Annotated in this window: 30 protein-coding genes, 5 tRNA genes and 1 pseudogene; 31 read left to right on the forward strand and 5 right to left on the reverse strand. The window is 69.1% G+C overall.

The genetic code is table 11. From position 1 onward, the window contains the following. The 22 genes and pseudogenes from H9X80_RS07415 to H9X80_RS07520 all read left to right on the forward strand — a co-directional run. Positions 1 to 254 (forward strand): annotated as a pseudogene (locus H9X80_RS07415) (hypothetical protein); the annotation flags it as partial. A gap of 69 nt (positions 255 to 323) precedes the next feature. Continuing rightward, the gene (locus H9X80_RS07420; protein ID WP_204793713.1) at positions 324 to 659 is read left to right on the forward strand and encodes a YbaB/EbfC family nucleoid-associated protein; all 336 of its coding nucleotides are present in this window, start codon (positions 324 to 326) and stop codon (positions 657 to 659) included. An 11-nt stretch (positions 660 to 670) separates the two neighbouring features. Then, the gene (gene recR, locus H9X80_RS07425) at positions 671 to 1,282 is read left to right on the forward strand and encodes a recombination mediator RecR (RefSeq protein ID WP_239471806.1); all 612 of its coding nucleotides are present in this window, start codon (positions 671 to 673) and stop codon (positions 1,280 to 1,282) included. 25 nt (positions 1,283 to 1,307) lie between these two features. Next, entirely contained in the window at positions 1,308 to 2,198 is an 891-nt protein-coding gene (locus H9X80_RS07430; RefSeq protein WP_204793714.1) for a hypothetical protein, read from the forward strand. Between the two features lie 188 nt (positions 2,199 to 2,386). Beyond that, a tRNA-Asp gene (locus H9X80_RS07435) sits at positions 2,387 to 2,463 on the forward strand. Positions 2,464 to 2,628: 165 nt separating this feature from the next. Next, positions 2,629 to 3,321, forward strand: coding sequence for an HAD family hydrolase (locus H9X80_RS07440; RefSeq protein WP_204793715.1), 693 nt, complete (start codon positions 2,629 to 2,631; stop codon positions 3,319 to 3,321). Between the two features lie 51 nt (positions 3,322 to 3,372). Then, positions 3,373 to 3,945 carry an RrF2 family transcriptional regulator gene (locus H9X80_RS07445; protein WP_204793716.1) on the forward strand — a complete coding sequence of 191 codons (573 nt, stop codon included), beginning with the start codon at positions 3,373 to 3,375 and terminating at the stop codon, positions 3,943 to 3,945. After that, positions 3,942 to 4,889, forward strand: a complete 948-nt coding sequence (locus tag H9X80_RS07450) for an adenine glycosylase (RefSeq protein WP_204793717.1) — start codon at positions 3,942 to 3,944, stop codon at positions 4,887 to 4,889. Before H9X80_RS07445 ends, H9X80_RS07450 begins: the two co-directional genes overlap by 4 nt. Before the next feature lie 85 nt (positions 4,890 to 4,974). After that, positions 4,975 to 5,520, forward strand: coding sequence for a rubrerythrin (gene rbr, locus H9X80_RS07455; RefSeq protein ID WP_204793718.1), 546 nt, complete (start codon positions 4,975 to 4,977; stop codon positions 5,518 to 5,520). Positions 5,521 to 6,307: 787 nt separating this feature from the next. Further along, positions 6,308 to 8,449 (forward strand): 1,4-alpha-glucan branching protein GlgB, encoded by a 2,142-nt coding sequence (gene glgB / locus H9X80_RS07460; protein WP_204793719.1) that lies wholly within the window; start codon positions 6,308 to 6,310, stop codon positions 8,447 to 8,449. 119 nt (positions 8,450 to 8,568) lie between these two features. Further along, positions 8,569 to 11,001 carry a glycogen/starch/alpha-glucan phosphorylase gene (locus H9X80_RS07465; RefSeq protein WP_204793720.1) on the forward strand — a complete coding sequence of 811 codons (2,433 nt, stop codon included), beginning with the start codon at positions 8,569 to 8,571 and terminating at the stop codon, positions 10,999 to 11,001. 57 nt (positions 11,002 to 11,058) lie between these two features. Continuing rightward, the gene (locus H9X80_RS07470) at positions 11,059 to 12,207 is read left to right on the forward strand and encodes a glucose-1-phosphate adenylyltransferase (protein ID WP_204793721.1); all 1,149 of its coding nucleotides are present in this window, start codon (positions 11,059 to 11,061) and stop codon (positions 12,205 to 12,207) included. Positions 12,208 to 12,209: 2 nt separating this feature from the next. Then, positions 12,210 to 13,304 carry a glucose-1-phosphate adenylyltransferase subunit GlgD gene (gene glgD / locus H9X80_RS07475; protein ID WP_204793722.1) on the forward strand — a complete coding sequence of 365 codons (1,095 nt, stop codon included), beginning with the start codon at positions 12,210 to 12,212 and terminating at the stop codon, positions 13,302 to 13,304. A gap of 19 nt (positions 13,305 to 13,323) precedes the next feature. Further along, positions 13,324 to 14,823, forward strand: a complete 1,500-nt coding sequence (gene glgA, locus H9X80_RS07480; protein WP_204793723.1) for a glycogen synthase GlgA — start codon at positions 13,324 to 13,326, stop codon at positions 14,821 to 14,823. A 3-nt stretch (positions 14,824 to 14,826) separates the two neighbouring features. Continuing rightward, entirely contained in the window at positions 14,827 to 18,090 is a 3,264-nt protein-coding gene (locus H9X80_RS07485; protein ID WP_204793724.1) for a 4-alpha-glucanotransferase, read from the forward strand. Positions 18,091 to 18,734: 644 nt separating this feature from the next. Beyond that, positions 18,735 to 19,814 (forward strand): hypothetical protein, encoded by a 1,080-nt coding sequence (locus tag H9X80_RS07490; RefSeq protein ID WP_204793725.1) that lies wholly within the window; start codon positions 18,735 to 18,737, stop codon positions 19,812 to 19,814. Positions 19,815 to 20,337: 523 nt separating this feature from the next. Further along, a complete protein-coding gene (gene mfd / locus H9X80_RS07495) occupies positions 20,338 to 23,775 on the forward strand; it encodes a transcription-repair coupling factor (protein ID WP_204793726.1) in 3,438 nt (1,145 codons plus the stop codon). Positions 23,776 to 24,212: 437 nt separating this feature from the next. Beyond that, positions 24,213 to 25,076: a nucleoside triphosphate pyrophosphohydrolase gene (gene mazG, locus H9X80_RS07500; RefSeq protein ID WP_204793727.1), complete on the forward strand. Its 864-nt coding sequence runs from the start codon at positions 24,213 to 24,215 to the stop codon at positions 25,074 to 25,076. 480 nt (positions 25,077 to 25,556) lie between these two features. Next, the gene (locus H9X80_RS07505; RefSeq protein WP_204793728.1) at positions 25,557 to 25,871 is read left to right on the forward strand and encodes a hypothetical protein; all 315 of its coding nucleotides are present in this window, start codon (positions 25,557 to 25,559) and stop codon (positions 25,869 to 25,871) included. A gap of 49 nt (positions 25,872 to 25,920) precedes the next feature. Further along, entirely contained in the window at positions 25,921 to 26,934 is a 1,014-nt protein-coding gene (locus H9X80_RS07510) for a phosphatase (RefSeq protein WP_204793729.1), read from the forward strand. 21 nt (positions 26,935 to 26,955) lie between these two features. After that, positions 26,956 to 27,040, forward strand: a tRNA-Leu gene (locus H9X80_RS07515). 57 nt (positions 27,041 to 27,097) lie between these two features. Beyond that, positions 27,098 to 27,173, forward strand: a tRNA-Glu gene (locus H9X80_RS07520). A 177-nt stretch (positions 27,174 to 27,350) separates the two neighbouring features. Here the strand turns inward: H9X80_RS07520 and H9X80_RS07525 are convergent. Then, positions 27,351 to 28,337, reverse strand: a complete 987-nt coding sequence (locus H9X80_RS07525) for a hypothetical protein (RefSeq protein WP_204793730.1) — start codon at positions 28,335 to 28,337, stop codon at positions 27,351 to 27,353. Next, positions 28,334 to 29,380, reverse strand: coding sequence for a response regulator receiver protein (locus H9X80_RS07530; protein WP_204793731.1), 1,047 nt, complete (start codon positions 29,378 to 29,380; stop codon positions 28,334 to 28,336). Before H9X80_RS07530 ends, H9X80_RS07525 begins: the two co-directional genes overlap by 4 nt. 407 nt (positions 29,381 to 29,787) lie before the next feature. Between H9X80_RS07530 and H9X80_RS07535 the strand changes: the two genes are divergently transcribed. Together H9X80_RS07535 and H9X80_RS07540 are read left to right on the forward strand one after the other, a co-directional pair. Continuing rightward, a complete protein-coding gene (locus H9X80_RS07535; protein WP_204793732.1) occupies positions 29,788 to 31,002 on the forward strand; it encodes an iron-containing alcohol dehydrogenase in 1,215 nt (404 codons plus the stop codon). Between the two features lie 630 nt (positions 31,003 to 31,632). Beyond that, the gene (locus H9X80_RS07540; protein ID WP_204793733.1) at positions 31,633 to 32,463 is read left to right on the forward strand and encodes an HAD family hydrolase; all 831 of its coding nucleotides are present in this window, start codon (positions 31,633 to 31,635) and stop codon (positions 32,461 to 32,463) included. Positions 32,464 to 32,532: 69 nt separating this feature from the next. Here the strand turns inward: H9X80_RS07540 and H9X80_RS07545 are convergent, their stop codons facing one another. After that, the gene (locus H9X80_RS07545) at positions 32,533 to 34,059 is read right to left on the reverse strand and encodes a Mur ligase family protein (protein WP_204793734.1); all 1,527 of its coding nucleotides are present in this window, start codon (positions 34,057 to 34,059) and stop codon (positions 32,533 to 32,535) included. A gap of 61 nt (positions 34,060 to 34,120) precedes the next feature. On the opposite strand from H9X80_RS07545, the gene H9X80_RS07550 reads away from it, so the two are divergent. From H9X80_RS07550 to nagB, 4 genes are all read left to right on the forward strand, one after another. Continuing rightward, a tRNA-Val gene (locus H9X80_RS07550) sits at positions 34,121 to 34,196 on the forward strand. A gap of 211 nt (positions 34,197 to 34,407) precedes the next feature. Next, entirely contained in the window at positions 34,408 to 35,136 is a 729-nt protein-coding gene (gene rph / locus H9X80_RS07555) for a ribonuclease PH (protein WP_204793741.1), read from the forward strand. A 24-nt stretch (positions 35,137 to 35,160) separates the two neighbouring features. After that, the gene (gene rdgB, locus H9X80_RS07560) at positions 35,161 to 35,784 is read left to right on the forward strand and encodes an RdgB/HAM1 family non-canonical purine NTP pyrophosphatase (protein ID WP_204793735.1); all 624 of its coding nucleotides are present in this window, start codon (positions 35,161 to 35,163) and stop codon (positions 35,782 to 35,784) included. 271 nt (positions 35,785 to 36,055) lie between these two features. Beyond that, entirely contained in the window at positions 36,056 to 36,790 is a 735-nt protein-coding gene (nagB, locus tag H9X80_RS07565) for a glucosamine-6-phosphate deaminase (protein ID WP_204793736.1), read from the forward strand. Between the two features lie 216 nt (positions 36,791 to 37,006). Here nagB and H9X80_RS07570 read toward each other — a convergent pair whose 3' ends face one another. Next, entirely contained in the window at positions 37,007 to 38,080 is a 1,074-nt protein-coding gene (locus H9X80_RS07570) for a M24 family metallopeptidase (protein WP_204793737.1), read from the reverse strand. A gap of 208 nt (positions 38,081 to 38,288) precedes the next feature. Between H9X80_RS07570 and H9X80_RS07575 the strand changes: the two genes are divergently transcribed. From H9X80_RS07575 to H9X80_RS07585, 3 genes are all read left to right on the forward strand, one after another. Then, a complete protein-coding gene (locus H9X80_RS07575) occupies positions 38,289 to 38,585 on the forward strand; it encodes a Veg family protein (RefSeq protein WP_204793738.1) in 297 nt (98 codons plus the stop codon). A 12-nt stretch (positions 38,586 to 38,597) separates the two neighbouring features. Next, the gene (locus H9X80_RS07580; protein WP_204793739.1) at positions 38,598 to 39,464 is read left to right on the forward strand and encodes a 4-(cytidine 5'-diphospho)-2-C-methyl-D-erythritol kinase; all 867 of its coding nucleotides are present in this window, start codon (positions 38,598 to 38,600) and stop codon (positions 39,462 to 39,464) included. A 28-nt stretch (positions 39,465 to 39,492) separates the two neighbouring features. Then, positions 39,493 to 39,569 (forward strand) — tRNA-Pro (locus H9X80_RS07585). Positions 39,570 to 39,696: 127 nt separating this feature from the next. Here the strand turns inward: H9X80_RS07585 and H9X80_RS07590 are convergent. Further along, positions 39,697 to 40,569 (reverse strand): HAD family hydrolase, encoded by an 873-nt coding sequence (locus tag H9X80_RS07590; RefSeq protein ID WP_342590895.1) that lies wholly within the window; start codon positions 40,567 to 40,569, stop codon positions 39,697 to 39,699. Positions 40,570 to 40,666: the final 97 nt, after the last annotated feature.

Consider the following 40,666-nt stretch of genomic DNA (forward strand, 5'->3'; position numbering starts at 1 on the left):
CGCCCGCCCCGGCGCCGACCCCGGCCCCGCAGCCCGCGCCTGCTTCCGGCGGCGCGGACCCCGCCCTGAGCCCCGAGTTCGCGAGCATCGTCTCCGAACTGACGGCTGCCTTCGGCCAGCCCCTCTCGGTGAGCGTGGAGAGCGCGCCCAGCACCTCGGACGAGGACGCCGCGGCTGAGCTCGAGGGCGCGGGCGCCTCGTTCGACGACTCGGGCTTCACCGAGGAGCCCGTCGAGGACGGGGACGACGACTAGTCACCCCGCCGGGTGCGCCCGGCAGCCCCACGTACGTATCGCCAACAAGACGACGAAAGGAAACGCACGATGTCCAAGGGATTCAACATGGGCGGCATGAACCGCAACCAGATGATGGCCCAGGCCCGCAAGATGCAGGAGCAGCTCCTCGCCGCGCAACAGAAGGCCGCGGCCACCGAGGTCTCCGCGTCCGCGGGCGGCGGCGCCGTCAAGGTCACCGCCACCGGCGACCTGCGCCTGACCTCGCTCACCATCGACCCGGCCGCCCTCGACCCCGAGGACGTGGAGATGCTCCAGGACATGATCCTCGCCGCGGTCAACGACGTGCTCGAGTCCGCGGAGCAGGCCGCCAGCCAGCAGATCAGCTCCGTCACCGGCGGGCTCAACATCCCGGGCCTCTTCTAGGCGGGCGCGCCTTGACGGACACCACCATCAACGACGGCCGCGCGCTCCAGCGCCTGCTCGACGAGCTGGGCCGGCTGCCCGGCATCGGGCCCAAGTCGGCCCAGAGGATCGCCTACCACCTGCTCGAGGCCGACGCCGAGGAGGCCCGCCGCCTGGCCCAGGCCATCCTCGAGGTCAAGCAGCAGGTCCACTTCTGCCCCGTGTGCTTCTCCTACGCCACGCGGGACACCTGCGACGTCTGCGCAGACGCCAGCCGCGACCGCTCGTCGATCTGCGTGGTCTCCGAGCCCCGCGACGTCAGCGCCATAGAGCGCACAGGCAGCTACCATGGGCTCTATCACGTCCTCGGCGGCGTGATCAGCCCGATGGACAAGGTCGGCCCCGACCAGCTCCACGTCCGCGAGCTGTTCGCGCGGCTGGCGGACGGCGAGGTCACCGAGGTCATCCTGGCCACCAACCCGGACGTGGAGGGGGAGACCACGGCCACCTACCTCGCGCGCGTGATCAGGCCGCTGGGCGTGCGCGTCTCGCGCCTGGCGAGCGGCCTGCCCGTGGGCGGGGACCTGGAGTATGCCGACGAGGTCACGCTCGGCCGAGCCATCGAGGAGCGCCGAGAGGTCTAGGCGCAGGCGAGAAGGAGCATCGAGGATGAGAGACGTCCGAGACAGCCAGGGAAAGCGCTTCACCCACGCGGCGGGCCATGCGGCCCACGGCACGCCGCGCCCCAGGTCGCACGCCCCCGGGGCCACCCACGCGTCCCCGAGCCCCCGACGTGCCGTGACGGCCGGCGCCCGCCGCGCCCACGCGACGGTCGAGGTGAGCGACGAGGAGGGCATCTCGACCATCCGCGCCGGCCAGGGCGCCCGCGTGACCACGCGCCACAACGCCGACCAGGCGGCCCGCCGCGCCCGCAGGAACGCCGAGGAGCGCTACTTCGAGCGCCACCCCGAGGCGCGCGGGACCGCCGTGGGACCCGAGCGCAGCCGCAAGAACGTGGTCCTTCTCGTCGTCCTGGCCGTGCTCGCGCTTGTCATCGTGTTCCTGGTGGGCCGCTGCGTGACCGTTGCGCTTGCACCGGCGCCCGACGAGGGGGCCTCCGAGCAGACCTTTGGCGACCAGGGCCTCACCTCGGAGGGGCCCCAGGAGGTCGAGCGGGATCCCGAGTCCGAGGTGGCCTTCGCCGACGGCAGCGTCTCGTACCAGGGGAGCACGTACTTCCTGGCCACGCAGGAGGACGGCTCCTGGGGCGTGTCCGAGACGGACCCCTACGGGGCGTCCGAGACGCTCTTCCTGCTGGAGGGCACGCCCGCGGCGCTTGCGCGCTGGACCAACACGATTCTCGTGCCCGAGAACCGCGACGGCACCTGGGACGTGGTCTGCTACGTGATTGCCGGGCACACCGGCGGCGCGAGCTATTTGGTGGGCGAGGACGGCAGCCCCGTCCAGGGCAACGGGGAGGTCTCGTCCGTCTCCATCGAAGGCTCCGTGATGCACGTGACCACCACGGACGGCGCCGTGAGCGACGTTCAGCTGTCATAGCGGCCACGAGGCGTTCGCGGCGGGTCCCGAGCCTGCGTCCCGCCGGCTCGGCGGCGTCTGTTTTTGCCGGTCACGGCACTTCTCGCCGTGCCCGTGCGGACGTGATGGGAGCGGGCGGAAACTTTTTTGAAATTGGGGGTTGCCAAGAGCCGGGCGGCATGAGAGAATAGCTCCCGCGCAAGGCGAACGGGGTGTTAGCTCAGCTGGTTAGAGCGCCGGCCTGTCACGTCGGAGGTCGAGGGTTCGAGTCCCTTACATCCCGCCATTGCACTGATCAGGGCTCCTTCGGGAGCCCTTTTTCATAGCGATACTCATGGCGATACGAAGGGTCAGTCGCTTCCCGTCGCTCCCGTTGGCCCCCGTGCCCGCCCCTATTGCGTGGTCCGCGGTATCATATGGTCTCACGGTCGGCGCGACGACGGGACGCCTCATGCAACCAACCCCAGAGCGGGACATACGGCCGGTTGCGGTCTTTGACTTTGACGGCACCTCCATAAGGGGGCAGTCGGGCGCGCTGGTGACGCGCTACCTCTTCATGCACGGCTACATGTCGCTTGCGCGGCTCGGCCGGCTCACGTGGTGGGGCATCCGCTACAAGCTGCACCTGCCGTACCGGCAGAGCGAGGCCCGCGAGCTCGTGTTCGGCGCGCTCGCCGGGCGCAGCGCGGCGGAGGTCGACGCAATCCTCACGAGGTTCCATAACGAGGTGCTGCTCCCGCGCTATCGCCCGCAGGCCCTCGAGGAGGTCAGGCGCTGCCATGACCAGGGCCTCACGGTGATCATCGTCTCGGCGACCTTCGAGCCTATCGCGGCCATCGCGGCCGAGCGCATGGGCGCGGACGGCTACGCGGCCACCCGCATGGCGCGCGACCCCCAGGGACGCTACACCGGCAAGGTGGAGGGGCCCGTGGTGGCGGGGGAGGAGAAGTACCACGCCGCCGAGCGCTGGTGCAACGGGCATCTCGGAACCGGGCGCTGGCGCCTCGAGCGCGCGTACGGGGACCATCACACCGATGCCTACCTGCTCTCCCGCGCCAAGCACGCCTGCGCCGTGTGCCCGGGCACCACGCTCGAGGTGAGCGCGCGGCGCCACGGGTGGGAGATTCTTGACTGGGACAAGTGAGGTTGCGGCGGCAGGCCGCGGCCGGCGCCCGGACCGCCACCGAGGAGGGGCATGGACGTATCAAAGAAGACCGACTACGCTCTGAGGATGCTCGCCGCGCTGGTGAGGGACCCTTCGGGCGTGGTGTCCGTGCGCACCGCCGCGCGCGAGAACGGCGTGCCCTACTCCTTTGCGCGCTCGATCCAGCACGACCTGGCCGTGGCCGGGATCGTGGAGAACGCGCGCGGGGCCACGGGCGGCATGCGACTTGCTGTGGACCCGCGTGAGACCACGCTGCTGCAGCTCGTGGAGGCGGTGCAGGGCCCCGTGATCATTGCGGGCTGCCACGGGTCCGCCGGCTCGGGCGAGCCCTGCCCGAACCTTGCCACCTGCCACTTCAGCCCCGTCTGGTGCAACGCCGAGCGGCTCCTGCGCTCGTTCTTCTCCGCGGTGACGCTCTACCAGGCCGTGGTCGAGGGGCGCTCACCGCTCTTTGACGGCGGCTTCAGGCTGGTCGGCCTTGACGAGGCTCGTGCCGCGGCCCACGGCGACGTCCCGCCCGTCCCGTCCGACGCCGGCGAGAAGGACGTCCTCGCCGAGGCCCCGCGCCGCTCCGGCATGCTCGACGGCGGTGACGTCGTATGAGCAAGCCCGCAGGCAGGGGAGGCGTGTCCGGGGACGGCCCCGGTGCGCCTACCGACGACCTCGGCGTGCCCGACGCTGCCGCCGGCCCGCGCCCGGAGGACCTCGCGCCCTTCCGCGCCCTCGTGCTCGAGCGCGGTCGCGAGCTCTACCGCGACCTCCCCTGGCGCCGCACGCGCGACCCCTACGCCATCTGGATCAGCGAGGTCATGCTCCAGCAGACGCAGACCACGCGCGTGGACGGCCGCTGGCAGCGCTGGCTCGAGCGCTTCCCCACGGCAGACGCCCTCGCCGCCGCCTCCCCGGCCGACGTGCTGGACGAGTGGCAGGGCCTCGGCTACAACCGCCGCGCGCTCGCTCTGCACCGCGCCGCGCAGGCCGTCTCGGTGGCCGGCGGGCAGCTGCCCTCGGACGCCCGCGCGCTCCAGGCGCTGCCCAGCGTCGGCCCGGCGACGGCGGCCGGCATCCGCGCCTTCGCCTTTGACCTGCACGCGGTTTACCTGGAGACCAACGTGCGCTCCGTCCTGCTCCACGAGCTCTACCCCGGCGCCGAGGGCGTCCCGGACAGGGAGCTCGTGCCGATTGTGGACGCCACCTGCCCGGCGGACGCCTCCGACCCCGCCGATGACCCGCGCACCTGGTACTACGCGCTTCTCGACTACGGCGCCTACCTCAAGCGGACCGTGCCCAACCCGTCGCGGCGCTCGAGGGGGCACGCGCGCCAGTCGCGCTTCGAGGGCTCGCACCGCCAGAAGCGCGCCGAGCTCGTCCGCGTCCTTCTCGCCCATCGCGCGGGTGTGGACGTTTCGTCGGCCTGCGCCGAGCTCTCCGCAGAGGAGCGGAAGGCGGGTAGAAGTCCACTAGCTCACGCCGACGTGCAGGCCCTTCTCGACGAGCTCGCCGCTGAGGGGTTCTGCCGGCAGGTGAGCGGCAGGTGGGTCGTCTAGGCGTCCTGCCAGCTGATATAGTGTTCCGTAAGCCGGGCGGAGGGCCCGGTCGCAAAGTCCCCGCGGGGACAGGAGAGGAGCAGCCATGGCTGTCGACTTCGAGAACTCCCAGACCAAGAAGAACCTTGAGGCCGCGTTTGCCGGCGAGTCCCAGGCAACCAACAAGTACGCCTACTACGCCAGCAAGGCCAAGAAGGAGGGCTACGAGCAGATCGCCGCGATCTTCACCGAGACCTCCGGCAACGAGAAGGAGCACGCCAAGCTCTGGTTCAAGTACCTCCACGGCGGCGAGGTGCCCGACACCCTGACCAACATCAAGGACGCGGCCGCCGGCGAGAACTACGAGTGGACCGACATGTACAAGGGCTTCGCGGAGACCGCCGAGGCCGAGGGCTTCACCGAGATCGCGGCCAAGTTCAAGATGGTCGGCGAGGTCGAGAAGCACCACGAGGAGCGCTACAACAAGCTGGCCGAGCGCGTCGAGAAGGGCGAGGTCTTCGCGCGTCCGGGCGTGAAGGTCTGGAAGTGCCGCAACTGCGGCCACCTGCACGTGGGTGCCGAGGCGCCGAAGGTCTGCCCGGTCTGCAACCACCCGCAGTCCTACTTCGAGGAGCAGGCGATCAACTACTAGGCGCCGGCGCCGTCTGAGCGCTGCGTCACGTCGGGGCCCCGGATTACGTCCGGGGCCCTTTTCGTGTGCGGGCGGCCTGCCTGCGAGCTGGGACCGTCGGGTCCCGTGGGCGTTACAAAGTCGCGGTCGTTGTATCACCAACAGCCGGAGCGCTTTCAAAACCGCGCCTGCTGCATCCTAAACTGCCGAGGCGCTTACGAAACCACGCTTGTCACACCCCCGGCGACCGGTGTGCTTACAAAACAGCGCCCGTCGCAGGCGAGAAGGACCTCGGCGCTTACGATTTGCGGACCGTTGCGGCCCCAGCGTCCTTCTCGCTTGCAACAGGCGGCGATCCGTAAGCGCGTCCGGGGCGGCTGGCCACAACAGCCGGGATTTTGGAAGCACTCGCGTCACCTAGCGGCGTAACAGCTGCGATTTTATAAGCACGGGCGAGCCGGGAGGCGCAACGGTCGCAAGTTTGAAAACGCTTCTGCTGACCGGTGGCGCAACGGTCGCGGTTTTAAAAGCGTAGCCGGGCTGGTGGTGCAACGGCCCCGTTTTCGTAGGCGCCTGGCGGGCTGACAGCGCAACACATCCGTTTTAGTAAGCGCGCCCGCCCGCGCCTACGCGCCCGCTCCTCGACCCGCCCCGCGCACACAGCTCGCCGAGCGCTTCTACCTGCTCGCGGTTTTCTTGTGGACATTATGTTGACGGCGGGAGCACAATAAGTGTTGTTCTGCGCGCGGGCCGTCCGCGCCGGGCGCCGCGTCTCCGCGCGACGCACCTGACCAGCGAGGAGTGAGACATGGATTCTCTTGATAGCACCCTCTATCTGAGCAACGACGACCTCTTCCTGTTTGCCCGCGGCGAGTGGTATCGAAGCTACGAGAAGATGGGCGCGCACCCCGCCGTCACCGACGACGGAACGCACGGCTTCCACTTTGCCGTCTGGGCGCCCCGCGTCCAGAGCGTGCACCTGATCGGCGACTTCAACGGCTGGGACGAGACGGCCACTCCGCTCACGGAGACCGAGACCGGCGGCATCTGGGAGGGCTTCGTCCCGGGCATCCAGGAAGGCGAGCTCTACAAGTACCTCATCACCACCACCAAGGGCGAGAAGCTCTACAAGGCGGACCCCTACGGCTACTACGCCGAGGTCGCGCCCGGCACCGCCTCGCGCACCTTTGACATCGAGGGCTACGCGTGGGGGGACGGCGCCTACATGAAGCAGCGCGCCAAGGCCAACGTGTTCAAGGAGCGCCTTAACATCTTCGAGGTGCACCTGGGCAGCTGGCGCCGCCACGGAGACGAGCCCCAGGGTGAGCCGCGCCCGGACGGCACCTACCCCGGCCCTGGCGACCCGTTCCCCGCGCAGCGCGGCACCTTCTACACCTACGACGACCTGGCCGACGAGCTCGTGGCCTACGTCAAGGACATGGGCTACTCCCACGTGGAGATCATGCCCGTCAACGAGCACCCCTTTGACGGCTCCTGGGGCTACCAGCCCACCGGCTACTACGCCGCCACGGCCCGCTACGGCAACCCCAAGCAGTTCATGCACTTCGTTGACGCCTGCCACGAGGCCGGCATCGGCGTGATTCTGGACTGGGTGCCCGGCGGCTTCTGCGCCAACGCCGAGGGCCTCGCCACCTTCAACGGCGAGATGCTCTACGAGCACAAGATCCATCCCAACTGGAACACCCACCAGTTCGACTACTCCCGCGGCGAGGTCCGCAGCTTCCTAGTGTCCAACGCCTTGTTCTGGGCCGAGCTCTTCCACGCAGACGGCCTGCGCATGGACGGCGTCTCCAGCATGCTCTACATGAACTTCGGCATCGACGACCCGGGCCAGAAGCGCTTCAACGAGAAGGGCACCGAGGAGGACCTCGACGCCTCGGCGTTCATCCGCCAGACCAACACCGCGATGGGCAAGTTCTACCCCGACGTCATGATGATCGCCGAGGAGTCCACCGCCTGGCCGCTCGTGACCTACCCGCCCGAGGACGGCGGCCTCGGCTTCCACTTCAAGTGGGACATGGGCTGGATGAACGACACCCTGCACTACATGCAGACGGACTTCCCGTGGCGCCCGGGCAACCACCGCATGCTCACGTTCTCCACGATGTACCAGTTCAACGAGAACTTCATCCTGCCGCTCTCGCACGACGAGGTGGTCAACGGCAAGTGCTCGCTCATCACGCGCATGCCCGGTGACTACTGGAGGCAGTTCGCCGGCATGAGGGCGCTCGCCTTCTACCAGATGACGCACTCCGGCGGCAAGCTCAACTTCATGGGCAACGAGATTGCGCAGTTCATCGAGTGGCGCTACTACGAGGGAATCCAGTACTTCCTCGCGGAGCAGTACGAGACCCACCGCCACCAGCAGCAGTTCGTCCGCGCGCTCAACCGCTTCTACAACGAGCACCCCGCGCTCTGGCAGCGCGCCTTCGAGTCCGACGGCTTCGAGTGGATCGACGCGGACAACGCCGAGCAGTCCATCATCACGTTCATCCGCAGGGGAGACAAGCCCGGCGACGAGCTCGTCATCCTCATCAACTTCGACGTCAACGCCCGCGAGGACTTCCGCATGGGCGTGCCGGAGTGGGGCGTCTACGAGGAGCTCTTCAACTCCGACGACGAGTCCTTCGGCGGCTCCGGCGTCATCAACGCCGGCAAGCTCAAGTGCCAGGACGAGCCCTGGAACGGCCGCGAGCAGTCCATCGTGGTGCGCGTGCCCCCGCTGGGCGGCATGATCCTCAAGAAGACCGGCACCCTGCGCCGCCCGGCCAAGAAGACCGCCGCCGCCAAGAAGCCGGCTGCCAAGAAGGCCTCCGGCGAGAAGGGCGCCGCCAAGCCGGCCGCCAAAAGGACGGCGGCCAAGAAGGGCGGCGCAAAGGGAGCGTCAGCCAAGAAGTCCACCACAAAGAAGCCCTCCCCCGAGGAGTAAGCTAGAGCGGGGCCGTCTCCGGGCGGCCCCGACACGGGTCCGGGAACAACGCGACAGCCGGGCCCCGCGCGGCGAGCCGCGTGCCCCCGAGTTCTTGTCGCCCGAGCTGAGGAGCAGTTTTGACGTACAACAAGATCTTTGAGAACAAGCAGGACTTCGTCGAGCAGTACCGTGAGGCCTGCCTCGCCCGCTACGGCACCCCCTTCGAGGAGCTGCCCGCACAGGAGCGTTACTATGCGCTCGCCGAGCTCATCGCCACCAAGGGCCGTGCGATCTTCCCCGAGTCCCACCCCAAGGACGCCAAGAAGGTCTACTACTTCTCGCTCGAGTTCCTGATCGGCCCGCTGCTTGACAACTACCTCATCAACTTCGGCATCCGCGACATGGTGGCCGACGGCATCAAGTCCATGGGCTCCAGCCTCGAGGAGATCTGCCGCCAGGAGGTCGACCCGGGTCTCGGCAACGGTGGCCTCGGCCGTCTTGCCGCGTGCTTCCTCGACTCCATGGCCCACGAGGGCATCGCCGGCTACGGCAACGGCATGCGCTACCGCTACGGCCTCTTCCGTCAGTACATCGAGGGCGGCCGTCAGGTCGAGCGCACCGACAACTGGCTCGCCAACGGCTTCCCCTGGGAGACCCGCAAGGACGGCAGCTCCGTGCTCGTGCGCTTTGGTGGCCAGGTCGTCCGCCACGAGGAGGACGGCAGGTTCTGGTTCACCCAGGAGGGCGGCGACATCGTCCGCGCCGTGCCGTATGACGTGCCCATCGTCGGCTTTGGCGGCAACGTCGTGAACAAGCTGCGCCTGTGGTCGGCCGAGCCCTACACCGAGGACTTCGACCTCGACGCCTTCAACGCGGGCGACTACGCGCGCGCCAACAAGTTCCGCTCCGACGTCGAGGCCATCTCCACGATCCTCTACCCCAACGACGCCGGCGAGCACGGCCGCATGCTCCGTCTGAAGCAGGAGTACCTCTTCGTCTCGGCGGGCCTGCAGACCATCCTGCGCACCTACGAGCGCGACTTCGGCCCGGACTGGGAGCACCTCGGCGACCACGTGTGCGTCCACACCAACGACACGCACCCCGCCATGTGCGGCCCGGAGCTCATGCGCCTGCTCGTTGACGAGAAGGGCGTGGACTTCGACCTCGCCTACAAGGTGGCCAAGGAGACCATCTCCTTCACCAACCACACCGTCATGCCCGAGGCGCTCGAGAAGTGGCCGATCAACACCTTCCGCGCCCTGCTGCCGCGCCTCTACATGATCGTCGAGGAGGTCGACCGCCGCTACCGTGACAGCCTGGCCAACCACCTCTCGCCCAACGACGGCAACTGGACCGACGTCCTGTCCAAGACGGCAATCCTCTGGGACGGCCAGGTCCGCATGGCCAACCTCTCGATCATCTTCTCCCACTCGGTCAACGGCGTCTCCGCGCTGCACACCCAGATCCTCAAGGACTCCGTGTTCCACGAGTTCTACGAGCTTGTTCCGCAGCGCTTCAACAACAAGACCAACGGCGTCTCCCACCGTCGCTTCCTCTGCGAGGCCAACCCGCCCTACGCCAAGCTCATCACCAACGCCATCGGCGACGGCTGGCTCAACGACGCCATGGAGCTCGAGAAGCTCGTCCCCTTTGAGCAGGACGCCAGCTTCCTGGAGGGCATGGAGGCCGCCAAGCGCGCCGACAAGGAGCGCCTTGCCGCCTACGTCAAGGAGACCTCCGGCGTCGACCTTGACTGCAACATGGTCTTTGACGTGCAGGTCAAGCGCTTCCACGCCTACAAGCGCCAGCTGCTCAACGTCTTCAAGGTGCTCGACGTCTACAACCGCATCCTTGCTGACCCGAACTACAGCCCGCGTCCCACGGCCTTCATCTTCTCCGGCAAGGCGGCGCAGAGCTACACCTTCGCCAAGGAGGTCATCCGTCTCATCAACTCGGTGGCCGACGTCATCAACAACGACGAGCGCGTGAACGACAAGATTCGCGTGGCCTTCGTGCCCAACTTCGCCGTCTCCAACGCGCAGCTCATCTACTCCGCCGCCGAGATCTCCGAGCAGATCAGCGTGGCCGGCGCCGAGGCCTCCGGCACCTCCAACATGAAGCTCATGATGAACGCGGCCATCACCCTGGGCACGCTCGACGGTTCCAACGTGGAGATCTCCGAGCTCGTCGGCCCCGAGAACATCAAGATCTTCGGCCTGCACGCCGACGAGGTCGAGGCCCTGCGCGCCAGCGGCCGCTACTACGCCTGGGACCAGTACAACGCCGACCGCGACCGCCTCGGCCGCATCGTGGACATGCTCACCGACGGCGCCCTCGCGCGCCTCTCGGGCAACTTCGACAGCATCCACGACTACCTCATGGTCGACAACGATCCGGACCTCGTGCTGCGCGACTTCCACGCCTACGTCCAGGCCTGGGACGAGCTCACCGGCGCCTACGCGGACCGCGCCGCGTGGAACAAGGCGGCGCTCCACAATACCGCCAAGGCCGGATATTTCTCTTCTGACCGAACGATTCGTGAGTACATGGCCGATATCTGGCACATTTAAGGATATGTGTTGGGGGCTTTCGCTCCCGCGTGATGGGTTGTCGAAAGGAGTGGGGGTATGAGCAAGAAAGAGTGCATCGCAATGCTCCTGGCAGGAGGACAGGGCAGCAGGCTCGGCGCGCTGACGAGCAACGTCGCAAAGCCGGCCGTGTCGTTTGGCGGCAAGTTCCGCATCATCGACTTCGCGCTGTCCAACTGCGCTAACTCGGGCATCACGACGGTCGGCGTGCTGACGCAGTATCGTCCGTACCTGCTGCACAGCTACATCGGGACCGGTGAGGCCTGGAACCTCGACGAGCGCGGGGGCGGCGTCTCCATCCTGCCGCCGTTTGCCACGCAGACGGGCGGCGCCTGGTACGAGGGCACGGCCGACGCCGTGACCCAGAACATCGGCTACATCGAGCAGAACGACCCCGAGTACGTCCTCATCCTCTCCGGCGACCAGCTCTACCGCATGGACTATGACGACATGCTCGAGAGCCACAAGAAGAACAACGCCGACCTCACGATCGCCGTCATGCCGGTGGCGTGGGAGGAGGCCTCCCGCTTCGGCATCCTGACCGCCGACCCCGACGGCCGCATCACCAAGTTCACCGAGAAGCCCAAGAAGCCCGATTCAAACCTCGCCTCCATGGGCATCTACATCTTCAACGCCGACCTTCTCGTCGAGACCCTCAAGGAGGACGCGCTCGACCAGACCTCCGAGCACGACTTCGGCGGCAACATCATCCCGAAGCTTCTCGAGGACGGCAAGCGCCTCTACACCTACGAGTTCAGGGGCTTCTGGCGCGACGTCGGCACCATCTCCAGCTACCACGAGACGAGCATGGACCTGCTCGGGCCCAACCCGGCGTTCGACATCTTCAGCACCGAGTTCCCGATCATGTCCAACGCCTCCACGCGCCCGCCCGCGTTCGTGGGCAAGGACGGCAACATTGACGACTGCCTCGTCGCCAACGGCTGCCAGGTCTACGGCACGGCAAAGCACTCGATCCTCTCGACGGACGCCTACGTCGGCGAGCGTGCCACGGTCATCGACTCCGTGCTGCTGCCCGGCTCGGTGGTCAAGGACGGCGCCCAGGTCGTCCGTGCCATCCTCGGCGAGAACTCCGTGGTCGAGGAGAACGTCAGCGTCGGCAGCGTCGACACCACCAAGGACACCGCCGTCATCGGCAACGACGTTGTCGTCGGGAAGGGGGAGAACTAGTCATGGAGAAGGTCATTGGCCTGATTACCTGCAACTACTCCGCCAAGGAGTCCAGTGCACTCACCGAGAACCGCCCGGTGGCCTCGCTGCCGTACTTCGGGCGCTACCGTCTCGTTGACTTTGCCCTGTCCAATCTCGTCAACTGCGGCATCCGCACTGTGGGCATGGTCATGCCGTACAACTACCGCTCGATCATCGACCACGTGGGCTCCGGCAAGGACTGGGACCTCGACCGTAAGAACGGCGGCCTGTTCATCCTGCCCGGCTCCGCCTTTGGCACCTCCCGCACCGGCGCGCGCTTCCTGCTGCGCGACCTCGTGCACAACAAGGCCTACTTCACGCGCTCCACGGCCGACGCCGTGATCTGCTCCACGGCCAACTTCGTCTACAACGTCGACCTCAACCAGGTCTACGACGCCCACAAGGCCTCCGGCGCCGACATCACCGTCCTCACCAAGACGGCCGCCGAGAAGGATCCGGACGTCACGGCGTTCGACGTGGTCGATGGCCGCGTCCAGGGCGTCCACCACGGCACCGCCTTCGGCGACACGATGTTCCTGGACTGCTTCGTCATCAACCGCCAGCTGCTGCTGGACATGTTCGACTGGTACGCCCCGACCGACTACCTCGACCTCTTCGAGGCCATGGCCGGTGACTTCGGCCGCGTCAACGTGCAGGCCTACAACTTCGACGGCTACGTGGCGCCGATCTTCAACAAGCGCGCCTACTACCGCGCCAACATGGACCTGCTCGACCCGCACATCACCGCCGAGCTCTTCACGGCCGACCGCTCCATCAAGACCAAGACGCACGACACGCCGCCCGCCAAGTTCGAGGTCGGCAGCCACGTCTGCAACTCCGCCGTCGCCTCCGGCGACCGCATCTACGGCAGCGTGAACGACTCCATCCTCGGCCGCAACGTCATCGTCGAGGCCGGCGCCACCGTGCGCAACTCCATCGTGATGCAGGGCTGCGTCGTCAAGAGCGGCGCCCGCGTTGAGAACGCCATCGTCGACCGCGGCAACGTGGTGCCCGCCGGCACCGAGCTGCGCGGCACGCCCGAGGACGTCCTCATCAAGGAAAAGGCCCACGAGTAAGCAAAGAGGGAGAGTCACCGTGCCAACGAACGCCAAGCGCAGGAAGTTGAGGGTGCTCTTCGCGTCCTCCGAGGCCGTCCCGTTTGCCAAGACGGGCGGCCTGGGGGACGTCGCCGGCTCGCTCCCCCGCGCGCTCAAGCACGCCGGCGCACGCGCCGCCGTGATCATGCCGAAGTACGCAACCATCCCGCAGGAGTACCGTGACCAGATGAAGCACGTCGCGGACTTCTACGTGCCGCTTGCCTGGCGCAACGAGTACTGCGGCATCGAGAAGCTCACCCTGCAGGACCTGGACTTCTACTTCATCGACAACGAGGCCTACTTCAAGCGTGACGGCCTCTACGGCTACTTTGACGACGGCGAGCGCTTCGCCTTCTTCTCCAAGGCCATCTGCGAGGCCATCGCCAGGGTGCCGGAGCTCGAGTGCGACGTGCTCCACTGCAACGACTGGCAGACGGCGCTCTGCTGCGTGTTCCTGCGCGAGTTCTACCGCGAGGTCCCGCAGTGCAACAACGTCAAGACCGTCTTCACCGTGCACAACGTGAAGTTCCAGGGCCAGTACAGCGACCGCATGCTCGAGGAGGTGCTGGGCCTGGCCAACGTCCCCGCGGCGCGCGACCAGCTCTACTGTGACGCCAACTCGATCAACTTCATGAAGGGCGCGCTCTGCTACGCGGACTACCTCACCACGGTGAGCCCGAGCTACGCCTACGAGCTGCAGATGCCCTTCTACGGCGAGGGCCTCGACGACATCTTCCGCCGTCGCTGCGACAGCCTGAGCGGCATCCTGAACGGCATCGACCAGACCATCTGGAACCCTGCCACCGACCCGATGATCGCGGCCAACTACTCGCCGACCGACCTTGCCAACAAGGCCGAGTGCAAGCGCGCCCTCCAGGCCGAGCTCGGCCTGCGCCAGGACCCCACGCGCCCGCTCGTGGTCTCCATCGGCCGCCTGACGGACCAGAAGGGCCTCGGCCTGGTGCGCTACTCGATGGACCGCCTCATGCAGCGCGGCGTCCAGGTTGCCATCCTCGGCACCGGCGACAAGGACCACGAGGACGCCTTCCGCTACTTCGACGCCAAGTACGGCGACATGATGTGCGCGCGCATCGCGTTTGACAACGCGCTCTCGCACCGCATGTACGCCGGCGGCGACCTCCTCCTCATGCCGTCCGAGTTCGAGCCCTGCGGCCTCTCCCAGATGATCGCCATGCGCTACGGCACCCTGCCCGTGGTGCGCGAGACGGGCGGCCTGCGCGACTCCGTCGTCCCGTACAACAAGTACACCGACGAGGGCACGGGCTTCTCGTTTGCCAACATGAACGCCGACGAGATGGCCGACGCCCTCCTCGGCGCGTGCGAGGTCTTCTGGACGGACGCCGACGCCTGGCTCCAGCTCCAGCTCCAGGCCATGGAGACGGATTTCAGCTGGCGTCGCGCCGCAAACGACTACATGGACATCTATCATGGTCTTCACCCGGAGATCATTCGGTACAACAAGCGGAGAGACAGGTAGCATTTGAGGGCACGACACGTCACTTCAGAGTCCGAGTACAGAACCCCCTTCGGTGCCGTCCAGCTGGGCGGCACCGTTTCGCTGAGCATCGACGTGTGGGGAGATGACGTCGTCTTCTGCACGCTGCGCGTCTGGACCGACGCCCACGGCGAGGAACTCATCGAGATGCGCGGCAGCCGCAACGGCGACTGCCTGCGCTTCTCGGCGAACTACAAGCCGGCCGAGACGGGCGTGGTCTGGTACAGCTTCGACATCGAGGCGCGCGACGGCTCGGTGTGGCGCTACGGCGCCAAGGAGGGGTGGACCACCGGCGAGGGCACCTTTGCCTACGGCGACCCGCCGTCGTTCCAGATCACGGTCTTCTCGCCACGGGCAAACCAGCCGCGGTGGTACCGCGAGGGCATCGTCTACCAGATCTTCCCCGACCGCTTTGCGCGCGGGGAGGACTGGGAGCGCCGCGCCGCCGACTCGATGGCGATCAAGCGCAAGGGCGGCCCCGGCCGCGAGGTGCTCCAGGACTGGGACACCCCGCCCACCTACGCGCGCACGCCGGAGGGCGGCATCGACCACTGGGACTTCTACGGCGGCACGCTCGAGGGCATCCGCGAGAAGCTCGGCTACCTCGAGGACCTTGGCGTGACGGTGCTCTACCTGAACCCCGTCTTCGAGGCGGCGAGCAACCACCGCTACGACACGGCCGACTACCTGCGCATCGACCCGATGCTCGGCGACGAGCGGAGCTTCCGCGAGCTCTGCGTGGACGCGGCCGAGCACGGCATCTCGGTGATCCTTGACGGCGTCTTCAACCACGTGGGCGCCGACTCGCGCTACTTCAACCGCTTCGGTACCTACGCGGAGCCGGGGGCCTACCAGGGCGAGAAGTCCCCGTACTTCAATTGGTTCACCTTCAACGACGACGGCACCTACGCCGGCTGGTGGGGGGACCAGAACCTCCCCAGTGTGCGCTCCGACTGCGACGAGTTCCACGAGCTCATCTGCGGGCGCGCAGGCGTGATCCGCCACTGGCTGCGCTCCGGCGCCCGGGGCTGGCGCCTCGACGTGGCCGACGAGCTGACCGACGACTTCATTGTCCAGATCAAGCAGGCTCTCGTCACCGAGAAGCCCGACGGCGTGCTCATCGGCGAGGTCTGGGAGGACGCCTCCAACAAGCTCGCCTACGGCAAGCTGCGCCAGTACTTCGAGGGCAAGGAGCTCGACGGCACGATGAACTACCCGCTGCGCACCGGGCTTCTCGCCTTCATACGCGGCGACATCGGAGCCTCCGAGCTCGCGGCGCGCCTTGAGCAGCTGCGCGAGAACTACCCGCGCGACAACTTCTACTCGGCGCTCAACCTGCTGGGCAGCCACGACCGCGAGCGCCTCTTCACGGTGCTCGGCGGCGCTCCGGACCCGGACTCGCTGCCCGAGGAGGAGCGCGCGAGCTTCCGGCTTGACGACAACCACGTGGGCCTTGCCAAGGCACGCCTGTGGGTGATGGCGCTGCTGCAGATGACGCTGCCCGGCGTGCCGTGCGTCTACTACGGCGACGAGCGCGGCGTCGAGGGCTTCCGTGACCCGTACAACCGTGCGAGCTTCCCGTGGGACGGGGGGCTGCAGGACTGCACGTCCATCTACCGCAACGCGATCGCCCTGCGCAAGACGCTGCCGGTGCTGGTGGACGGCGAGTTCGAGCCCTTCTCGTCCGGCGAGGACGTCTTCGGCTTCTGGCGCCGCGGCGACGGCGAGAGCGTGTGCGTGCTCGCCAACGGCAGCCTGGAGAACGCCCACGACGTCAAGGTGCCCGTGGGCGCAAGCCAGGTCACCGACGTCATCTCGGGCAAGGTCCCGCGCATAAGCCACGGCCAGGCCGAGGTCTTCCTCTGGCCACTCGGCACGGCGGTGCTGCACTTCCACGACGAACAGCGCCTCCAGATGGCCCCCGAGCGCGGCATGGGCGTGCTCTGCCACGTCACCTCCGTGCCCAACGGCGGGAAGGCCGGCACGCTCGGCGCCCCGGCGCGCCGCTTCGTGGACTGGCTCGCCGCCGCGGGGCAGAAGTACTGGCAGGTGCTCCCGGTGAACCCGCCGGACCGCTACGGCTCCCCCTACGCGGGGCTCTCCGCCTTCGCGGGCAACGTCGGCCTCCTGGAGCTGCCGGCGCCGGCCGCGCTGGCCTCCCTGGAGAAGATCGGCAACGACGAGGACTACCTCGAGTTCTGTCGGGAGAACGACTACTGGCTGACGCCCTACGCCACCTTCCGCGCCTGCAAGGAGCTCCTGGGCGACGACGAGCCCTGGCAGGAGTGGCCGGAGCCCTACCGCACCTACTCGCCGCGCCTGGCCAAGGACCCGAAGCTGCGCAAGTCCGTCGAGGCGCACCGCCGCATGCAGTACAAGTTCCAGCTTGAGTGGGAGGACCTGCTCAGGTACGCCCACGCGCACGGCGTGCGGATCATCGGCGACATGCCGATGTACGTCTCGGCGGACTCGGCCGACGTCTGGAGCGAGCCGGACATCTTCGACCTCGACGAGGACGGCTACCCGCGCCGTCAGGCCGGCGCGCCCGCGGACGCCTTTGCGCCGGAGGGCCAGCTCTGGGGCAACCCTACCTATCGCTGGGACATCCTGCGCGAGCAGGGCTACGGCTGGTGGATGCGCCGGTTCAGCCGCGCGCTCGCGCTCTACGACTACGTGCGCCTGGACCACTTTATCGGGTTCTCGTCCTACTATGCCATCCCGGCGGGCAAGCCGGCCACGGAGGGCACCTACGCCTTCGGACCGGGGATCGACCTCTTCAGGACGGCCCAGCGCCAGTTTGGCGAGCTGCCGTTCATCGCCGAGGACCTGGGCGCCGTCACGCCGGCCGTCCGTGCGCTGGTCACGGCGACGGGATTTCCCGGCATGGACGTGGCGCAGTTCGCGGAGACGGACGTGCGGGAGACCTACGTGCCGCATCCGGGGACCGTGGCCTACACCGGCACGCACGACAACCAGACGCTGGTGGGCTTCTGCGAGAGCCGCTACTGCCTCGAGGAGGACGACGCGCGCGAGATGGCCGACGGCATCTGCCGGCGCGTGCTCGCCTCCGACGCCGACGTGGCGATCCTGCCGCTGCAGGACGTGCTGCTGCTGGACGACGAGGCGCGCATGAACGTGCCCGGCGTGGCCGAGGGCAACTGGTCCTGGCGCGCCGACGACGAGGCCGTCGCGGCGGCCAGCGCCCGTCTCGCCGACCTCGCCGAGGCCAGCGGGAGGATTTTGGGGTAGCAGTTCTGGTTCCGTACCGTTCTGCGCCGCGCGCCGGGTCGAGGCTCTTCTCGCCCGGCGCGCGGTGCTGTGTTGGGTTGGCGTTTGCTGCCTCGTTGCCGCCCTGACGCTGCTGCCGTCTCGCCCGTTGCCGCCACCCCCTTCCGCCGCCTCGCCGTCACCACCTTCCCGTCGCCTCGCCGCCACCCCCTTCCGCCGCCTCACCGTCACCACCTTCCCGTCGCCCCGTTAGGAATCCGCGCATCTTAGCGCGGGCGCGTCCCGTTGCGTTAGGTTCCGCCGCACATTTTGCCCTCCCGGCCCAAATACGCCCCGGTTCCTAACGGGCCCGCAGGCGGCTGCACTAACATGCAGCGGTTCCTAACGGACTCAGGGGGCGGCCGCACTAACATGTCCCGGTTCCTAACGGGTTCGCGGCCGGCCGCGCTAACGTGCCCCGGCTTCTAACCCGCCCCGACACCACCCAGTTCTCCCGGCGAGGAGAACGGCGAGAAGAACCTGCGAACAGCCGGGTCGCGACGCCGTGCGATCCTCGTCGCAGGCCGTCCGGAAGCTTGGCGTAAGAAAGCCGCTTGTTTCCTGACTAACTATTTTAATTTCTCACACCATCATACGTGGGAAAAGCGTACCCTCATTGCATGGTTATGCTGCTGTCACACCTCAGCGCGCTCGAGGCGCTGCGTCGACAAGGGACCTCCGCTCTGCTCGACGCTTCGGAGTCGGATGCCCCGCCGGTGCCCGACGTCGCACCAACGCATGCCGAGCTCACGGAACGCCTTGGGAGTGACCCGGCCCTTCGCGGCCTTGAGGGGCCGGTCGACCTGCTTACAACAGGTGCGCGGGGCCACGCTCGGACCTCGACGGTCACCACTCACCAGCAGACGACGTCGCTGCCGCCCGGGGCGCTGCTGCGACTCTCCGACGACGTTTGGTGCACCTCGCCCGAGCAGCTTGCGGTGCAGATGGCACCGCGCCTCACCAAGCTCGAGCTCGTGGCTCTGCTTGCGGAGCTGATGGGGCTCTACGCCATCGAACCAACCACCGAGGACGGCATGGTGCAGCGCGACGTCCCGCTCGCAACGCCGGAGAACGTGGGCGCGCACCTTGACGCCCTGGGCCCCGTCCGCGGCACGGCCCAGGTGAGGCGCGCGCTGGCCCTGACGCCCGTGCGCTCCGGCTCTCCGCGCGAGACAAAGCTCACGCTGCGCCTCTCGCTCAAGCCGGCCCTCGGCGGCTGGCACCTCAACGTGCTGTCCCTCAACTCCTCGGTTGAGGTGCAACGGATTGACCGCGCCATGACCTGCGGCGTGCGCCGTCCCGACATCGTGATCGGGGGCCGGGACGGCCAGGTGGTGGCCCTCGAGTATCACGGGCGTCGGCATGACGCGCCTGAGCGGCTGGCGCAAGACGCCGCGCGCACCAACGAGCTCAGGGCCATCGGGGTTGGGGAATACGTGGTTCGCCGCGAGCAGTACCGCGACCTCGCCTACATGGACGGGCTCGTTGAGCGCATCCGCGCCGACCTCCACCTCCCGCGCGTGGGGTTGGCGCCCGAGGAGCGGAAGCGTCGCAGGCAGCTGCGTCAGGAGCTCTACCATGAGCTCGAGTGCATCGACGGTACCCACTGGGACGGTCGCGAGCGGGCGAGAAGGGCTGCGGAGCAGGAGGTCGCTGCGGAGGGTGGCTGGGACGTCGTGCCGGTGGAGGCGTACGGGCTGGGCTGAGGTCTTTCTTGCCGTTTTTCTCGCCGGTATGCCGGGGCGGGTTAGGGATTGGGGCATGCCAGTGCCGCCGGCCGCGAACCCGTTGGGAACCGGGGCATGTTAGTGCGGCCGCCCCTGAACCCGTTAGGAACCGCTGCGTGTTAGTGCAGCCGCATGCGGGCCCGTTAGGAACCGGGGCGTATTTGGGCCGGGAGGGCAAAAGGTGCGGCGAAACCTAACGAGACGGGCCCCGGGCGCGCTAAGATGCGCGGATTCCTAACGGGGCGGGGCGGCGACGGCTCGGTGGCGGCGGGGCGACAGCGGCAGAGCGACAGCAGCGGTGGGGCCGCAGCTCGGTGGCGGCAGCGGCGGGACGGCGACGCCGCGCCGACAACAGAACAGCAACGTGAAACGCCCCTGCCCCGCACCGGGCGAGAAGAACCTGTGGCCGCACCCCGTGGCGGGTACAATGGGGCAGAAGAACCGTCCGCAGCGCACCGACCCCGCCCGCCGGGGCCGGCGCCCGTCTGTGCAGAGGACCCCTATGCTCATCGACCGCGTTTCTCGCCAGCTGCTCGCCGACCCGGAGCTTGCGCCGCTCGTGCGCGAGCTCGAGGCCGGTCACGACGCAAGCCTCGCCGTGGCCCAGTCCGCCCGTCCGCTCGTGCTCGCGGCGCTGTGGGCGGCCAACCCGCGACCCTGCCTGCTCGTGGTCTCCGGCGAGGAGGCGGCCGACCGCACCGCCCGCGCCATCGGGGCCTGGCTCGGCCAGGACGTGGTGGGGCGCTACCCGGAGCGGCGGGACCGACCCTGGGCCGACACCGCCCCGGACGACGCCGTCATCGGCACGCGCTGCCGCTCGGTGACGCGCCTTGCCGCGGGGGAGCGCTGCGTGATCGTGGCCTCTGCCCACGCGCTGCTGCGTCGCGTGCCACCCAAGGGCAGCGGCTACTTTGCCTCGAGCACCTTCGCCGTGGGCGAGGAGGTCCCGTTTGAGGACGTGCCGGCGCTGCTCGTGGGCATGGGCTACAACGACGCCGGCGAGGTGGACGCCCCCGGCGCCTTCCACGTGCACGGCGACACGGTGGACGTGTGGCCCGCGCAGGCCACGAGCCCCGTGCGCATGGAGTTCTTCGGGGACGAGATCGACCGCGTGCGCCGCATGGTCCCCTCGACGGGCCAGACGATCGGCGAGCTCACCGAGGTCACCGTCTCCCCGTGCCGCGAGCTCGCCCTCACCGACGAGACCGTGGCCCGTGCCGAGCGCGCGCTCTACCACGCGGCCGAGGACAGCTCCAAGGTGGCCGCCGACCTCGAGCTCATTCGTCAGCGCGCGGCCGCGCCCTCGCTGGAACGCTACCTCCCGCAGCTCTACGGGAGCACCGCCTCGCCGCTCGAGCACCTGAGCGCCCAGACGCTCGTGGTGCTGGCCGAGCCGCGCGCCCTCTTCGACGACTGCATGCGTGCCGCCGACGACGTGCTCGCCGCGGCCAACGCCGCCCGCGTGCCGCTGGAGGGCCTCTACACCTCGCCGCGCGAGCTGGACTTTGGCACGCAGCAGCGCCTGAGCTTCTCGTCCATGCTGCGCGCGGGCTCCGGCTCCGCCACGGCCGAGCTCGCCGTGCGCCAGCCGGGGATCGCGGGCTCCGACTCCAAGCTGCTCGGGCGCCTGCGCCAGCTCGTGAAGGACCGCGCGTCGGTGATCTTCGCCGTGCCGGACCGTGGCGCGCGCGAGTCGCTGGAGCTGCGCCTTACGGACGAGGCCGTGCCCTTCCTTGAGTCCCTGGGCACGGCTGCCGAGAACAACGACCCGCAGGTACCGCCCCTTGAGCGCGGGCGTGTGACCTTCACCGACGCGCCAGTGCCGGCCGGCATCGTGATTCCGGGTGCGAGCCTGGCCGTCCTCTCCGTCTCGGACCTCTCCGCCCGCACGGCCAAGGCGCGCCGCCGAGCCCGCCGCGTGGACCCCACGAGCGTCACCTTCCCGTTCAAGCCCGGCGACTACGTGGTCCACGCCACGCACGGCATCGCGCTCTTCTCGCAGATCGTCCGCCAGGAGGTGGCCGGGCGCGAGCGCGACTACTTCCTGCTGGAGTACGCCGGCGGCGACAAACTCTTCGTGCCGTTGGAGCAGGTGGACCGCATCACCCGCTACGTGGGGCCCGACGGCGCGAGCCCGCGCCTCACGCGCCTCAACACCGCCGACTGGAGCCGCGCCACCAACAAGGCGCGCAAGTCCGCCAAGAAGCTCGCGTTCGACCTCGTGGACCTCTACACGCGCCGCAGCTCGGTGCCGGGCTACGCGTTCTCCCCGGACACGCCCGTCCAGCAGGAGATGGAGGCGAGCTTCCCCTACGAGCTCACGCCGGACCAGCGCAGCGCCATCGCCGACATCAAGGCCGACATGGAGGCCCGCCGGCCGATGGACCGCCTGCTCTGCGGCGACGTGGGCTTCGGCAAGACGGAGGTGGCCCTGCGCGCGGCGTTCAAGTGCTGTCAGGACGCCAAGCAGGTCATGGTGCTCTGCCCCACGACCATCCTGGCGCAGCAGCACTTCGAGACGTTCTTCTCGCGGTTTGCGCCCTTTGACCTCAAGGTGTCGGTGCTGTCCCGCTTTGTGACGCCGGCCCAGCAGCGCCGCGCGCTCGAGGGCTTCGCGGACGGCTCGGTGGACGTGCTCATCGGCACGCACCGCCTGCTCTCCGCCGACGTCAACCCCTATGACCTGGGGCTCGTTGTGATCGACGAGGAGCAGCGCTTTGGCGTGCAGCACAAGGAGCAGCTCAAGAACATGCGCGAGCAGGTCGACGTGCTGACCCTCTCGGCCACGCCCATCCCGCGCACCATGCAGATGGCCATGAGCGGCGTGCGCGACATGAGCCTCATCATGACGCCGCCGCCCGGCCGCCTACCCGTCAAGGTGACGGTGGGGGAGTGGGACCCCGACCTCGTCTCCGCGGCCATCCGCGACGAGCTGGCGCGCAAGGGGCAGGTCTACTACGTGTCCAACCGCGTCCACACCATCGATGACGCGGTGGCGCGCGTGATGGAGGCCGCCCCGGAGGCGCGCGTGGGCGTTGCTCACGGCAAGATGAGCGCGCGCGAGGTCGAGGACGTGATGCTGCGCTTCCAGGAGCACGAGATCGACGTCCTGGTGGCCACGACGATCATCGAGAGCGGCATCGATAACCCGCGCACCAACACGCTCATCATCGAGGACTCGCAGCGCCTGGGCCTGGCGCAGCTCTACCAGCTCAAGGGCCGCGTGGGCCGCGGCCGCACGCAGGCCTACGCCTACTTCATGTTCCCGGCCGAGCAGCCCCTCACGCCCGAGGCCACCGACCGCCTCACGGCCATCAACGAGTACCAGGACCTGGGCAGCGGCATGAAGATCGCGATGCGCGACCTGGAGATTCGCGGCGCGGGCTCGCTCATGGGCGCCGAGCAGCACGGCAACCTCTCCAGCGTGGGCTTTGACCTCTTCACGCAGATGCTCGGCGAGGCCGTGTCCGAGGCGCGCGGCGAGACGCGCGACGTGGAGCTGGCCGAGGTCACGATCAACCTGCCGGCCGACTTCTTCCTGGCCGAGGAGTACCTCCCGGACGTGGACAAGCGCGTGCTGGTGTACCGCCAGCTTGCCGCGGCAGTGGACCTGGCCGAGGTGGACGCCGTCCAGCGCGACTGCGAGGAGCGCTACGGCGCGCTGCCACTGGCCGGGCGCAACCTCTTCGACCGCGCCCGCCTGCGCATCCGCGCGCAGCGCCTGGGCTGCACGACGGTCTCCCTCGCCGCCGGGCGCCTCACCTACCAGGGGCTGGAGGTCCCGCGGCAGACGGCGCTCAAGCTGCGCGAGCGCGGCGGCATCTACTACGCCAAGACGCACAAGCTGGCCTACCCGTTCCATCGCTCCGAGGAGGAGGTCATGCCGGCCGCCCTCGGCGTGCTGGAGGAGATCGGCGGCGACGACGAGGCGGAGGAGTAGGGGGCGGAGGTTCTTCTCGCCGCGTTGCGCGTGCTGCGCCTGATTTGCCGCGTATGTGCGCTGCGCCTGAATTCCCGGGGTTGTGCGTGTGCTGCGCCTGATTTGCCGCACCTGTGTGCGTTGCCGCACGCACTCCCCGTGGTTTAGGCGCACAAAACGCACAACCCCGCCGAAACGCGCGCAGGGTGCCCCGGCCTCGTCTGCCGCGTTCTTCTCGCCATGTGCCGCGTTAAGAACCGAGGCGTGTTGTTGCATGCCAGGCTCGCGCGGTTAGGAATTCGCACACGTTAAGCCCGCGGCAACGTAAGGAGCCCGGATTTCTAACCAAACAAGCCGCCCTCGCCGCTATCTGCTCGGATTCCTAACAGACGGACCAGCAAGGCACCACGGCGCCCGCCGCGCTAGAATCTGGCGAGAAGAACCTGAGAGGAGCAGCCATGTCCGAAGCCGCAGACCGCGTCGACGCCGAGACCAGCCAGCGTCCCGGTGCACCGACCACCCACCCGGAGTTCGACCGTCTGGTTCGCACGATGTGGCGCCTGCGCCAGCCGGATGGCTGCCCGTGGGACCGCGAGCAGACGCATCGCTCCATCACGCGCAACATGATCGAGGAGGCCTACGAGGCCGTCGACGCCATCGAGGCGGACGACCAGGCGCACCTCCTGGAGGAGCTCGGCGACGTGCTCGAGCAGGTGGTCCTGCACGCGCAGATCGCCGCCGACGAGGGCGCCTTCACCATCGACGACGTGGTGGCGGGCCTCAACGAGAAGCTTGTCCGGCGCCACCCCCACGTCTTTGGCGAGCACGTGGCCGCCGCCGACGGCGCCGAGGTCACCGACATCTGGGACGAGGTCAAGGCGGCCGAGCGCGCCGCGTCCGGACAGGGCGACGCGGAGCCGGGCCTGCTCGACTCCGTGCCGCGTGGCCTCCCCGCGCTCATGCAGTGCCAGAAGATCTCCAAGCGCGCGGCCAAGGCCGGCTTCGAGTGGGCCGACGAGGCGGGCGTCTGGGACAAGGTGGCCGAGGAGCGCGCGGAGTTCGAGCGGGAGGCGCCGGGCTCGCCGGAGCGCACCGAGGAGTTCGGCGACCTGCTGTTCTCGCTGGTCCAGGTGGCACGCTGGGAGGGCATCGACGCCGAGGAAGCACTTGCCTCCGCCAACCGCAAGTTCAGGAGCCGCTGGGGGCTCATGGAGAAGGCCGCCCGCGAGCAGGGCGTCAGGCTGGAGGGCCTCTCCGACGAGGCCTGGGATGCGCTCTGGAGACGTGCGAAGGCGGAGGAGAAGGCCGCGCGCACGGCCTGAGCGAGCACCCGTCTGCTATAAATGAGGCAACGCGTCGCGAGGGTTCATCACCCCGTCGCGCGTCCGCCCAGCCATAAACGGACCAGAATCGAAGCCGGCATGAGCACAAGCACCCTCATACATCCCGTCCCCGCTCGGGGGCGCAGCACATCCCTCCCACGGCGAGAAGGACTTTGGGCTGTGGACGTATCGCGTTCTGCAGCGGCTGCACCGCGCGCCGCGGCTGCGCCTCGTGTCACGACCGCGTCGCGCGCTGCGACGTCCCGTCGGCAGGGGCGCTCCGAGGCGCGCGGCGGCGCGCACCGCCCTGCCTCTCGCAGGACCCCGTCTGGCCGCGCGGCGCGCACGGGTGGCGCCGGTCGTGGCTCGGGGGCACCCCGCAAGTCGACGTCCGGGAGTCTGCTGTCCAAGCTGCCCGTAGACCCACGAGGACTTCTCACCCGGTTTCGCGTCCCGCTCATTGCGGCGGTCGTCCTGCTGGTGGTGGTCGCGGCGCTCTACGGCCCTGCAAAGGACTGCTACGGCGCCTGGCGCCGCAACGCCTCCCTGCAGGAGACGCAGAGCCAGCAGAGCAGCGAGCAGGCTGAGCTCCAGGGAGACGTCAGCGCCCTCATGACCGAGGAGGGCATCAAGGACGAGGCCCGTCGCCGGGGCTACGTGGACGAGGGCGAGACGGGCGTGGTTGTCAAGGGGCTGAGCGACGACTCCGATGCCGCAGACGACGCGGGCCCCTCCGAAGAGACCCCTTGGTACCTTGCCGTTGGCGACTTCATCTTCCAGTACCACGGAGAGTAGGCGGGGCAGGGACGGGAGGGGCGAAGGCCGGAAGCGACAGGGGGCAGAGATGACTCGTCTTGCGTGCATTGACATCGGAACGGTGACCGCGCGTCTGGCCGTGGCGGACGTGGAGGCCGGCCAGGTGCTGCGCCTGGCCAAGCACTCCGAGATCTGCAACCTCGGCGAGGGGGTGGACTCCACCGGCCTCCTCAGGCAGGAGGCGATGGAGCGCGTCTTTGCCTGCGTGCGCGGCTACATGCAGTCCGCGCGCGAGGCCGGGGCGCAGGCCGTGTGCTGCACGCTCACGAGCGCGGCGCGCGACGCGAGGAACTCGCGCGAGCTGGGCGCGGCGCTCGACTCCCTGGGGCTTGACCCGCTCATCATCCCCGGGACCGTGGAGGGTGCGCTCACCTTCCTCGGCGTGGCGCGCGACTTCCGTGGCCGCCGCATCCTCGTGGCGGACAACGGGGGCGGCTCAACCGAGCTCGCCTGCGGCACGCTGGGCACGGACGGATCCTTTGACCTCGGCTTTGTTCGCTCTGTCGACGTGGGGTGCCGTCGCGTGACCGAGAAGTTCCTCCCGGCCGCGCCGCTGCCCACGGCGGACGACCTCGCGGCCGCGCATGTCTTTGCTGCAGAGATGTTCGCGCCCGTGGTGGAGGAGGGCGGCCTCTGGGCCGCCGGGTCGGAGCGCGCCGGCGAGGCCGCGCCGGAGGCACTCGTTGTCTGTGGCGGCACGGTTACGAGCCTTGTTGCCATCGACAAGCGGCTGGAGCCCTACGATTCCTCGCAGGTCCACCTGGCCGCGCTCTCGCGCGAGCGCGTCGGCGAGCTCGAGGCGCTTCTCGCCGGGATGACCGTGGACGAACGCGCCAAGCTGCCGGGCCTCCAGGCCAAACGGGCGCCCGTCATGCTGGGCGGGGCCGTGGCGGTCTCCGAGCTCATGGCGCAGACGGGCTTCGAGCGGCTCCAGGCGAGCGAGTCCGACCTGCTCTTCGGTCTGGCCATCGCCGCGGAGGCGACGCTTGCCGGCAGGGAGTCCCCGGTGGGCTGGCGCCCGTCGATGCGCCCGTTGCGCTAGGATGTTCTCGTTGTCGGGCACGGGGGCGTGGCGGAATTGGCATACGCAGGAGACTTAAAATCTTCGGCCGCAAGGATTGTGGGTTCGAGTCCCACCGCCCCTACCATCGACGCCCCTGGCGCTGGCGCGACGTCGCAGCGCCTCTGGTATACTCGTTCCCTACGTCCCCATCGTCTAGTGGCCTAGGACACGGCCCTTTCAAGGCTGTAACACGGGTTCGACTCCCGTTGGGGGCACCACGATGGCTTGGCCCGGACCGCGGCTGCGGTCCGGGCCTTTTTCATGTGCAGCGGCCTTGGCGGGGCGTGGCCTTGCGGCGGAGCGAAACGGCGGCCTCGACGACGCGCGGCCCGGGCACGCGGCGCAACGGTGGCCCTTCCCTCGGGGAACGCCCCTTGCGCCCGGCGTCCGGGTGCCTACCAGTCCAGGCCGTTCTTCTCGGCAAAGGACCGGGCGCCCTCGGTGAGCCAGTCAAAGCCCTGGCACCAGCCGATGAAGTCGGGCACGTCGGCGATGATCGGCTCGGCCTCGCGTACGGCGAGCAGGCACTCCTCGAAGCTGCAGGGCGTGGCCTCCGGGCGGTCGGGCAGGTAGACCTCCACGTAGGTGGGACGCAGCAGGGCATAGGCGCCGCCCTCGCAGAGCTGGCAGTAGCCGCGCAGGGCGCGCCGGGCGGCGGGCAGGCGGTCCAGCTTGTAGAGCAGCAGCGTTCGCGCCAGGTGGGACCACGAGCTCTCGCGGCGGCCCAGGCGTGCGTCGATGGCGTCGAGCCCGGCCTCGTCCTCCAGTCGGGCGTAGGCGAGCATGCAGGTGTGCCGCGCGCCGAGGGGGTCCGACGGGGTGGCGTCTATCACGGAGGTCGCCACCTTGGCGGCCATCTTGAAGCGTGCCCCGTCCAGGCAGGTGCGCGCCACGGCGGCGCGCAGGCGTAGGTGCGGCCGTTGGAAGACGTCGTTCCAGGCGTCGCCGCCCGGGGTGTCCGCGCTGGCGGCCGATGCGTCCCCATCGTCGAGCCCGAAGCCGCGCTGGGTCTCGAGAAGGGCCGCGAGCAACGGGTCCGGGTCAAGGTCGGTGGCGAGCAGCTCGAGCAGGTGCGCGTCGAGACAGCCCTCGTCGATGGCGCGGGCGCGGACGCACTCGTCCCGCAGGGCGGTGAGGCGTCGGACGCGCGCGGCCTGGTATGCGTCGTCGTCCAGCAGGTCGTCGTCTCGAAGGCTCGCACGGTAGGCGTCGAGTGCCTGGGCCAGCACGAGCAGGGCCTGCTCCGGCGCGGCGTCCACAAACGACGCGGGGTTTTCGCGAACGGCGAGCACCAGCTCCGCGTAGGCCTGCTCGGAGAGTGGCCCTATCTTCCGGAGCCGCCGTCGGGCGCAGCGCTCCACGAGCTCGTCCCAAGCGTTCACGGGCGTGCCCCCTCCCCGCGCGCGGCGGCGCGAACCGCCTCGGCGGCAGCCGCCGGGTCGAGCCGCGCGGCCTCGCGCATGACCCACATGCCAAAGACGCCGCGTCCGGACCGGTCGTTACCCTCCTGGAGGAGGACCATGCCCTCGCTCACCGCCAGGATGAGCTCGTCCTCGCCGTAGGGCTGTACCCGTAGGCGGGCAAACTCGCCGTCAGGCAGCTCAATCTGACGGATGAGGATGCCGGCGCAGCCGGGATAGACGTCGAGCAGGTGACGCAGCTGGTTTCGGGCGCCGGCAAAGTCACAGCGCTTGTGGGCGAGGGCGCAGCGAGAGAGGATGAGCCAGGCGTCGTCGGCGGAGCGCATGGGCGAGATGGTCTCGTAGCGTCGGGCGAGCTCCTCCAGGCCCCTCTCGTCCTCGAGCTTGGCGAGCGCATAGGCCAAGGTGAAGCGCACGTCGGAGAGATCGCGCGAATCAGATTCCAGCAGCCGTTCGGCGGCGGCTATGGCGTCGTGGTTGCGGCCGCAGATGAGGGCGTCCTCGGCCATCGAGGCGAGCCAGCGCCAGTAGGGCCGCAGGGACAGCAGGGCGCCCAGGGCCGCCCGCTCGCCACCGAGGGCCTCGCTCGCGCGCTCGCGCTCCTCCTCGCAGACGTCGCGCACCTCGTCGACGCGCGAGGCGAGGAACTGGTAGCGCTCGTCCACGGAGGCCAGACGAGATGCCGAGAGCATGCGTACGGCGTCGAAGCAGTGCTCGTCGAGCGAGAGCGCCTCCTCAAGCAGGTCGCGCCCGCGGCGGACGAGGGCCTCGGCCTGCTCCTCGGAGGCGAGGGGGAGGCGGTAGTCGATGGTCTCGGTGGCAAGAGCCACCAGGTGGAAGGCGCGGTCGGCGTCCGACTGTGGCAGGGAGTCGCGGTCCTGCGCAAAGCGTCGCCCAAAGGTGGCGAACGCGTGCGTGGCCGCCGAGGGGTCGCTGGTGTCAAGCGCGAGCGCGTAGCGCAGGCTCAGACGCTCGTAGTCCTCTCGCTTTGGATCGTGTGCCATCTTCCCTCCTCTCGTCCCTCTATGGTAGCCGAGTGGGGGACCGCCGGCCCAGAGGGGCGGCGCACCGGCGCGGGGGCGCGTTTTGGAGTGCGTTGCGCGAGGACGATCCGCGAGGGGCACGTCCGGCGGCGAGGGGCGCGCCGTTCTTCTCGCCGCCTGGGCGTGCCCTGTGGCGATGCCTCTCACCTGCGCTTCTTTCCGTCCGCCGCGCCGCTTGCGCCGTCTGCCGACGCCTTGGAAAGGCACAGTGTTGCCAACTGGTTTCGCTATACTTGAGACGTCTGAGCCGGCGGCGGGAACGAGGCCGCCAGCGGCCCGGAGCGGTACTTCTCACATGGCGAAAACGGGGAGTCTCCCCGTTTGGACTTCCGTCGCGGGGGCGACGGCAAAGGAATTGGAGGAGTGTTATGGGACGTTTCACCAACCCGCGTGACCTGTACTTCGGCGAGGGCGCCCGCCACGAGGTCAAGAACCTCAAGGGCTCTCGCGCCATCATCGTCACCGGCGGCGGCTCAATGCGCCGCGGCGGCTTCCTGCAGGACATCGAGGCCGACCTCAAGGAGGCTGGCTTCGAGGTCTCCATCTACGAGGGCGTCGAGTCCGACCCGTCGGTCGACACCGTCATGAAGGGCGCCAAGGCCATGCAGGAGTTCCAGCCTGACTGGATCATCGGCCTGGGCGGTGGCTCGCCGATCGACGCGGCCAAGGCCATGTGGCTCTTCTACGAGTACCCTGACTTCACCTTCGAGCAGGCCGTGGTGCCGTTTGGCTTCCCGGAGCTGCGCCAGAAGGCCCACTTCTGCGCCATCGCCTCCACGTCCGGCACAGCCACCGAGGTCACGGCCTTCTCCGTCATCACGGACTACGAGAAGGGCATCAAGTACCCGCTGGCCGACTTCAACATCACGCCTGACGTGGCCATCGTCGACCCCGAGCTCACCTACACCATGCCGCAGAAGCTCTGTGCGCACACCGGCATGGACGCGCTGACCCACGCCATCGAGGCCTACGTCTCCACCGCCGGCTCCATGTTCACCGACGGCAACGCCCTCCACGCCATCCGCGAGATCGTCGAGTGGCTGCCCAAGTCCTACACCGGTGACCACGAGGCCCGTCAGCACATGCACGAGGCCCAGTGCATCGCCGGCATCGCCTTCTCCTCCGGCCTGCTCGGCATCGTGCACTCCATGGCCCACAAGACCGGCGCCGCCTTCTCCGGCGACCACATCATCCACGGCTGTGCCAACGCCATGTACCTCGGCAAGGTCATCCAGTTCAACGCCAAGGACGCCCGCGCCAAGAGCCGCTACGCCTACATCGCCAAGGAGATCCTGCACCTCGCCGGCGAGACCGAGGACGAGCTCGTTGCCTCGCTGGTCCAGGAGATTCGCGACCTCAACGACAAGCTGGACATCCCGCAGGGCATCAAGAACTACGGCAAGGGCGGCGTGAAGTCCGAGACCTCGATCATCGACTACGACGAGTTCGAGGCCAAGAAGTCCGAGGTTGCCGCCAACGCGCTGCTCGACGCCTGCACTGGCTCCAACCCGCGCCAGCCCACGCAGGAGGAGATGGAGAAGCTCCTCGAGTGCGTCTACAACGACGTGGACGTGGACTTCTAGTCCGGCATCCGGGTTGCGCTCGGCCGAGCGCACATCTCGCACCGCTGGGGTCGGGCCTTCGGGCCCGGCCCCTCTTTCGTGCGGCGGGTGGGGGCGCGCGGGCCGGGCCGCGCGGCGCCGCTCCGTGCTGTGACGTGCGGCGCCGTGCCGTGCCGCTTAGAGAACGGCGGCCGTTGCGCGATTGTCGGACGCGGCTGCTTACGAAACGGGGACTGTTGCAGCCCGGCGCCCATACCTTGCTTAGAGAACGGCGACCGTTTCCGTGCGGCCAGCCAACCCGCTTAGAGAATCGGGCGCGTTGCGGCTTCGGGGGCGAAAAACGTGCCGTTGAGCGAGGTTCTTCTCGCCGGGCGGACGGTGCGGGGCGTAATACCCTGCAATTTCAAAGCGCCCGGAAGCCTCGGAGCTGCAACGGCTGCCAATCCCTAAGCGATGTCCCCGCACGGCTGCGCAACGACCACCGTTCTCTAAGCACAGCAGCACAAGCGCGAGGCCGCAACGCGCGGTGGGCCGTCGCCGGGTGCACCCCTCAAGCCACAGCTGCGGTCCCCACCAAGCCGCAACGCCTTTCACGGCGCTTACCCGGGTTGGCTACAATGGCGCAACGGAAACGCTGCACAGGGAGGGCGAATGGGCGAGAAGAACGGTGCGGTTGCCTTTTTTGACGTCGACGGCACGCTGGTCTGGCACGACATGGACAAGGCGCGCACGGAGGGAGCGGACGCCGTCTTTGCCGAGCCGCACCCGACCGAGGCCGTCTACGAGGCGTTTCGCCGCATGCGCGCCGCCGGGCACCGCACGCTCATCTGCACGGGCCGCCACCTGCCCTTCATCTCGGACACCCTGCTGGCGCTGGAGCCCGACGGCCTCATTGCGGGCGCCGGCGCCTACGTGCGCGTGGGGGACGAGGTGGTGCGCAACGCCACGATCGAGGACGACCTGCTGCTTGAGACCGCGCGCCGCTTCATCGACGCGGGGGTCGACATCGCCTTCGAGGGCGGGGACTGCAACCTCGAGGTGCACCCGAGCGGCGCCCCGGCGGCCTTTGCCGGCTCCGAGCTCGCGCACGACCTCGCGGGCGTCGAGCGCTCGGTCGCGCGGCACCACTACTGCAAGTTCTGCGTGAGCGGGGTCACGCTGGAGCAGCTCGCGGGTCTCCGCTCGTTCTACGAGCCCCACTTCACGGTCTGTGACCTGCAGTACGACACCTACGAGTTCTCGCTCAGGGGCGTTGACAAGGGGAGCGCCATCGACGTGGCCCTTGCGCGGCTGGGCCACGGTCGCGCGGATACCATCGCCTTCGGCGACTCCGAGAACGACCTCTCGATGGCGGGCCACGTGGAGACGTTCGTGGCCATGGGCAACGCGCTGCCCAACGTCAAGGCGCGCGCCGACTACGTGACCGACTCGGCCGCCGACGACGGTGTGGTCACCGGGCTGGAGCACTTCGGGCTGATCTAGCCGCGACGGCAGGGCACGGTGCCGGGACGCGGGCGCCCAGGCACCGCCCGGGCCACCGCCCGCCGCTGCCTAGCGGTACTTCTCGACGGCCTCGCGGAGCACCTCGCCGTCGGTGCGGCACGGAACGAAATCGTCGCCCACGTGCTGGCGGGTCTCGTCGCCCTTGGCAAGCAGGCAGACCACGGCCGGCCCCTCACCCTCAAAGGCGAGCTGCGCGGCACGGTGGATGGCCTCCTCGCGGTCGCAGATGACCTCGTAGGACGTGCCCTCGGGCGTCGCTGCCGCCATCTGCGCGCAGATCTCCGCCACGGGCTCGTGCGCGGGGTCCTCCTCGGTGTAGATGAGGTGGTCCGCCCACTTGGCGGCCTCCTGCGGCAGCTCGGTGCGCCGCTCGTAGGCCTTGCCGCCTGGCGCGCCCATCACCACGATGAGGCGCGCCCCCGGGAACTCCTTGCTCACGGACGAGAAGAACCTCTGGTAGGAGAGCTTGTTGTGCGCGTAGTCGACGAGCGCCACGACACGGTCGCCCGGCTTGCCGATGAGCTCCATGCGTCCCGGCGCCGTCGCCCGCGCAAGTCCCGCGCGCACCTGCGCCGCGTCCACGCCGAGCACCTCGCAGATGGCAATCGTAGCCAGGGCGTTGTCGACGTTGAAGAGGCCCGGCATCGCGAGCGTGACCTCGCCCTCCCAGCTCGGCGTGTGCGCGGTGAAGCTCACGTGGCCAAAGTCGGAGCGGACGTCGGAGGCCCACACGTCGGCGCCCTCGGCCCCGGAGGCGGAGAAGCGCAGCACCCGCTCGCAGCGGGCGGCGCGCGCGAGGATCTCGTCGAGGTGGTCGGAGTCGAGGTTCACCACGGCCACGCGCGCCTGGTCGAAGATGCGCAGCTTGCTCTCGAAGTAGTCCTCGAAGCTGGGGTGCTCGACGGGAGAGATGTGGTCGCGCCCGATGTTCAGGAAGCACGCCACCTCCAGGGAGAGGCCCATCACGCGGTCGTACTTAAGCGCCTGGCTGGAGACCTCCATGTCCAGGAAGGGGAGGCCGGCTTCGCGCACGTGGGCGATGTGGCGCCAGAGGTCCGGGGACTCCGGCGTGGTGTTGTGGCTCTCGAAGCGCTCCATGCCGTCATAGGTCTCGATGGAGCCGATGACGCCCGTGGCCGAGCCCGGCTCGTCGCCGTCGAGCGCGGCGCACAGCATGTAGGAGACCGTGGACTTGCCCTTGGTGCCCGTGATGCCGGCCACGCGGACGTCGTGGTCCGGGTGGCCCCAGGCCTCGGCGGAGACGAGCGCCATCGCCCGGCGCAGGTCGGTGGCCACGAGCGCGGGCACGCCCGGGGCGGTCTCGGCGAGCTCGGCGGCCCGCCCCTCGTCGCAGAGGTAGGCCACGGCGCCCGCCGCGAGCGCGCTCGTGAGGTAGGCGGGCCTGAACGCCGCCCCCTTGCACACGAAGACGTGCCCCGCGCAGGCAACGCGGGAGTCGCAGTCGGCGCCGGTCACGGGCGTGGCGCCCGTCTCGGCCGTGAGGTTTGAGGTGCCTGCAAGCAGGCCCTGAGCGCGGAGCAGCTCGGCCAGCGAGGCAAGAGTCGTCGTATCCATGGGGCCTAGTATACGTCCTGCGACCGGGCGTGTCTGCGGACGTGGTAGACTCGTGCCACTCGGGCGATTGGCGCAGCGGCTAGCGCAGGTGCCTTACACGCACAAGGTCGGCGGTTCGAACCCGTCATCGCCCACCACAAACGCCGCGGCGCCGCTCCAGGCAGGGGCGGCGCCGCTCTCTTTGGGCGTCCGGGGCGCTCGTCTCGAGGCCATGGGGAAATAATCCACATTTGGCTTTGTGATGGCGACAAAACCCCAGTTGGGCTTTGGGAGCGGCTGCCCAAATGTGGATTAATTTCCCGAGGTCACCGGTCACGGGCCTTGGAGAGGGGAGTGGACGTGGACATCATGGCAGGTGGTGCGAGGCCGTCGGGCCGCGCGGCGGACGAGATGCGGCGGGTCACGCTCACCCCGGGCGTGCTGAAGAACGCCGCCGGGTCGTGCCTCGCCGAGTTCGGCGACACGCGCGTGCTCTGCGCGGCGAGCGTGGAGGAGGGCGTGCCCGCCTGGCGCAAGGGCGCGCACGCCGGCTGGGTCACGGCCGAGTACGCGATGCTGCCGGCCTCCGGCAGTCGCCGTACCCCGCGCGAGTACCGCGGGCGCAAGGGCCGCTCCATGGAGATCGAGCGCCTCATCGGGCGAAGCCTGCGCTCCGTCGTGCGGCTCGACCGCCTCGGCGAGGTGACGATCACGCTCGACTGCGACGTCATCCAGGCCGACGGCGGCACGCGCACGGCCTCGGTCACGGGCGCGTGGGTGGCGCTGCACGGCGCGCTCTCGAGCCTCGTCGAGCGGGGTCGCCTGCCGCGGCTCCCGCTCACCGGCCAGGTGGCGGCCGTCTCCGCGGGCATCGTGGGCGGCATCGCCCTGCTCGACCTGGACTATCCCGAGGACAGCCACGCCGAGGTCGACCTCAACCTCGTGGGCACCGGCGACGGCCGGATCGTGGAGGTGCAGGGCACCGGCGAGCGCTCCACGCTCGACCGCGCCCAGCTCGACGCCCTGCTCGACCTGGGACAGGCGGGCGTGGCGCGCCTGTGCGAGCTGCAGCGCGAGGCGACGGGCTACCGGCTGTAGAAACCGAATCGAGGGGAGAAGGACATGGCACACCTCAGCATCAGCGAGCTCGACCCCGCGCGCACCGTGGTCGTCGCGACGGGCAACGCGCACAAGGTCGTGGAGATCGAGGCGATCCTCGCGCCGGCGATGCCCGGCGTGCGCTTCGTGGCCCTCGGCGAGCTCGGGGACTTCCCCGACCCGGTCGAGGACGGGAAGACCTTCTTTGACAACGCCCTCATCAAGGCGCGCGCGGCCCAGGCGCAGACCGGCCTTGCCATGGCCGTGGCGGACGACTCGGGCCTGTGCGTCGACGCCCTCGACGGCGCGCCGGGCATCTACTCCGCGCGCTGGGCGGGCGAGCACGGCAACGACGCCGCCAACAACGAGAGGCTCATGCGGGAGATGGAGGGCGTCGCCGACGAGGCCCGCACCGCCCGCTTCCACTCGAGCGTGGTGCTCGTGCGCGGCGACGAGGTCCTGCGCGGCGACGGCGACTGCGAGGGCGTGGTCGGGCATGTCCCGCGCGGCAGCCACGGCTTTGGCTACGACCCGCTGTTCCTTCCCGCCGAGACCCCCGGCAAGACCATGGCCGAGCTCACGCTGGACGAGAAGAACCAGATCTCGCACCGCTTCCACGCGCTGGAGGACCTGGCGTCCAAGCTGTAGCCGCCGGGAGCCGCCTGCCCCAAAAGCCGTCACGCCGCGGGGCGCTTCTCGCCGTTCGCGGAATGCGTCTGGCCGGAGGCACCCCGCGGTGGCATCATCAAAGCGTCTGGGGCGCGCGTCCCAGATCGCCATGGACGGGCAGGGGCCTCGACGCGGCGATTCCTTCACAGAGCTCGTTGGCGACCTCGCCCTGGTGGTCGCAGTCACATTGGCCGCGGCCGATGGGGCCGCACGGTGGGCGGGAGGCCCGCCGAGACAGAAGGGACGCACGATGAAGATTCTCCGCGCCAAGGACTACGCCGACATGAGCCGCAAGGCGGCAAACATCATCTCCGCCCAGGTCATCCTCAAGCCCGACTGCGTGCTGGGCCTGGCCACCGGCACCACGCCCATCGGCACCTACAAGCAGCTCATCGAGTGGAACCACAAGGGCGACTGCGACTTCTCGCAGGTCCGCACCTACAACCTCGACGAGTACCGCGGCCTCAGCCACGAGGACCCGCAGAGCTACCACTACTTCATGCGCGAGAACCTCTTTGACCACGTGAACATCGACCTGGCCAACACGCACGTGCCCGACGGCGCCAACCCCGACGCCGACGCCGCCTGCGCCGAGTACGACCGCATGGTCGCCGAGGCCGGCTACCCCGACCTGCAGCTGCTGGGCATCGGCAACAACGGCCACATCGGCTTCAACGAGCCGGACGACCACTTCTCCAAGGGCACCCACTGCGTGGACCTCACCGAGTCCACGATCAAGGCCAACAGCCGCCTGTTCGAGCACGAGGAGGACGTGCCGCGCCAGGCCTACACCATGGGTACGCAGACCATCATGTACGCGCGCATGATTCTCGTGGTGGCCAACGGCGAGGCCAAGGCCCAGGCCGTCCGCGACATGTGCTACGGCCCGGTCACGCCGAGCTGCCCCGCCTCCATCCTGCAGCTCCACACCAACTGCGTCGTGGTCGCGGACGAGGCCGCGCTCTCGCTCTGCCCGGCCGAGTAACGTCTCAGAGGGGCGGGGTGCTGACCTTCGTCCTCAAACAGCTTCGCCGCGGCGAGAAGGACGCTCGCCCCGGCTGCAGAACTGCGGGCGGAGGTCAGCACCCCCGCCCGCAGTCGTGTCTCAGGTTTGGGCGGAGGGACGTGTCCCCGCCCGCAGATCGCGCAGCGCTGTCTGAGGACGGGGACACGTCCCTCCGCCACCCCCGCCGATATCGCGCTACAGCACGGTCAGCGCCTTGGGGTAGGAGTTCAGGACCTCGCAGCCGTCCTCGGTGACGATGACGAGGTCCTCGATGCGCACGCCCATGTCGCCGGGCAGGTAGATGCCGGGCTCGATGGAGAAGCACTGGCCGGGGCGGACGGGCTCGTCGTGGGTGGCCGAGACGTCGCCGGGCTCGTGGTCCACGAGGCCGATCTGGTGGCCCAGGCGGTGCGTGAAGGCCTCGCCCCAGCCGGCGTCCTCGATGACCTGGCGCGCGGCGCGGTCGATCTGGGCAAAGGTGACGCCCGGGCGCACGATCTTCTCGGCGGCCTCGTTGGCGCGCAGCACCGTGTCGTAGACCTTGCGCTGGTGGGCGGTCGGCTCGGCGGTGAAGAAGGTGCGGGTCATGTCGGAGCAGTACCAGTCCTGCTTGCAGCCCACGTCAAAGAGGACCATGTCGCCGGGGGCAAGCGCGGTGTCGTCGGGCTCGTGGTGCGGGTCGGCCGCGTGGTCTCCGAAGCTTACGATGGGGGAGAACGAGTGGCCCTGCGCGCCGAGGCGCCGGTACTCGCCCAGGAGCCCGTCGGCGATCTGGCGCTCCGTCACGCCCGGGCGGAGCTGGCTTGCCAGCCAGCCCATCGCGGCGTCGTTGGTGGCGGACGCCGCGCGCATGAGGTCCTGCTCGCGTGCGTCCTTGACCGAGCGGGCGTCGTCCACCACGTCGGAGGCCAGCACGTAGCCGGAGGCCGCGTCGGACTCCATGAGCGGCACGAGCCAGCGGGCCGCGAGGTCCTTGTCCACGCCGAGCGGCTGGTCTGCCGCGCACGCGGCGGCCACCAGCGGTACGGGGTCGTCGGTGTCGGAGAAGCTCACCACGCGGGCGCCGCAGCCGGAGGCGTCCGGGAAGAGGCGGTTCGCAAAGAGCGTGGGCTCGCCCGTCGCGGGCACGAGCAGCGCGAGGAAGCGCTCGTAGGGCTCGGTGTAGTAGCCACAGAGCCACCAGATGGAGAGCGGGTCCACCACCAGCGCCTGCTCGAGGTTCCTTCTCGCCATGTTCTGCCGGACGCGTGCCAGACGGCTGGTGTCCATGAGGCTCCCTTCGTCGTGCCTGCTGCTGTGCTGCGGGCAGTGTAGCACGTGGCCCAAGAGGCCGGCTCCCCGTTGCCCATGGCGTGTCGCGTGGTCATCTCATGGCAAGAGGTTGAACCAGATTGCACCCCGGTCCCCTTGCGTAATATGATGGAATGCCCCTGATTTTGGATATTTCCGCCCGGCCGGGCGCGTGGAGGTTCGCAACATGGAGAACGAGATTCCGTCCGTCAACCGCATCGACGAGATCCGCGAGGCGCTGAGCTCGCTGGAGGGCAAGCGCCTCAAGGTCAAGGCCAACATGGGCCGCTCTCGCATCGTCGAGCGCACCGGCACCCTCATGCACGCGCACCCGTCGCTGTTCATCGTCGAGGTCGAGGAGCGCCGCGGCCGCACCGCGCGCCAGTCCTACCAGTACGTGGACGTGCTCACCGGCACCGTCGAGCTCTTTGACGCAGAGACGGGCGAGCGCCTCTTCGACTTTGTCGAGAGCTCCGGCGAGTAGGAGCCCCCTCGCATGGCCAGCCCCGTGGTCGTCGAGACCCCCTGCAAGGTCAACCTGCATCTTGGCGTCCATCACCAGAAGGACGCCCGCGGCTACCATCGCGTGGACTCCGTCATGGTGCCCGTGGCGCTGACGGACACCGTGGAGGCACGCCCCGCCCGCGGCCTCTCCGTGCGCTTTGAGCCCGCCCTTGAGGTCCCCGTCGAGAAGACCGGCGTCTGGCGTGCGGCGACGCTGCTCGCCGAGGCGCTCGGCGTGGCGCCCGACGTGGAGCTGCGGGTTCGCGCGCGGATTCCGGTGCGCGCGGGCCTTGGTGGGTCCTCGGCAGACGCGGGCGCGGCGCTGCGGGCGCTCTGCGAGCTCTGGGGCGTCGACGCGCTCGACGAGCGCGTGGTGGGCGTCGCGCGGCGCGTGGGCGCTGACGTTGCCTTCTTCCTGCGGCCCGAGCCGGCGCTCTTCCTGGGGGCGGGCGACGTGTTCGAGCGCGCGTTCCCGGCGCTTGACGCGTACCTGGCGCTGGTGATGCCGAGCTCAGGCGGCGGCTCCACCCCGCAGGCCTATGCGGAGTTCGACCGCTCCGGCATCGATCCCGCCCCCTACGGCGGCATGTGCGCGGCGCTTGAGGGGGGAGACGTCGCCGTCGTGGCCGCGCGTCTCCACAATAATCTCGCTGACGCGGCGCGGGCCCTCTGCCCGGAGGTCGCGGTGGTGGAGGGGTGGCTGCGTGCGCAGCCCGGCGTGCTTGCCGCCCAGGTCACAGGCTCGGGAAGCTGCTCGTTCGCGCTGTGCGAGGGAGAGCGCGCCGCCTGCGAGGTGGCCGAGCGGGCCGCTTCGGAGCGCGGATGGCGCTCTTGGGCAACAAAGACTTGGACATACTGAGAAAGTCTGCTATACTCTTCTGCCGCTTCGGGTTGTGGCTCAGCTTGGTAGAGCGCTCGGTTCGGGACCGAGAGGTCGCTGGTTCGAATCCAGTCAACCCGACCATGCACGTTCAGGGGTCGTCGGCTTGCCGGCGGCCCCTTTTCTTGTCGTGGGCTTGTCGTGGTGCGCGGGCGGGTTGACCCGGGCGCGCGGGCGCGACCGCAGGGCCGCGTGGGCGCGCGGCGCGTGGTCAGCCTCGAGGTTCTTCTCGCCAGGGACCCTCCCGCCGGACGGTGGCGAGCATGTGCCGCGGCACGGCGTGGAGGGCGCAGCTGCCGATGACGTGGCCCGCGGCCCGCTTGGCCGCGTCGCTTGCGTTGCTCGTGGCGTAGGCGTGGTCGAAGCGCACGAGCATGGCCAGGTCGTTGCCGCCGTCGCCGTAGACCGCCACCTCGTCCTCCCCAAAGCCGAGGCGCGCGGCAAGCCAGGACAGCGCCTCGCCCTTGTTCACACGCGCGTCCGTGAGCTCGAAGAGGTCCCCGTCAAACGAGGCGTTCACGATCGTGTCCGCGTGCTCGGCCACGAAGGCCGCAAGCTCGCGCTTCTCGTCGGGGTCGGCGGTGCGGCAGTTGACCTTGCAGATGGGGCGGGCCAGCACGGCCGCGTCGGTCTGGTCGAAGAGCTGGTCGGGAGGGGTGGGACGACGCCGCTGGCGCCACGCAGCGAGTCGTCCCGCCAGCCCGCGCGAGGGCCGGAAGCTTGCCACAAACTGCTCGTGCGATCCGCGCACCAGCGTGAGCTCGGGGTCGATGCAGCTGAGGCAGCACCGCGGAAAGCCGGCGAGGAGCTCCTCGAGCGTGGCGGGGGCGATGGGCACGTGGCGAAGCAGCTCGCCGCGCGTATCCCGGATAAAGGCCCCGTTGCCGCTCACCGTCTCAAGCGGCAGATTCCCGAAGCCGAGCTCGCGTGCGTGATGGACGGCCCGACCGGTGGCCAACGCCACGTGGCGCCCGGCGCGCAGTACCGCCTCGAGCCGCGTGAGGATGGCGCGGTCCGTCTCGTGGAGCGCGTTGAAGAGCGTGCCGTCGAGGTCGCTGGCAAAGAGCTTGATCAGAGGTATCACCTGCCGTCGTGTTCTGGTGTCGCGGCAAGTATAGCCCGCGGGCCCCCGCGTTGTCTGGGGCTCTGCCCGCCGCGCCTCCCGCGACGCCCCGCTGCCC

It is taken from the genome of Olsenella profusa, assembly GCF_016900315.1.
In the GTDB taxonomy this organism is placed as follows: domain Bacteria; phylum Actinomycetota; class Coriobacteriia; order Coriobacteriales; family Atopobiaceae; genus Thermophilibacter; species Thermophilibacter profusus_A.

Bases quoted from the DNA above. Each gene is read 5' to 3' on its own strand.
- H9X80_RS07580 (WP_204793739.1), top strand. From the start codon at position 38,598: ATGGCCAGCCCCGTGGTCGTCGAGACCCCCTGCAAGGTCAACCTGCAT.
- rbr (WP_204793718.1), top strand. From the start codon at position 4,975: ATGGCTGTCGACTTCGAGAACTCCCAGACCAAGAAGAACCTTGAGGCC.
- H9X80_RS07440 (WP_204793715.1), top strand. From the start codon at position 2,629: ATGCAACCAACCCCAGAGCGGGACATACGGCCGGTTGCGGTCTTTGAC.
- H9X80_RS07545 (WP_204793734.1), bottom strand. From the start codon at position 34,059: ATGGATACGACGACTCTTGCCTCGCTGGCCGAGCTGCTCCGCGCTCAG.
- rdgB (WP_204793735.1), top strand. From the start codon at position 35,161: ATGGCACACCTCAGCATCAGCGAGCTCGACCCCGCGCGCACCGTGGTC.
- glgD (WP_204793722.1), top strand. From the start codon at position 12,210: ATGGAGAAGGTCATTGGCCTGATTACCTGCAACTACTCCGCCAAGGAG.
- glgB (WP_204793719.1), top strand. From the start codon at position 6,308: ATGGATTCTCTTGATAGCACCCTCTATCTGAGCAACGACGACCTCTTC.
- rph (WP_204793741.1), top strand. From the start codon at position 34,408: ATGGCAGGTGGTGCGAGGCCGTCGGGCCGCGCGGCGGACGAGATGCGG.
- H9X80_RS07490 (WP_204793725.1), top strand. From the start codon at position 18,735: ATGCTGCTGTCACACCTCAGCGCGCTCGAGGCGCTGCGTCGACAAGGG.
- H9X80_RS07470 (WP_204793721.1), top strand. From the start codon at position 11,059: ATGAGCAAGAAAGAGTGCATCGCAATGCTCCTGGCAGGAGGACAGGGC.
- nagB (WP_204793736.1), top strand. From the start codon at position 36,056: ATGAAGATTCTCCGCGCCAAGGACTACGCCGACATGAGCCGCAAGGCG.
- H9X80_RS07570 (WP_204793737.1), bottom strand. From the start codon at position 38,080: ATGGACACCAGCCGTCTGGCACGCGTCCGGCAGAACATGGCGAGAAGG.
- H9X80_RS07540 (WP_204793733.1), top strand. From the start codon at position 31,633: ATGGGCGAGAAGAACGGTGCGGTTGCCTTTTTTGACGTCGACGGCACG.
- H9X80_RS07535 (WP_204793732.1), top strand. From the start codon at position 29,788: ATGGGACGTTTCACCAACCCGCGTGACCTGTACTTCGGCGAGGGCGCC.
- H9X80_RS07450 (WP_204793717.1), top strand. From the start codon at position 3,942: ATGAGCAAGCCCGCAGGCAGGGGAGGCGTGTCCGGGGACGGCCCCGGT.
- H9X80_RS07510 (WP_204793729.1), top strand. From the start codon at position 25,921: ATGACTCGTCTTGCGTGCATTGACATCGGAACGGTGACCGCGCGTCTG.
- H9X80_RS07430 (WP_204793714.1), top strand. From the start codon at position 1,308: ATGAGAGACGTCCGAGACAGCCAGGGAAAGCGCTTCACCCACGCGGCG.
- mfd (WP_204793726.1), top strand. From the start codon at position 20,338: ATGCTCATCGACCGCGTTTCTCGCCAGCTGCTCGCCGACCCGGAGCTT.
- H9X80_RS07420 (WP_204793713.1), top strand. From the start codon at position 324: ATGTCCAAGGGATTCAACATGGGCGGCATGAACCGCAACCAGATGATG.
- H9X80_RS07445 (WP_204793716.1), top strand. From the start codon at position 3,373: ATGGACGTATCAAAGAAGACCGACTACGCTCTGAGGATGCTCGCCGCG.
- mazG (WP_204793727.1), top strand. From the start codon at position 24,213: ATGTCCGAAGCCGCAGACCGCGTCGACGCCGAGACCAGCCAGCGTCCC.
- H9X80_RS07530 (WP_204793731.1), bottom strand. From the start codon at position 29,380: ATGGCACACGATCCAAAGCGAGAGGACTACGAGCGTCTGAGCCTGCGC.
- H9X80_RS07575 (WP_204793738.1), top strand. From the start codon at position 38,289: ATGGAGAACGAGATTCCGTCCGTCAACCGCATCGACGAGATCCGCGAG.